The following is a 42,644-nucleotide window of genomic DNA, read 5'->3' as shown; positions in this document are numbered from 1 at the left end:
CCGACCGGGCGCGGGGGGACGCCCCGCCGCCGGCGCAGATCGTGCCGCCCCGCCCCACCGCTAGTACCCCGACCGGGGCCCGCACGCCCGAGGAGGATGCCGGGCGTGCCGATGCGGACGGGCAGCGATGAGTCGCGGTCGAGTCGGCCGGACGGCGACCCGTGACATCGTGCCCCGGCGCACCGTGCTGGCGGCCCTGGCGTCGGGAGGAGGGCTGGTGGCGCTCGCCGGCTGCGCCGATCTTCCGACCGACGGCCAGGTCACCTCCTCCGACGTGGTCTCGGCCCATGGCAGTCAGCTCGTGCAGACCGCCGCCCGCCCGCGCGACGGCGCCGGCCCCGAGGAGATCGTCGCCGGGTTCCTGCGGGCGTGCGTCGCCGGATTCTCCGACGATTTCGCCACTGCTCGCACTTTCCTGCACCGTGCGGCCTCCGACGCCTGGGAGCCGACCTCCGTCGTGCGCGCCTACACGGGCTCCACGGCCCCGGTGGTGGAGCGCGATGAGTCGGGGGCCGTCAAGGTCACGGTCGAGCTCGTCCGCTCGATCGACTCCTCCGGGGTCCTGACCTCCGACGGGGCCGCCCAGTCGGGGAGCACCGACGGCTACACGGCGTTCTACTCCCTGGCCACCGATTCCCTGGGCCAGTGGCGGATCGTCGATCTGCCCCCGGGGGTGCTCCTGCCGACGGGGAGCCTGCAGACCAACTTCATGGCGACGAGCCTGTACTTCCTGACCCCCGACCGGGCGCGCCTCGTGCCGGAGCTGCGGTGGCTGCCCCGGGGGGATCTGCCGACCTCGACCCTTGTGGCGCTGCTGGGCGGGCCTGCGGACTGGCTCGCCCCGGGAGTCGCCTCGGCGCTTCCGCGCGAGGCCGGCCTGGCGGCCGACGGCGTCGTGCTCGAGGACGGGACCGCGACGGTGGCCCTCGACGGGGCCGTAGCCGAGCTCGACTCGCAGGAACGGGCCCTGGCGGTGGCCCAACTGGCCGCCACGCTGGGTCGTCTGGAGGGCGTGTCCTCCGTCGTCGTCACCGCCGACGGGGAGTCGATGGGCGATCCAGTGCCGCTACCGCAGCCGGACGCTCCCGTCGATACGGTCATCGGTATGAGTGCCGGTTCCGTCGTCCGAGGCACCAGCTCGACTCGCAGGACCCTGGCGACCGTCCAGGCGCTGGGCACCGCTCAGGCTCGTCACCCGGTGCTGGGCCCGGATGAGGCCGTCTACGCACTCAGCGCCTCCAGCCTGCTGCGCCTGCGGCCGGGGGAGGACGTCGCCAGCGTCATCGCCTCGGTCGGGGCCGCCGACGCGGGCGAGGGCGGACTACTGGCGCCGGTAGTGGACCGTTACGGTTGGGCGTGGACCGCCGCCGACGGCGTCCTGACCGCCGTCGGGGATCTGGGGCAGCGCGCACCGCTGAGCGCGCAGTGGCTCGAGGGCCGCGAGGTCACGGCGCTGGACCTGTCGGCCGAATCCGCCCGGCTCGTGCTGCGCCATCGTGACGGGGAGGGCGGGGACGAGCACGTGAGCGCGGCCGTGGTCGTGCGCGCGCAGGACGGGACGCCGACCGGGCTCGGTCGGCCGCTGGCGTTGCCGCAGGCCGCGGGCGAGGGCGTCACGGGACTCGCCTGGTACGACCCGGTCAACGTGGTGGTGCTCGCCCCCGGACGAGCGGAGCAGGAGCCTCCCGGCGTGCGGTACGTGCAGGTCGGCGGCGCCTCGACGGACGTCGCCGGAACGCCGGGGGCCACGGCGCTGACGGCCGACCGGGCCAGCGGCACCGCGCTGCTGACGGATGACCGCGGACAAGCCTGGCAGCGCAAGGGGGCCACATGGCGGGTGCTCACAACGGAGGTGTTCGACCTGTCCTATCCCCTGCCCTAGTCCGCTGCCCGTCCGCCTCGCCGATCCCGGCCGCGCCGCGCCGTCGCGGACCCGACGGCTGAGCGCCGGCGGTGGTCGGGGCCGGGATCGGCCAGGCCCGGTGGGGTGGGGCCGGCCCCACCGGGGGTGCAGCGGGGCCGGGGTGCGATCACGCCATCTGCGCCGTCTCGCTCGTGACCCGGGTGTTCAGACGGATGACGCCGTAGGTCCAGCCGTGGCGGTGGTAGACCGCGCAGGGCTGCCCGGTCGACTTCTCGATGAAGAGGTAGAAGGGGTGGCCGACCAGCTCCATCTGGTAGAGGGCCTCGTCGACCGCCATCGGCACGGCATCGTGCAGCTTCTGGCGGACGATGACGGGGGAGTCGCCCAGCTGAGACTCAACGGCGACGCCCGGTTCCGTCGGGGCCGTGGGCGAGTCCTCGATCGGCGCGTCCCCCGTGTCGGGGACGACGATCGCCTCCTCGGCGGCGGGCGACCGGCGGTCCTTGGCGACCTCGACGATGTAGCGGCGGTGGTCCTTCTTGCGGTCACGTGCGCGACGCAGCCGCTCGGTCAATTTGCCCATGGCGATGTCGAAGGCGGCGAAGCGGTCGGAGGAACTGGCCTCGGCCCGGATGATCGGGCCCTTCGAGACCACGGTGATCTCGGCACGCTCGGCCGTGTCGGCCTGACGCGGGTTGCGCTCGTGGGTGACCTCGACCTCGACGCGTTGGACGCGCGGGTCGAGCTGCTCGACCTTGGCGGCCTTCTCCTCGACGTAGTCTCGCAGACGAGAGCTGATCTCAGCGTTGCGGCCGACGACAGTGATATCCATGGTGAACCTCTTTCTGGGTCCTGGTAATCCTGGGAGGGGGTGGGGGGAGCGCTCGTCGCACCGTGCGGCGGGCGCTGGACGGTCGTTCACCACCTCCTCGTGCCGGCCCGCCGTGCGAGCGGGGCGCTCGGCGGTCGCACGTCACCGCGGTAAGCGCACTCATGTGTTGTAAAACACAACTTACACCATGTGATGCTTCTCCGCCGGTACCGACGCGGGCTGATCGCCCGGCGCTGAAACGGGCCCGCCCGGTACGACCGTTCTCGTCCGGCGGGCGGGTGGCGGCGCGGCCGCGACGGCGAGCGCTCCGATGACGCTCGCGCCCTCCTGGCGCAGGGCGCGAGCGCACGCCCCCAGCGTCGCGCCGGTGGTGACGACGTCGTCGACCAGCAGGACGCTCAGCCCGGCGACCGGGGCCAGGACTCGTGGCGCTCGCGCGCGGTTGGTCCGCCGCTGCCGCGCCGAGCGGCCGGTCTGGTGCGCTCCTGCCAGCCCGGGGCGGCGCAGCAGGTCCACGCTGAGCACCTCCAGTTCCCGATCCCGGCGCCCTCGGGTTCGCTCGGCCCCCTCAGCGCCGGCGCCTCCCGCGGCTCCTCGGGTTCGCGGCCATCCTACGGCCGCGCCGCGGGCGACGGCGTCGGCCAGAGAGGCGGTGACGAGACGCCCCCGGGCCCGGCGCACCCATCCGGACGGCGCCGGGACGACGAGCAGCGGGCCGGCGTCGACGGCCTCGCGCGCCTCCTCGTCTAGGCGGCGCGCCCATCGGCGCCCGGCGCGCGCCCCCACGTCGGCCATGAAAGCGGCCAGGTCCTCCCGGGCCCCGTTCTTCCAACCCAGCACCATGGGGCGCACCGGTCCGGCGTAGACGGCCAGGGCGCTCACATCCAGATCGCCGGCGGCGTCGGCGTGCTCGACGGCGATGGGCTCGCCGGTCAGCAGGCTCCGGCAGTCGGGGCAGAGCGCCACGTCCCAACGTCCGCAGCCCGCGCAGGAGACCGGCAGCACGAGTCGTGCCGCTTCGCGCAGGTGGCGCCGCCATGGCGGAAGGGGCGATGGCCGGGGCGCGGCGTAGGACGATGGGAGGGGAGGGGAGACAGGCTGCATGGTCCGACGGTCTCATGGCGGCCCCGCGGACGGACCGGTTGTCCACAGGCGACCGGGCGCAGGACGCGGAACGGGGCCTGTGCGCATCCCGGCCCGAGCGCGGTGCTCGCAATGAGCGAGATCATGCGGTAGCACGATGGCCCCCCGCGAGGCGTCCACTACGATAGGCACGTCTGCGCCCGGTGGGACCGGGCGATGGGAGTGCGGGGAGCACGGCCGTGGGCCGCGCTCCCCTCCGCCAACAAGGGAGAAACCAGCGTGTCGATCGTTGACCGGATCCTTCGCATCGGTGAGGGGCGCACCCTCAAGAGGCTCGATGCCATCGCCACCCGGGTCGAGGCGCTCGCCGACTCGTACGCGGACTTCACTGACGCCGAGCTCAAGGAGGTCACCGTCGAGCTCAAGGAGCGCTACGCCGACGGGGAGAGTCTCGATGACCTCCTGCCCGAGGCCTTCGCCGCCGTGTGCGAGGCCGCCGACCGGGTGCTGGGCATGCGTCCCTTCCACGTCCAGATCATGGGCGGCGCCGCCCTCCATCTGGGCAATATCGCCGAGATGAAGACCGGCGAGGGCAAGACGCTGGTGGCCACCATGCCCTCCTACCTGCGGGCGCTGACGGACAAGGGCGTGCACGTCGTGACCGTCAACGATTATCTCGCCGAGTACCAGTCCGATCTCATGGGACGCGTTCACCGCTTCCTGGGGCTGACCACGGGCTGCATCCTGACCGGTCAGACCCCCGCTGAGCGCCGCAGGCAGTATGCGATGGATATCACCTACGGCACGAACAACGAATTTGGCTTCGACTACCTGCGCGACAACATGGCCCAGCGGCCCGAGGATCTCGTCCAGCGGGGTCATGCCTTTGTCATCGTCGATGAGGTCGACTCCATCCTCATCGACGAGGCCCGTACACCGCTGATCATCTCCGGTCCGGCCAGTGGTGATGTCAACAAGTGGTATCAGGAGTTCGCTAAGATAGCCGCGCGCCTGAGGGCGGATAAGGATTATGAGGTCGATGAGAAGAAGCGCACCGTCGGCGTGCTGGCGCCCGGCATCGAGCGTGTCGAGGACTATCTGGGCATCGACAACCTCTACGAGTCGGAGAACACGCCCCTGATCGGCTTCCTCAACAATGCCATCAAAGCCAAGGAGCTCTTCCACCTCGACAAGGACTACATCGTGCGCGACGGCGAGGTCCTCATCGTCGATGAGCACACCGGTCGAGTTCTGCCGGGGCGCCGCTACAACGAGGGCATGCACCAGGCCATCGAGGCCAAGGAGCGAGTGGAGATCAAGGCCGAGAATCAGACGCTGGCCACCATCACGTTGCAGAACTACTTCCGCCTCTACCCGGAGGGGTCCCGCTCGGGCATGACCGGTACCGCCGAGACCGAGGCCGCCGAATTCGCCGGCACCTACAAGATCGGCGTCGTCCCGATCCCCACGAATAAGCCGATGATTCGCGTCGACCAGTCCGATCTGGTCTACACCAACGTCGCGGCCAAGCTGACCGCCGTCGTCGACGACATCGTCGAGCGCCACGAGGCCGGTCAGCCGGTCCTCGTGGGCACCACCAGCGTGGAGAAGTCCGAGGAGCTGTCCGCCATGCTGCGCGAGCGAGGCGTCTCGCACGAGGTCCTCAACGCCAAGCAGCACGCGCGCGAGGCCGCCGTCGTCGCCATGGCGGGCCGTAAGGGCGCCGTCACCGTGGCCACCAATATGGCCGGCCGCGGCACCGACATCATGCTCGGCGGCAATGCCGAGCACATCGCGGTCACCGACCTGAAGAGGGCGGGTCTGGATCCCGAGGAGAACGCCGAGGAGTACGAGCGGGCCTGGCCCGGGGCCCTCAAGGCCGCGCAGGAGGCCTGCCGGGCCGAGCACGACGAGGTCGTCTCTCTGGGCGGCCTGTACGTCTTGGGCACCGAGCGCCATGAGTCGCGTCGCATCGACAACCAGCTGCGCGGACGGTCCGGAAGGCAGGGCGACCCGGGGGAGTCCCGTTTCTACCTGTCCATGGAGGACGACCTCATGCGCATGTTCGCCTCCAACGCCGCCCAGCGGATCATGTCCTCGGGCGCCTACCCCGACGACGTGCCCCTGGAGTCGAAGGTCGTCACCCGCGCCATCGCCTCGGCGCAGCGTCAGGTTGAGTCGCGCAACTACGAGATCCGCAAGAACGTTCTGAAGTACGACGACGTCATGACCGAGCAGCGCGAGAAGGTCTACGACGAGAGGCGCCGCGTTCTGGACGGGGAGGACCTCGAGCCGCAGGTGGAGGCCTTCCGCTCCCAGGCGGTCGAGACCATCGTCGCCGCCCGCACCTGTGAGGGCCGCGCCGACGAGTGGGACCTCGACTCGCTGTGGAACGATCTCGGCCATCTCTACCCGGTGGGGCTGACCGAGGACGAGATCGTCGACGCCGCGGGCGGACGTGACCGGCTGACCCCCGAGCGGCTGTCGACCGAGCTGATCGAAGACGTCGCCGTCGCCTATGAGGACGCCGAGAAGCGCATGGATGACAATCCGCTGGCCCTCGCTCAGCTCGGGGACGAGCCCATGCGCGTCCTCGAGCGCCGTGTCCTGCTGGCCGTAGTTGACAAGCGGTGGCGCGAGCACCTTTACGAGATGGACTACCTCAAGGAGGGCATCGGTCTGCGCGCCATGGCCCAGCGTGACCCGCTCGTGGAGTACGCCAATGAGGGCGCGCACATGTTCAAGGCGATGATGGAGGGCATTCGTGAGGAGACCGTCGAGCAGATCTTCGCCAACGTCGGCCGCTTCGACGACGCCGCCGCGCGGGCCGCTGAGAACGGCACGGTTGAGGCCGCGTCCGCCGTGGCCGCGGCCGGTGGCGGTGCGTCCTCGCATCTGAGGGTCGGGGCCGGCTCCAAGGGGGGAGGCAGCGTCCTCGGATCCACCGGTCAGCAGGCCATGGACCGCCGGATCACCTATTCAGCCCCTTCGGAGGACGGCACGGCTGCCTCGACCTCGATGGCTCCTCCGGCCGCACGATCGAGTGCTGCGGCCGGCCGAGAAGCCGCGCGCGGCGATGCGTCCGCGCCCGCCGCCGGGGGCGCACCGCGACCCGCCAACAGGGCGCAGCGGCGCGCTGCCCGCAAGCGGAGGCGCTGACCCTTGGACGCCCGGCGCCCCGCCGGTGGCGCGACTGCCGAGCTCCGATACGCCAGTCCGACACCGGGCGCCGAGGGCCTCTCCGACCGCCTCCCGGTCCTGCGAGCGGGCGGCGGTCGGCCTGCGGCCGCGAGTTTGCCGGGTGCGCCTCAGCCGATCTCGAGAACCGACATCACCCATCTGCCGCGGCGGGGCACCAGGAGGGCGGCCGCGGCCCTGACCCGAGGGCCGTCATCGAGAAGGACGGCGACTTCGCAGTTGCCCGACAGTGTGAACTGGGTGTGGATGTGACGCGCCCTGGGCCTGGTGCGGCTGGCCGAAGAGCCCGGCAGGCGCTGAGACAGACCGGAACGCCGAGCCAGGGCCTCGAACATCTCCGGGGTGGTCCATCGCGCCAGATGGTCGACCGGCCTGTGCCCGCTGAGGACCTCCGCGGCCGCGGTCACAACGCGGGCCGCGTGACGGCGCGGGTCCGGCATGTCGCTGCGGAGTTGGGGGGTCGCCGGCCTGCACCGCCGTGAGCGCGCCCACTGGCGGCTGAGCTCGGTCTGGAAGTGCAGACGGTCCCACCGTCGACGTTCGGCGCTCGTCCGGGGCGCACGGGCGAGGATCTTTCCCGCCGGCATGCGGGTGACGGTGCTAGGGGTGCGGGGAGCCTGCGCGCCGGGTTCCCGGCGATCGGGCGTTGAACCGGACGAACCGTTTGAACCGGCCTTTCCGGCGGATGCCTCGGGGGACGGGGTCATAGTGGTGGTCATGGCGGCCTCCTGTTGCAGGGTGTTGGTGAGTGTGATGTCAGGATTGGGCTGGTCGGGTCGGTTGCTGGGGCGGCGATGATGACCGAGCTGCGGCGGGCAGCCGCAGAGTGGCGCCCGGATGGATGAGGGACGGGTCGGCGCCGATCTGCTCGGGGTTGGCCTCGTAGACCCGGGGCCAGGCGCGTGCGACCTGCTCGTCGGTGGCGCCGGCTCCCAGGGCGTCCTCGGTGATCGACCACAGGGTTTCCCCGGGGGCGACGACGTGCGTCGGTGAGGCGGCATCCGGCGTTTCGCCGGTTCGGGGAGCGGAGTTGGGCGTCTGCGGGTCGGGCACCGCGGAAGTCCCGTCGGCGGTGTCGGTTGGGACCTCGTCGGCCGGGATCTCCGTTCCCTGCGGAGCGGACTCGGCGCTGGGGAGGGAGGGTCCGCTCGAGGTCGTCTGCCAGCCCAGGTCGTCGGGGACGGAGGACTGCGCGGCGGCGGCGGGAGCGATCGTCAGTCCCGCGATCACGGCGCTGGCGGTGACCCGGCGGACAAGCGGAGCTCCCCAGCGCTGGAGCAGGGCATGCGCCCCTCCGGCGGTCGTGCGGTCCGGCCGCCCGCGGTGAGCGTCAGCCGTGGCCGAGCGGTCCTCGAACAGAACGACCAGCGCGATCCCCACTGAGACCAGGTGCCACAGGCAACCCGCCGCTCCGAGGCCGCATGCGAGGACGACCGCGCTCTGAGCGATCTGGGTCGTGCTCCACCAGGCGGCCGGAACGGCCGCGAGAGCGCCCCCCGCCGACCAAGCGCTGGTTGCCAGCGTCACCGTACCGAGCGCGGCAACCAGGGCGATGACGGTAAGGTGGGTCACGACACGCATGGGTTCTCCGTCGTTGATGATGGTGTTTGAAGTGATTTGATATTGCTAGATTATTTGGAGTCTGTCAAGGGGTATGGTGATTTCGTCCCATCGAGTGCTGCGCCGGTCGGGGGACGGTCGAAGGTCGACCGCTTCGGTGCGTCCACCGTCTTGCGGCCGGCCGGGCGAGGTGGTGAGCTGCGGCCATGGACTGGGATGCGCTGCTGGCCGATCTCGAGAGCCGCTTCGAGGCCGAGCGCCGTGCTGAGATCGCTGCGCAGGCGGCGGACCTGGCAGAGGCTGAGATCGCCTCGCTGCGGGTGGCCGACCGGCTGCGCGGGGCGCTCGGGCGCACCGTGCGCCTGCGCACCTGCGGCGGTGTGCCCGTCGACGGGGTGCTGACGCGGGCGGAGGACGGCTTCGTGCTTGTCGAGGAGGGGGACGGCCTCCAGGCGCTCGTCCCGACCGGCTCACTCGCCTTCCTCTCGCCTCTGCCCGGCCCCTCACCTGAGCCGGACAGGCACCGACGGCCGACTTTTCAGGCCGCTGCACGCGAACTGGCGCGCACCGGTGCGCGCGTGCGGGCGGTGACCTCCGCCGGCGACATCATCGGCCGGATCGGACGAGTGGGGGCGGACTACATCGACATCCTCGTCGACGGTCCACACGGGGGCAGCGGCGATCCGCGTCCTGCGGGTGGTGCGCCGCGCACCGGCGTCGTCACCGTCTGCCTGACGGCTCTCGACGTCCTTCGCAGCAGGTGAGCGCGCCGCATCCCCGGAGCGTGCTCACCCCTTTGATCAGTCGTTCTCCATGGGGCGGCCCGCGGCGACCATCTCGCGCGTCGCTTTGAGTTGACGCTCGATATAGGCCTCGAAGGCGCTCTCGGGCACCCGCCACAAGTGCCGGGCGCCGACCTGGATCGCCGGCAGGTCCCCGGACTGAATGAGCGACCGTACGCCTTGGGCGGACAGCTGGAGGTTTTCGGCGACCTCAGCAATGGTCAGAAACTTGTCTTTCATGGCACGATGATGACACCCCCGGCGCGCGACGCGCCATCCCTGAACGCCCCTGTGGATAGCCAAGAACCCTCACCGGCTGCCCAAGGGCGTCACGAATGATCAGGAGGATCCCGTGGCCCCTTTCCGCCGCGACCCCGCACGGGCCGCCGACCCCGCACGTCCCGCCCGCAGACGGCGCCCCACCTGGCGAGATCCGCGCCTGGCCGGGGGGCTGGCCCTCATCGGTGCCGCCGTCGCACTGGGCACGTGGGCGGTGGACGCCGCCGCCGACACCCAGCAGGTCTACATTCTGACCCGCGACGTCGCCCCGGGGCAGGACCTGACCGCCGACGGCATCCTGACCCTGGTCGACGCGCATCCCGGCACGGACGCCTACGTCCTCGCCGGACAGCTGCCCGAGGCCGCCGTGGCGCAGAGGTCGTTGAGCGCCGGGGAGCTTCTGCCCGAGGCCGCCGTGGGGATTCGGACGCCCGACGACCTGCGGCCGATCGTCCTGGAGGTCTCCTCGGGGCTGCCCGCCGGCACTGGCACGGGCGACGTCGTCGACCTGTGGGTTCTGCCCGCCACCCAGGTCACTGCCGAGGAGGCGCGCGAGCGGGCCGAGGTCGTCGCCGAGCATCTGACCGTCTCCACGATCGGGGACAAGGGCACGAGTCTGATCGGCAAGGAGACCACCGAGGTCGAGGTCCTCGTTCCGGCCGACTCCGTGTCCGCGGTGCTCACCGCCATCGGGGGCGATGGCGCCCTCGTCCTGGTACCGACCGGCACCGGGAGCTGAGATGGACCAGCGATTGCACGGCGTCCTGCTCGCACTCTCCGGTGACGACGCCGACCTGCTGCGGGCGATCGACACGCGTGGCTCCGGGCTGCGCGTGGTGCGCCGCTGCGCGGACACGGCCGAGCTGCTCAGCGCCGCTATGGCGGGCCTGGCCACGCTTGTCGTCGCCGACACGGAATTCGACGAACTCGATCGCTCCGTCCTGGACCGCCTCGAGCACGCCGGGGTGACCGGCATCATCCTGGCCCCCGCCGAGCAGGTCGAGCGGTGGGCCACGGTCGGCTGGCCGGTCGAAGATCGCCGGACCCGGCCGGACGCGGTCAGAGCGCGCCTGCAGGCTCTCGCCCACGCCCTGGAGGCGGGTCGGGGCGAGAGGGCCGAACCTCCCGAATCTCTCCGCACCGCGCCCGTCCCCGATACTGGCGCGGACGACCGGCTGTGGACCGAGTTGGAGGATGTCATCCTGCAGACCCCGGCCACACCGGAGCGGGTCGATGAGACCGCGGATCCGGATGCGCCGATCCCGAACACCCCCCTGTGGGCGCGCACGCCCCCGACCCCCGACCCCGACCGCGGGTTCGGGACGTCCAGCACCGGCCCGGGCGGCAGGCTCGCGGTGGTGTGGGGGCCTCGCGGGTCCTCGGGACGGACGACGATCGCGACGGCGCTGGCCCACACTCTGGCGACCGCCGGCGGGGCGATCCTCGTCGACGCCGACGTGGAGGCCCCCTGTCTCACCCAGGTGCTGGGGCTGCCGGAGGACTCCTCCGGCCTGGCCACCGCTGCTCGCCTGGCCGGGCACGGGCGGCTGGACGACGAGGCCCTGGAGTCCCTCCTGGTTCCCTTCGGGGAGCTTGAGCGTCTGCTGTCCGGCCTGGGGCGCCCGGGACGATGGCGCGAGCTCCCGCCGGCGGCCATGGCCGAGGTGTGGGCGCGCTGTCGGCGCCTGGCGGCGTGGACGGTCATCGACGTCGCCGGCGGACCGATCGACGACTCCGTCGACGAGTACACCCTGGAGCCCGGCAGGGGCGCCGTCGCGGCCGACCTCGTGCGCAATGCCGACGTCGTTCTGGTGGTGAGCGGGGCGGATCCCGTCGGGGTGCGCCGGCTCCTGCAGCTGCTGGGCGACTTCGAGGATGAGGCGCGGCCCACCGGGCGCATCGAGGTCGTCGTCACGCGGGTGCGTTCCGGTATCGCGGGCCCCTCCCCTCGCCGAGCCGTCAGAGACGCTCTCGACCGCTACGGCAGTCTCGATGAGGTGACGCTCGTCCCGGACGACCCGGCGACGGCGGACCGGTGCCTGATGGAGGGTCGGGCCGTCACCGAGGCGGCGCCGGGGAGCGCGTTGGGGCGGGCGCTGACCGAGCTCGCCCACCGGATCGACCCGACCGTCGCCCCGAAGGCCTCCGGAGCGAAGCGACGCCGCGGACTCAGGCGCTCGCGGCGCGCGGCGGCGTCCCGCCCCAGGCACCGCCCGGCACGGCCCGGCGGAGCGCAGCGGACCTCGGCGCGCCTTCGGACGACCTCCGTCCCGCTCCCCGCCTTCCCGCCGGAGACGGAGCAGACGCCCGCGCCGGCCCCTGCGCCACCGCCGCCACCGCCCGAACGTCCCGCGTCCTCCCGACCTCAGCCCCCGAGCCGGATGCGCAGCGGGCCCGCGGGCACGGGCGGTCCGGTGACGCGCATGGAGCGACGGCGCCGGGGCCGCGCCGAGTAGCACACTGGGGCCATGCGCATCTACCTGCCCGCGACGGCCGCCGACCTGTCCGCCCCTTGGATCAGCCCCCGGACCGCTCATGCCGCCACACCCTCTTTGGCCGCGGCCCTGCCCGGCGAGGACCGGGAGAGCCTGGAGGCCTCGGCGTGCCTGTGCGCCGCCGACGCCTCCTTGGTCAGACTCGCCGAGCCGGATGCGGAGGGGGCCGCGGACCGGCGCGTCGTCATCGCCGCGGACGTGGATGAGGCGAAGGCGAGCGAACTCCCGGTGAGCGAGGACGTGCTCCCCGGCACGGTCGAGGTGACGGCGCCGGTGGCATGGGAGGCGGTCGCCGCGCTGCTGGTCGATGAGCCGGCGGCGCGGACCGACGTCCGCAGGGCGCGCACGGGCGACGAGGAGGCCTTCGAACGGGCTGCCGAGGCCGACCTGCTGTGGTTCGATGCGACCGAGCGGGCGGTGCTGGCGGACGAGCTGGGCTGATCCGGCGCGCCCCGAACGCAGGTCGGGTCGGGCGCCGGCCCGCGGCGGATAGGCGCGCGGCGGATCCGGCGGGGCCCTCACGGGGCGGTGACCGTGAGCGTCGAGCCCGATGGTGTCCCGGTGACGTCGATGCGGTCGGGGATCTGACGGCGCAGCTCCTCGACGTGGGAGACGATGCCGACGGTGCGCCCGCCCGCCTGAAGCCTGCTGAGCTCGGCGAGAACGATCTGGAGGGTCTCGGGGTCGAGGGCGCCGAAGCCCTCGTCGACGAAGAGGGTCTCCATGGACACGCCTCCGGACTCGGCGGTGACGACGTCGGCCAGGGCGAGGGCCAGCGATAGGGAGACGTAGAAGGTCTCCCCGCCCGAGAGCGTCCGAGGATCGCGCACGCCGCCGGACGAGAAGCGATCGATGACGCCCAGCCCCAGGCCACGGTCGCGGCGAGCGGCCGAGCCGGCCTCGTCGTCGACGCGCACGAGCTCGTAGCGGCCCGACGACATCTGGGCGAGTCGGTCGTTGGCGAAGATGAGGACCTCGGCGAAGCGGTCGAGCAGAACCCACGTGGCCAGGGGCGTGACGGCATCGTTGCGCCCGGCGACGAGGGCCGCCACCCGCGTGAGCGCCCGCGCCTCCTCAAGGGCTCCGGCCAGACGCGCCGCGGCCTCGGCGACGGCGGTCAGAGTCTCCTCCAGCCGTCGGTGCGCCTCCAGGGCGGTGGCATGGGCCGCCAATGCCTCGTCACGGGCGCGTTCGGCGGCCTTACGATGGCGGCGGGCGGCCTCGACGTCGACGGCCTCCTCGCCCGTGAGCGCTGAGATCCGCGGGTCGTGGGTGAGGGCGTGGTGGACGCGTTCGCGCTCGGCGCGGACGTGATCGACGTCCTCGGCCAGGGCGGTGAGCGCGTCCGGCGGCAGGGTCGCCCGCCCGGCCTGAGCCGCGTCGGTGAAACCGGCCTCGGTCAGGGCTTCGGCCAGGTCGTCGGACGCATGAACGACCCGGTCGACGGCGGAGCGGGTTTCGGTCAGGCGGGTGCGCACCAGCTCGGCGTCGTCGGCAGATGCCAGGAGCGTCCGATGGTGCTCGACGACGGTGGCGTCCTCGCCGGCCGCCTTCGCGCAGCGGTCGCGGTCGGCATCCAGGGCGGTCTGCTCGGACTCCAGCCGCGCTCCCCTCTCTGCCAGGACCGTGCGATCGGCCTCCAGGGCGTCGCGCATGGCGGCCGTCTCATCGGCGAAGCCGGCGAGACGCTCCGCCACGTCGGTGGCGGGGCGTGCGGCCTCGGCCAGGGAGTCCAGGCGCTCGGCGGCCTTAGCCAGGGCGGCGTCGAGTTCGGGCAGGAGACGGGCTCCTGAGGCGTCGAGGGCCGCGCGGTACTCCTGGTCGAGCTCGTGGTGCTCGCGCACGCGCCGGGTGAGGAGATCGTCGGCGCGAGCGCGGTCGGCGTCGGCCCGCTCGACCTGAGCGCGGCTGATGGTTCCGGGCTCGAGGTCGGCGGGGGCGGGGTGCTCGGTGGAGCCGCACACGGGGCAGGGCTCGCCGTCGACGAGCTCGGTGACGATGGATCCGGCAGTGGCCTTCAGCCAGGCGCGGTGCTGGGCGGCGGCGCGCTCCTTCGCCTCCTGTACGGCTGCCGCCGCCTCGGCGACGGCGCGCCCGCTCGCCTCCAGACGGGATGCGAGGCCCTGCGCGCGGGCGGCCGCATCGCGTCGCGCCGTGGCCGTTTCATGCTCGACACGGGCCCGGGGGAGTTCGGCCTCCGCCCGCCGGGCGGCGTCGAGGGACGCCTGGAGCTCGGCCTGGCGGGCGGGCCTGGCGTCCAAGGTCCGCATGCGTTCGTCCGCCTCGGCGCGGTGCGCCTCGAGGCTGATCCTGGTGCGGGCCAGCGCCGTCCGTCGGTCGGCCAGCCCGCTTTCGAGGTCGACCAGGGGCTCGAGGGATCCGGCGCGGGTCCGGGCGAGGGTCGCGGCGGCGCCGAGGAGCTCCTCCGCATGCTGGAGGAGGGCCGGGTTCGGCTCCCCGTCCGCCGCTCCCAGGGCCGCCGCGGCGGCATCGCGGTTCTCGGGGGCGATGCGGGCACCGGCATCGAGGGCCCGCATCGCGAGGTCCCGGGCGGTCCGGAGGTTGTGCCGGGCGCGGTCGCGCTGTCGCACGGGCGCGGCGAGGCGGGCGGCGCGTCGGGCGGCGTCCAGTCGTGCGGCCTCGGCGTCGTCGATGGTGCGCCGGGCCTCCAGCCGGGTCTGCTCCGCCAGGAGCTCCTGGCGCTGGTCGAGCCGCTGGCGGAGGTCGGCGGCGGCCTCGGCGGCGGTGCGCGCCGCATCCGCCTCGTCGCGGGTTCGCTCCACGGCCTCGGCCAGCGGAATCAGGGCGGTCCGACTGCGGGCGAGGGCCTCCTCTGTGACGGCGGCGACGGCGGCGTCATCCGGGACGGGGGCGTCGGCCAGAGCGGTCAGCCGCCCGGCCAGGTCGAGCGGGGCGTGCGGGACGGGGGCGTCGGTCTCGATGGCGTCGGATTCGGCGGGGCCCGGCTCGTCGGCGTCGTCTCCCGCCGGGTCGGGGGCCGGCAGGGCGGCCAGGAGCGGGGCGGCGAGCTCGGCGCGGGCCCGCAGCGCCTGACGGGCCGCCTGGGTGCTCCGGTCGGTCGAGCGGTTGCGCTCGGCGACCTGCTCCTGGATGGCGTCGAAGATCCCCGTGCCGAAGACGTCGCGCAGCAGGGCGTGGCGCTCAGCGGACGTGGCCCGCAGGAAGCGGGCGAACCGTCCCTGAGGCAGGACGACCGTCTGGGTGAACTGGTCCCGAGTCAGGCCCACGATGCGGGCGACCTCGGCGCCGACGTCGTCGAGGCGGGTGACGGGCTCGCCGACGGGGCCCGCGCCGGGGGCCGGCAGCCGCCACAGCCTGGCGGTGGCGTTCTGACGGGTGGTACCCGTCCCGCGCTTCTTGGGGCGTCGGTATTCGGGGCTGCGCAGGATCCGGTAGACGCCGGCGGAGGTGGAGAAGGTCAGGTCCGCCTCGGAGCGGGTGGTGGGGTCGACAAGGGTGGAGCGCAGGCGCTGCTTGGACGATCCGTCGGAGTCGGCGACCCGCCCGTAGAGGGCGAAGACGATGGCATCGATGATGGTGGTCTTGCCGGCACCGGTGGGACCGGTGAGCAGGAAGCGGCCGGAATCGGCGAAACGGTCGAAGTCGATGGTCTCGGTGCCCGCGTAGGGACCGATACCGGTCATGGTCAGCGCGTGCAATCGCATGACGGACTTCCTTCGTTCGCGGCGCGTGCGGCGTCGTAGGCCCGAGCGATGACGGCGCGCTCGTCGGGGCGGGCGCTGCGGCCGAGCATCCGCGCCAGGAAACGGTCTGCGACTTCCAGCGGATCGCTGGCGCGCGTGACGGGGGCGCGCTCGCCCTCGGCGCGCGGGGGCGGCGTGCGGGAGAAGGCGAGCAGGTTCGGCAGTTCGACCTTCAGGCGAGCCATGGCGTCCGGCGGTGCGGCGCCGTTCAAACGCACCCGCACCCAGTCCTCACGGTGATCGGGGGCGAGAGCCAGGACCTTCTCCAGGGTGCCGGTGAGCGTGACGGCCCGATAGGGCAGCGGGGTCGGGACGCGCTCGAGGCGGGTGACGCCGTCGGCGCCGATGTCGAGCAGGACGGTGGACTTGGGGAAGTCGGCCTCGGGGAACGAGAAGGGCAGGGGGCTGCCGCTGTAGACGAGCCGGGGGCCGGTGATCACGGCGTCGTCGTCGGGGTGAGGACCGGCGGGCCCGACGGCTGCGCTCCGCTGCCTGATCTCCTGAGGGCGATGGAGGTGGCCGAGGGCGGCGTAGTCCAGGCCCCCGGAGCGTTCGGCCAGGGGCGAGCCGCCGAGGCCGGCGTAGAGGCCCGCGGGGACGGAGTCGACGCCGCCGACCCGGATGTCCCGCTCGGATTCGATGCTGGGGCGCCCGCCGACGACGAAGGCGTGCGACATGACGAGGGCGGGGACGCGGACGGCCGCGTCGGCGCGGCGTCGGGCGAGGTCGGCCGCGACCAGGCGCAGGGCCCCGGAGACGACGGCCTCGTGGGAGCGGGGCAGGCGGTACGAGGCGGCCTGCGGGGGAGGGGAGGAGCCGGCGTCGTCCCCCGAGTCCGCGGAGCCGGGGTCGGGGCCTCCGCCGTCGGAGGTCGGCTCGGGGGCCTCGGGGCTCTCCCCGAGCCTGTCGGCGAGGAGAGGAGGCAGGGACTGCCGGGCGGCGTCGGGGTCGAGGTAGGGAAGGGCGTAGACGTACAGGCCGTCCCCGCCGTCAGGGGTCGGGATGATGACGGGGCGGTCGACCTCCGCGGTGCGGGTGCGGATCGCGAGCCCCCGGCGCATCAGGCCGGCGCCGAAACCGAGCCGCTGAGCGGAGTCGTGATTGCCGGGAGTGAGAACCACGCGAGTGGCGCCGACCAGACGGCGCAGGGTGTCGTCGAGGAGGAGGACTGAGTCGGTAGGCGGGATGGCGCGGTCGTACACGTCCCCGGAGATGACGACGGCGTCGACCGCCTCGGTGCGGGCGAGCTCGACGAGATGGTCGGCGAAGATCGCCTGGGCGTCGTCCAGGACGCGCCCGTGGAACGTACGCCCCAGATGCCAGTCGGAGGTGTGCAGGATCCGCATGGGGCCACTGTCTCATGCGGGTGCGACACGAAATTAGACGTGCATTGTCCTGAGCACTCTCAATCGCCGTCTTCTCGGACGTCGAATGTCAGGCGGTGACGACGCCGGTGGCGACGAGCACGATGATGACCGCTCCCAGGGCCACGCGGTAGAGGAGGAAACCGGTGAACTTGTTGGAGGAGACGAACTTCAACAGCCAGGCGATCGTCGCGTAGGCGACGATGCCGGAGACGATCGTGGCGATGATCGTGGCGGGCCAGCCGATGTCCGGAGAACTGATGTCTCCGGCGGCCGTGACGGCCTCGAACAGGCCGGCGGCGATGAGGGCGGGGATGCCCATGAAGAAGGACAGACGCGTAGCGGTCACGCGGTCGAAGCGCAGGAACAGGGCCGCCGAGATGGTCGCGCCGGACCGAGAGATACCCGGCAGGATGGGGGAGAGAGCCTGGAAGGCGCCGATGATGAGGGCGTCCTTGACGCCGACCTCGCTCATGCCCCTGCCGGCCGAGGCGTGGGCGGCGCCCGCCGGACCGTCGGAGCGCTGGTCGGCGACCCACATGACGGCGCTCCAGATGATGAGCGCCCCGGCGATGATCCACAGGGAACGGGCGGTGACCTCGATGAAGTCCTTGAGGGCCAGTCCGACGACGGCGACCGGGACCGAGCCCAGGATGATGCCCCAGCCCAGCGTGTAGTCGGGGTCGCCGCGCGCGCCCCTGTTCGCCAGCCCCTTGAGCCACGCCGTCACGATGCGGACGATGTCGCTCCAGAAGTAGACGACGGCGGCCAGGATCGCACCGACCTGGATGACGGCGGTGAAGGCTGTCATGCCCGCGTCGTCGATCTTGTAGCCGAGGAGCTTCTCGACGATGTTGAGGTGGCCGGTCGAGGATACGGGCAGGAACTCGGTGATGCCCTCGACGATGCCGAGGAGGACGGCGTGCAGCCAGTTCATGGGTCTCCCGTCAACAGTACGGTCGGGGAAGCGTTCGGCCTCCCGGGGCAGGTTACCGTGTTGAGACCCGGCTCCCGCGGGGCGCCGTCGTCGTTCTTGTCTCATCGGAGGCGTCCATCGCCAGGCCGACCGTCTCCGGGAGGCGGTCGGTGCGCGGGGCGCGGTCGCTCAGTCGGTCTCCTTAGCGAGCAACTCCAGGACATCGTCGTGCAGCAGGCCGTTGGTGGCGACGGCGTCCCCGCCCCACGGGCCCGCCTCGCCGGTGAGTGAGGTGAAACGACCGCCGGCCTCGGTGACGATCGGGACGAGCGCGGCCATGTCGTAGACCTCGAGCTCGGGCTCGGTCGCCAGGTCGACCGAGCCGGAGGCCAGCAGCATGTAGGACCAGAAGTCGCCGTAGGCGCGCGTGCGCCAGCACTCCTGCATAAGCGAGAGCATGCCGCGCAGGCGTTTGCGCTGCGCCCAGCCGGACAGGGAGGAGTAGGACAGCGAGGCGTCCTCCAGAGCGGCTACGCCGGACACGCGCAGCCGGCCCGCCAGGGCCAGAGACCGCCCGCTCCAGGCGCCGCCCCCCTTGACCGCCCACCACCGTTTGCCCAGGGCCGGTGCGGAGGCCACGCCGAGGACGGCCTCGCCGTCCTCGACCAGGCTGATGAGGGTGGCCCACACGGGCACGCCGCGCACGAAGTTCTTCGTGCCGTCGATCGGGTCGATGACCCATTGGCGCGGCGAGTGGCCCGTCGTCCCGAACTCCTCGCCGAGGACCGAGTCGCGGGTGCGTGCCCGCGAGAGGTAGTCGCGGATGAGGCGCTCCGCCTCTTTGTCGGCGACGGTGACCGGGGTCAGATCCGGCTTGGTCTCGACCTCGAAGTCCTGGGCGTCGAAGTGCGTCCGGGTCAGAGGATCGACCTGGTCCGCGATCGTGTGGGCCAGGTGCAGGTCGTCGCGCCAGCGCCGATCGGCCGTCGGCGGTGCGGGAGAGGCCGGGGTACTCATACGTCGAGGGTAACGGTGATGGGGCGCCTTCACCCGCGGCGTGTCCGGCGGATCATCCGGGACGACGACGCCCGGAGCGCCGCCAGACGCTGATCGCGCGCGATGCGGTGGTACGCCGCCGAGCGGATCCGAGCATTTCGAGCATGGAGAGTTCCCCACCGGCGGTGAAGGCGAACTCGATTATCGCGAGCGGTACCCGGCGCGCAGGGCTCTGCGCATCACCGTGAGTCTGTTCGAACCGGTCGGAGATAGTGATCCTGGAGGACGAGCTCTGAGGACCCGGTCGACAGAATTCGACGAGGCCGATCCGGGCGTACGGGCGGTGCGGATGCCGCTCAGACCTCCAGCAGCACCTTGATGGCGCGCCGCTCGTCCATCGCCGCGTAGCCCTCGGCGGCCTCCTCCAGCGGCAGACGCATGGTGAAAACCCTCCCCGGATGGATCTCGCGCTTGAGGATCCGGTCGATGAGGTCGGGCAGGAAGCGGCGCACCGGTGCGGGACCGCCCAGCAGAGTGACCTCGGCGAAGAACAGGCTGGACCCGTCCAGAGTCACGTCGTGGGCCACGCCGACGTATCCGACATGCCCGCCCGGCCTGCACGAGGCGATGGCCTGGTCCATGGAGACCTGGTTACCGACGGCCTCGACCACGCCGTGCGCCCCGTAGCCGTCGGTCAGCTCCTTGACCTCGGCCGCACCCTCCTCGCCGCGTTCGGCGATGACGACGTCGGCCCCGAACTCGCGGGCGAGCGCCGCCCGGTCCTCGTGGCGGGAGAAGGCGATGACCCTCTCGCTGCCGAGGGCCTTGGCCGCGAGCACGGCGGACAGGCCCACCGCGCCGTCGCCGACGACGGCGATCGTCCTGCCGGGTCCGGCCTCGGCTGCCACGGCGCCGAACCATCCGGTGCCGAGCACGTCGGAGGCGGCCAGCAGGTCGGCCATGACCTCGGGGTCGTCGGGCTTGCCGCCGGGCACGACGACGAGCGTGCCGTCGGCCTGGGGCACGCGCGTGTACTGGGACTGCGTGTCGCCCATGAAGCCGCCGTGGATGCAGCGGGACTGGAAGCCGGAGCGGCAGATCTCGCAGGTGTTGTCCGAGACGCAGAAGGAGCCAACGACGAAATCGCCGATCTTGACGTTCGTCACCTCGGAGCCGATCTCGACGACCGTGCCGACGTACTCGTGCCCCATGGGGCGGGCCTTGTCGACGGGCTGGATGCCGCGGTAGGGCCACAGGTCGGAACCGCAGATGCAGGCGGCCTCGATCTTGAGAACGGCATCGGTGGGCTCGACGACGCGCGGGACCTCGCGGTCTTCGACGCTCACCTTTCCGGGGGCGCGCATGATGACGCCGCGCATGGTTGTGGGCAGGGCAGGGATTGTCGTGGTCATGAAGTCCTCCGTAACCGGCCTCCGATGGTGCTCGGAGGCCGCTGGAAGCGTACAGGGCGTCATCGGCGTCTTCCAGGCACTCCCAGGACTCCCCATCGGGCGTGTCGGGGCGCGGCTCGTACCGAGAGCGGTGAGGGCGTAGACGACTCGGGGCGGGATCTCGGCGTGAACGGTGCGGGTGACGATGCCGTGCGCTTCGAAGCGGGGCAGCCGGCCGTCGACGTGTGAGGGCTGATACCGGGCAGGGCCGTGCGCAGCTCGGTGAAGCGGCGCGGACCGTCGAGCGGCTCGCGGACGATGAGGGTGGTCCACGACTCGTCCTTCACTCCGGCTCCTCCCTGCAGGTTTCTTCACTCTCGTCGCAGGAGCCTGCTCACGCATCCTTCGGCAGCGTCGCGGCGCACCTGCGGGCCTGAACGTGAAGGATCGCGATACCGGCAGTCGTCTGCACCAGCATGACGATTATGGGGATCAGGATCGAGATCGTCTCGGGCATGGCCGCCTGGATGGCGAACAGGAGAGCCGAGTCGATGAAGACCGCACCCATTCCCATGGTGGCTGTGGCGCACCGGGCCTGCATCGTGTACCAGTTCTCCTCGGAGCGCAGAGCGATCTGGTAACGCACTCCCGCCCACAAGTTCGGCGGGAGCCTGCGCTGCGACATCCGGCGCCCTAACACCACGAGTATGACTCCGGCCGAGCACAGGAACAGGCTCATGAGTACGGAAAATGCTGTCTCAACCATCATGTCCTTCGTTGTTCGTCCTTGCTTCCGTCTCCGGGAGTGTGTCCCTGTGCTCGCCCCGCCATCATCGGCGATGGAGCCCCTGTGGATCCAGTTCGCCGCGTTGCCGCCCCGACCATCGACGAGGAGCGCAGCACTCAGCGGCTGCTGGGGATTACGCCGCGCTCGCTTGAGGCCTGGCTGAGAGGCGCGGGGTGCGAGATCGCTCAAGGCGAGGGAGCGGCGGCGAACGGGCGCCCGCCCCTCGAGTCGCGTCAGCATCGTCGGAACCGTCAGCACTGCCGATCCGGTTGGTGAGAATGAGCTGGGAGCACTCGCACCTGCACGGCCTTGACCACGGCCTCGAGACGGCGCTCGGCCTTGATGCCGAGCTCGGCGACGGCACCCGCAGTCACCGCCGCCGTCAGGCACTGGTCGGCCTCGGTCCGCAGTGAGACTGTCACGAGCGCCCCGCTGCGCTCCAGGTCGGTGACGGTGACCGTCAGGGTGTTGCGGGGTGAGCCATGCGGGACTGCTCCGCCCTCCGACGCCGGGTACAGGGCGACAGCATCCGGGGGGACGAGGGCCAGGCCGGGCCCGCCCGCAGCGGCTCGCCCCCAGTCCTCGCCGGGCCGACCGGTGACGAGTGCCCCGTTCTCAAGACGCAGAGCGGGGGAGGCGGGGTCACCCTCGAGCGTCCCTGTCAGCACGGAGGTGCCCGTCAGGCGGGCGGCGAAGTCCGAGGTCGGGGCGGTGAGCACCTCGGCAGCTGATCCGTATTCGGCCACGCGGCCCCCCTGAAGGACGATGACGTCGTCGGCCAGCGCCGTCACGTCCAGGATGTCGTGAGTGACCACCAGGACCGTGAGCCCCTGCTCGGCCGTCCGGCGGGCGACCAGGGCGCGCATCTGCGCCCGGGCGGTGACATCGAGAGCCGCCATGGGCTCGTCCAGGACCAGCAGGGCCGGGTCCGTGGCCAGGGCTCGGGCCAGCGCCACGCGCGCCGACTGCCCTCCCGACAGCTGCGAGCCGCGACGGTCGGCGAGGTGATCGGCACCCACGGCGGTCAGCTCGGCGCGGGCCCGGGCGCGGGCGGCGCGCACACCGATGCGTCGGCAGCGCGGGCCGAAGGCGACGTTGTCCAACGCGCTCATGCGGCCGAAGACTCCGGGGGACTGCGACAGCAGCGCGACGCCGCGCCGACCGGCGGGCACGAAGCCGCCGGGACCGTCCAGCAGCCGTTCGCCCAGGCGCACCCGACCGCCGTCGGCGTCGAGCAGGCCCGCCACGACCTCGCACACGGTCGATTTGCCCGAACCGTTGGGTCCGATGAGCGCCGCCGTGCGCCCCGCACCCACCTCCAGATCCACGTCGACATCGCGGACGGCGGAGGCGAAGGACACGTGCAGGTCCCGGCCGCGGGGCGCACGGCGGCCGGCCTCGGCGCCGTCGACGCCACCGGTTCGGGCGGGGCGGACCGGTCGGGCGGTGCGGCCCGCCCGCGCCGGATCGGACGGCGTCGCCCCGCCGCGATGAGGCGGTCGGGGCAGACGGGCCACGGCGGAGGGCCAGGAGACGTTCGTCGCTCCCACGATGATGAAGGACATCGCGATGAGTACGACCGCCAGCGCCAGGGACGTCGCCGTGTCGCTTTCCCGCTCCAGGTAGATCGCCAGCGGCATGGTGCGCGTGACGCCCTCCTTGGAGCCGGCGAAGGCGATGGTCGCCCCGAACTCGCCCAGACTCCGGCCCAGAGCGAGTGCCGTCCCCCGCACGAGGGCCGGCCCCACCAGCGGCAGGGTGATACGGGTGAGCACTGTCCACTCGCGCGCGCCCAGCGTCCGGGCGATCGTCTCAGCGTGGGTGTCGCGCGAGCGCAGCGCCGCCTCGAGGGTCACGACGAGGTAGGGCATGGACACGAAGACCTGGGCGATGACGACGGCGGTGGTCGTGAAGGAGATCTGCACTCCCAGAGCCTCCAGGGTCGACCCGAGCATGCTCCGTTTGCCCAGTGTGGACAGCAGAGCGATGCCGGCCACCACCGGGGGCATGGTCATGGGCAGCACGGTCAGGACGCGTCCGATGCGCACGCCCGGCCATTGGCGCGAGAGAAGAAGAGCCAGAGGCACTCCCAGAACCACGCTGATCGCGGTCGCGATCAGACAGGTCCGCAGCGACAGGCCGAGCGCCCGAGTCGCCGCATCGGACATCAGCAGGGTCGGCAGCTCGGTCCAGGACACGCGCGTGCCCACCCCGACGAAGGGCAGCACGATCGCGCAGGCGCCCAGGAGCGCCAGGGCGAGCACGGGTGCCGGGAGGCGGGTGCGCGCAGCGCGCGAACGACGGCGGGGGCGGGAGCGGCCTGTTCGGGAAGGACCGCCCGCAGCGGTCGAAGGGGAGGAGACGCGGAGTGTCACGGTGCGAAGCCTGGCATGTCACGCGGGCCGGCGCCCGCGAGAGCGCGAGAGGGAGGCCGGCCCGCGCCGAGGAGCCGGTGAGGAGCCGCAGAGCCGCCAATCGCGGGGAAGAGGACGGATGCGCCTGCAACCGGCTCGCGGTCAGCCGCTCTCGGTCCCCGACTCGGCCTGCGCGGACTCGGTCGGTTCGGTTGATTCGGCGTCCGCCGGCGTCTCGGATTCGGCTGACTCGGCTGATTCGGCGTCCGCCGGCGTCTCGGATGCGGCCGGCTCGGCTGATTCGGCGTCCGCCGGGGTTTCGGATGCGGATCCCGCCGGGGCGCCGAAGCCGTAGCCCCGCAGGATCTCCTGGCCCTGATCGGAGAGCACGAAGTCAATGAATGCCTGCGCGCCCTCGGAGTTCGCGGCTGCGGCGGTCATCGCGATCGGGTCGTGGTTGATGATGCCCAGGTCCGGGATCGTGATCTCCTCGGTGCCGGCGGAGCCGGTCGAGGCGACGGCGTCCGTGGTGTAGACGATCCCCGCCTCCGCCTGTCCGGACTCGACCTTGCCGCGCACGTCAGAGACCTTGGACTCCTCCGAGTCCGGATCGAGGGTCACGCCGGTGGCCCTCTCCATCTCCTCGGTGGCGTGGCCGCAGGGGGCCTGGCTGTTGCAGACGGTGAGATCGACGCCCTCGGCGTTCAAGGACTCGTCAAAACCGGTGATGCCGCCGGGGTTGCCCGCAGGGACGAGAATGCTCAGCACGTTGGTGGCGAACTCCCGCTGCTCGCCCACCAGGTTCTGACCGGCGGCGTCGTCCATGGTCTGGGTGTCGGCGGTGGCGAGCACGTCGGCGGCCGAGCCCTCGGACAGATTGGAGACGAGATCCTGGGATCCCTGGAAATCGAAGCTGACCGAGGCGTCGGGGTTGGCCTGTTCGAAGGCCTCGGCGATGTCCTGATAGGCGCCCTTGAGCGATGCCGCGGCGAAAACCGTGATCTCGCCGGTGACAGCCGTGCCGCCCGAGGCGGTGGAAGCGTCCCGGGCCTCGGACGTCGGAGTTGAGGAGCTCGTCGAGTCGGAGGCGCCCCCGCACGCGACGAGCGAGGCGGCGGAGACGAGTGAGAGTGCACTAACGGCCAGGCGGTGCGAGAGGCGCATGGGGATCCTTTCGGTTCAGTGCGATTGCGAGGTTGAAGCCGCGGACTTCAGCCCCGGTGCCAGACCCCGGGCTCCGTCCCCCGTCGTGCTGGTGCGCACGGGGTCGAACGACACTGCGGTCATGGTAACCGGCGAATCCGGGGGAAGGCCGGGTTCTGAAGTGCCGTCGTGTCCGGTCCCGCCGGCCCCGGTCTTCGGCGGACGCGTCGGCGGGACAGCGGTGGAAGATCGACGCTGAAGCAGCCGAGCGGCTCCTCTCCCCGCGGCAGGCGCATCCATGACTCTCGGAGTCGGCGCCAGGGTAACGCGGCTGCGCAGACGCGCAGACGCGTGCGCGGTCTTCACCGCGGCGATCCTCCCAGCGGCCCTCCGGATGATCTGATCACGCCCCCTGCGAGGGCGTGAGGTCGTCGGCCCCCTGATTGCCGGTGCCCTGAGTGCGCACGGGCGTCCACCCCCGGTGCGCGACGGTGGTCGCCGTCGCCCCCGCCCGGGAGCGGTAGACGACGTAGGGCCGGGTCACGTAGCCCACCGGCGCGGAGACGACGTGGACCAGACGGGTGAAGGGCCAGATGGCGAACAGGAGCAGGGCCGCCGCGATGTGCAGCTTGAAGATCAGCGGCACATCGGCCATGAGCTCCGGCTGCGGGTCCAGCAGCAGGATCGAGCGGAGCCAGGGGCTAATGGTCTCGCGGTAGTCGTAGCCGTGCGAACCGCCGAACAGCTGGGTGGAGATCGTCGCCCACGCCCCCAGGCAGATCGGCAGGACCAGAAGGACGTACATGATCTTGTCGTTCGTCGTGGTCGCCAGCCGCACCGACGTGACCACGAAGCGCCGGTAGAGCAGCCCGCCCAGACCCACCAGCGTCATGAGACCGGCCGCAGTGCCGGGAATGACCGCCATGAGGTGGTAGACGTGCTCGGGGATGCCGACCGCCTGCGTCCAATCCTTGGGGACGAGCAGACCCATGACGTGACCGGCGGCCACGAACAGGATGCCGAAGTGGAACAGGGGGGAGGACCATCGCAGGATCCGCGACTCGTTCCACTGCGAGGACCTGCTCGTCCACCCGTACTGGTCGCTGCGGTAGCGCCACACGAGACCTGCGATCAGGAGGAGGAACGACGCGTACGGCAGGGCCGTCCACAAGAAGTACTGTTCGAAGGCGGTCATGATCGACGCTCCCGGGACGCGGACTGGGTGAGTGAGACGAGAAGGTCCGGGCCGGCGGCGGCATGGGCCGCCGCGGCGATCGGCGTGGAGGGGAAGGGCAGCGTGTCCGTGACCCCGACGGTCTCGGTGGGGGGCCCGGCGGCCACCAGCGCCCGCACCCGGTCGGCCGTGGCGGCGTCGATCTCGGGCAAGGTCATGGAGACCGCCTCCACGAGGCGGGCGTAGGGGGATCCGGCGTCGACGAGGGCGCTGCGCAGCACCTCGATGCCCTCGCGGTGGCTGGACAGCAGGGTCTGCGCGACCTCGTCCCCGCTGCGCGCACTCAGCTCCAGGACCACCGGCAGGTAGTCGGGCAGTTCGTCGACCGCCATCTCGTAGCCGGCCGCCGACAGGGCCTGCTTGAAGGCCAGCAGCGCCGCCCCGCGGTGACGGGTGTCTCCCACCGCGTAGTAGGTCAGGTACAGGCAGCAGCGCCGACGTCGGTCGAAGGTCTCGACGTAGTGCTCGGCCAGCGCCCGCGGTCCCCGCGAACGGGCTGCATCCATGAAGGCCTCGATGGGGGCGGCGACCTCGGCGGGCGGGGCGTCAGGCCCGGCCAGAGCGGCTCCGACCGCCCGGAGGCGCCCGTCCAGGACGTCCTCGCCGGGGTAGTCCAGGAGGAGGGAAGCGGCCATGTGCGCTGTCGCCCGCTGAGGGGCCGTGAGCGCAACCGGGTCCGGCGGGGTCAACGGGTGCGGGGCGCGCACGAAGGACGGCACGGGGACCATCATGCGGGCCACGGTCAGCGTCCTCCGCCCGCCGGGCCCGCCCCGGTCAGACCCGGGCCCGCGGAGGGCACGGGGTCGCGGCGCATCGTCGGCAGCGGCAGCGCCACCGGGGCGGAGCCCGACTGCCCGTGGAAGGAGGCGGCGTCGCCGTGGCAGCCGGCTGGGGCCCCCTCGCCCAGGAGCGTGCGCACATCCTCGCCCATGGCCTTCATGCCGCGGGGAACCTCCGGCTTGGTGGTGGGGATGACGTAGCGGTCGTCGTACTTGGCGATGGCCAGCAGACGGTACAAGGCCTCCACCTCCTCCCCGTCCAGGCCCACCGAGGCGGCGATGGCGGGGTCGGCCTCGCGACCCAGTCGAACCTCGCGCATATGCGAGCGCATGGCGGCCAGACGCCGCAGGGAGCGCTCGACCGGGCCCGTATCCCCGGCGGTCAGCAGCCCCGCCAGGTACTCCAGCGGGATGCGCATCTCCGCCACGGCCGTCAGCAGCACCTTGTGGTCCTCCCCGTCCAGGCCCGCGGCCGCGACCTCGTCGACGACGGGGCTCAGCGGCGGGATGTACCGTCCGGTACTCGGGGTGCAGCGGCAGGGCCACCTCGTAGGTCTCGATGAGGTCCCAGATGGGCGAGTCCTGGGCGGCGGTGATCCAGCTGGCGGGGATGCCCTCGTCGCGGGCGGCGCTGATGACCTCCGGGTCGCGGGGGTCCAGAAGAATCTCGCGCTGGGCCGCATACAGATCCTGCGGGTCCGGGGTGGCGGCCGCCTGGGAGACGCGATCGGCGTCGTAGAGCAGGACGCCGAGGTAGCGCAGCCGTCCCACGCAGGTCTCAGAGCACACGGTCGGCTGGCCGATCTCCAGGCGCGGGTAGCACAGGGTGCACTTCTCGGCCTTGCCGGTGACGTGGTTGAAGTAGACCTTCTTGTACGGGCAGGCGGATACGCACATGCGCCAGCCGCGGCAGGCGTCCTGATCGACCAGCACGATGCCGTCCTCGGCGCGCTTGTACATGGCGCCCGACGGGCAGGCGGACACGCAGGTTGGGTTCAGGCAGTGCTCGCAGATGCGCGGCAGGTAGAACATGAAGGTCTGATCGATCTGCGTGGCGACCTTCCGACTCATGCCGGTCAGGACCGGGTCGTCGGCCATCGTCTCGGTCGAGCCGCCCAGATCGTCGTCCCAGTTGGGCCCCCACGCGATCGTGGGCATGTACTCGCCGGTGAGCTGGGACTTGGCCCGGGCTACGGGGAGGGTGGGGGAATCCTTGGGGGCCGACAGCAGCTTGTCGTACTCGTACGTCCACGGCTCGTAGTAGTCCTCGACGCCCGGCATGTCCGGATTGGCGAAGATCTGCGCGAGCCTGCGCAGGCGCCCGCCCGAGCGGGGCACCAGGCGTCCGCCCGAGGTGCGCGTCCAGCCGCCGCGCCACCGCTCCTGGTTCTCCCAGCCCCTGGGGTAGCCGACGCCGGGACGGGTCTCGACATTGTTGAACCACATGTACTCGGTGCCCTCGCGGTTCGTCCACGCCTGCTTGCACGTGACCGAGCACGTGTGGCAGCCGATGCACTTGTCGAGGTTCATGATCATCGCGATCTGGGCCATCACCTTCATCAGAAGGTCACCTCCTGGTCGGTGCGACGACGGATGAGGGTGACCTCGTCGCGATTGTTACCGGTGGGGCCGATGTAATTGAAGGCGTAGGACAGCTGAGCGTATCCGCCCGCGAAATGGCTGGGTTTGAGCACGATGCGGGTCAGCGAGTTGTGCGTGCCCCCCCGGCGCCCGCTGGACTCGGTCACCGGGGTGTTCATGGTGCGTTCCTGGGCGTGGTGCATGAAGACCGTGCCCTCCGGGATGCGATGGGAGACCACGGCGCGCGCCGCCACAATGCCGTTGCGGTTGTAGGCTTCCACCCACTCGTTGTCCCGCACTCCGATTTTATCGGCGTCGGCCGGGCTCATCCAGATGGTCTGGCCGCCCCGGCCCAGGGTGAGCATGTAGAGATTGTCGTAATACTGGGAGTGAATGGCCCACTTGTTGTGGATCGTCAGGTAGCGCACGGCCACCTGCGCGGTGCCGGCCTGCGAGGCGGATACCGACCCGGGGGCGGCCTCCCCGTACAGGCAGGCGAAGTCGAGCGGCGGGCGGAAGGTCGGCAGGGACTCCCCCATGTCGCGCATCCAGTCGTGGTCGAGGTAGTAGTGCATGCGGCCGGTCAGGGTATGCCACGGCTTGGCGTGCTCCACGTTGACGACGAAGGCGCTGTAGCGCCGGCCCCCGTGCTCGGACCCCGACCACTCGGGGGTGGTGATGACCGGCTGGGGTTTGATCTGGGTGTCGGCGAACGTGATCTGCCTGCCGGCCTCCTCCTCGCTCAACTCGACCAGCGGGGTCCCGGTGCGTTTGGACAGCGTCCTCCAGCCTTGGGTGGCCAGGCGGCCGTTGGTCGCCCCCGACATGTGCATGACGGCGTCGCCGGCCTTGATCGGGGTGTCGATGAGGGGACGGCCCGCTCCGGCGCCGCGGCCGGTGCCGTGGGCGCGGCGCAGCTCGTCCATCTCCTCGTCGGCGATGAGCATGATGCCCTTGGCGGGGATGCCCGGCTTCTCCACCAGTGGCCCGACGGTGTCGAACTTGTTGAGGATCTGGGTGTAGTCGCGCTCGACGGCCACGAGTTTGGGCATGGTCACCCCCGGCATCCACTGCTGCGGCAGCGCGGAGACGTCCCCGTGCGCCATGGTCATGGCGTCGGGGGTGTCATGGCTCAGCGGCACGGGGATGATGTCGGTCTGGGTGCCCAGGTACGTCGGCGCCCAGGCGCTAACCATGCCCGCCAGCCGGCGGTAGATGTCGAAATCGGACCGGGCCTGCCACGGCGGATCGATGGCCGCGTTGAAGGAGTGGATGAACGGGTGCATGTCCGTGGTCGCCAGATCGTACTTCTCGTACCAGGTGGCCGCCGGCAGCACGACGTCGGAGTGCAGCGTCGTTGAGGTGTTGCGGAAGTCCGCCGTCCATATGAGGTCGAGCTTGCCCTCGGGGGCCGGCTCGCGCCACGTCATGGATGCCGGACGGCGACCCTCGGGGGTCTCGGTGGCATTGACGTCGCCGCCCGCGCCCACCATGTGACGCAGGAAGTACTCGGTGCCCTTGGCGGACGAGCCCAGCAGATTGGTCCGCCAGGAGGCCAGAATGCGGGGGAAGTTCTCGGGGGCGTCGGGGTCCTCTGCGGCGAAGCGCAGCTCGCCGCGGGTCAGCTGGTCGACGACGTAGGCCGCCGGCTTCATACCGGCCTCCTCGGCCTGCCGGCCCAGCAGCAGCGGGTTGCGGTTGAAGGTCGGGTACGACGGCGTCCAGCCGCGCCTCATGGCCTCGACCATCGTGTCCGCCGTCGTCTTGCCGGCCAGCGTCCCCGCGCCCAGCGGCGAGGCGAGGCGCTCGGCGGGGGTGTCGTCGTAGCGCCACTGGTCGGTCGTCAGGTACCAGAACCCGGTGGAGATCATCTGGCGGGCTGGACGCTGCCAGTCCAGGGCGAAGGCGAATTGCGACCAGCCGGCGATGGTGCGGACCTTCTCCTGGCCCACGTAGTGGGCCCAACCGCCGCCGCCCACGCCCTGGGTGCCGCACATGGAGGTCAGTGCCAGGATCGCGCGGTAGATCTCGTCTGCGTGGTAGTAGTGGTTGATGCCGGCCCCCATGAGGATCTGGGAGCGGCCCCGGGTCTCGACGGCGTTGACGGCGAACTCGCGGGCCACGCGGATCATGGCCGGCCCGGGTACGCCGGTGAGCTCGCTGGCCCATGCGGGGGTCCCCGGTGCAGTGGCGTCGTGGTAGTCCTCGGGCCATCGGCCCGGCAGCCCCTTCCGCTCGACGCCGTAGTTGGCCAGGAGCAGGTCGTAGACGGTGGTCACCAGCCGGCCGTCGGCCAGCCGGGTGGCGGGCACGCCCCGGTGCAGGACGCCGCCGCCCACGGAACCCGCGGTCGTGGTGGAGCCGGGCAGGTCGAAGCGGGGCAGGAGCACCTCGACCCCGCGGACCGAGACGCCCGTCGCGTCCAGCTCGGCGATGCTCATGATGGGACGGACTCCCTCCATGAGGAGGTTCCATTTGCCCTCGCCCTCGGGGGTGAAGCGGTCGGCGAGCGTCCCGCCCGGGTCAGCCGGTCCGCGCTGGCGGTCCCACACCAGGGGTCGGAACTCGTTCTTGGGGGCTCCCTCGGCGACGCCCGGCACCGAGTCCGCCGTCACGAAACGGCCGGGAACGTATCCGGTGCCGTCGGACGTGGTGTCCAGCTCGAGGAGGAAGGGGGCGTCGGTGTGACGGCGCATGTACTCCAGGAAGTACGGCTCGTGCCCTTCGACGTGGAACTCCTTGAGGATGACGTGGCCCATGGCCATGGCCATGGCGCCGTCGGTACCGGGCGCCACGCGCAGCCATTGGTCGGCGAACTTAGTGTTGTCGGCGTAGTCGGGGGAGACCACGATGACCTTCTGACCGTGATAGCGGGCCTCGGTCATGAAGTGCGCGTCGGGGGTGCGGGTCAGCGGAACGTTCGAACCCCACATGATGAGGTACTGGGAGTTGTACCAGTCGCCTGCCTCGGGGACGTCGGTCTGGTCCCCGAAGACCTGCGGGCTGGCGGGGGGCAGATCCGCGTACCAGTCGTAGAAGGACAGCATGGTGGCGCCGATGAGCTCGTGGAAGCGTCCGCCCGCCCCGTAGGAGAGCATGGACATGGCCGGGATGACGGAGAAGCCGGCGCAGCGGTCCGGGCCCCAGGTGCGGATGGTGTGGACGTAGGCGGCGGCGATGATCTCCATCGCCTCGTCCCAGCCCACGCGCACCATGCCGCCTCGCCCGCGGGCGGATTTGTAGGCTCGGGCGGTCGCCGCGTCCCCGGTGACCTGCGCCCAGGCGGCCACGGCGTCACCGTCGTGACGGGCCCGGGCGGCGCGGAAGGCGTCCAGCAGCGCGCTGCGCACGTACGGGTAGCGGATGCGCGTGGGGGAGTAGGTGTACCAGGAGAAGGCCGCGCCGCGCGGGCAGCCGCGGGGCTCGTACTCGGGCATGTCCGGGCCCGTGGTGGGGTAGTCGGTGATCTGCTTCTCCCACGTGATGATTCCGTCGGTGACGTAGACCTCCCAGGCGCATGAGCCGGTGCAGTTGACCCCGTGAGTGGAATGGACCATCTTGTCGTGGCTCCACCGGTGCCGGTAGAAGGTGTCGGCCTCGCGGCCACCGGTGAGGAACAGGCGGCGGGCGTCGGAGCTGGCTTTGCCGTGACGCAGGTAGGAACCCAGGGCGAGCAGGCCGGGGGCGCGCTCGACCTGCGTGTCGGGTCCGGCGACGAGGGGGTCGGTGGAGGCGGTCATTGCGGATCTTTCACGGTGGCGGTCGGTGGGCCCCGGGCGGTGGTCGACGCGGTTGACGACGGACGGGGCGCTGCGGGGCCGGGCGGACTCCGCCGTCGTCGGAGACGGGTCAGCCGGGGAAGGGCGCTCCCGGGCGGGCGTAGCGGATCCAGCAGATGACGGCGCACAGGGCCGAGTAGGCAGCGCAGATCCAGAACCAGACGGCGGCATCCATCGCCGACAGGGCCACGCCCACGAAGAAGGGGCCGAAGCAGGCGACGGCGGCCGTGAAGCCGATGGCGCCGCCCGCCTGTCGCTTGGGCATGATCATCGGCATCTGCTTGAAGGTGCCGGCGTTGCCGATGCCCGCGAAGAAGAACATGACGAGCATGGCCCACAGGAAGGGTCTGAAGGCGGAAGGGCTGTCCGGGTGCAGGTAGAGCGCCGCCCAGCCCAGGGTGATGGCCATGCCCACGGCCGAGACGAAGGTCCAGAAGCCTCCCGACACCCTGTCGCACAGGGGCCCCCACGCTACGCGGACGAGTGAGCCGATGAGAGGGCCGAGGAATGCGTAGGTGGCTCCCAGCGGCAGGTTCTGGTAACCGGCCTGCGCCAGCGAGGAGGAGGCGCCGAAGGTGTTGTTGATGAGCAGGCCGAACTGGGCGGAGAAGCCGGAGAAGAGTCCGAAGGTCAGCACGTAGAGCAGCGTCATGCACCACGTATTGGCGTTGCCGAAGATATCGATCTGCTGGCGGATATTGGCCTTGACGGGCACGTCCTTGAGAAGCGTGAAAGCGAGCACCGCCGCCAGGATCGTCCAGGGCACGAAGAAGATGGCGGCGTTGTGCACGAAGATCGCGTGGTTATCCGCTTCGCGCTGCGGAGCGATGAAGGCGATGCCCAGCAGACCGAAACCCATGAGCCAGGGGCCGACCATCTGGATGATCGACATGCCCAGGTTGCCCAGACCCGCCTGGACGTTGAGGGCCGTGCCCGACAGCCGCTTGGGGAAGAAGTAGCCGGTCGAGGGCATGTAGCCGGAGAAGGTGCCCCCGCCGATGCCGCACAGGAAGGACAGGAGCAGCAGCACGAGGTAGGGGGTGGAGGTGTCCTGCACGGCGAAGAACCAGCCGAGCATGGGGATGAGGTAGAGCAGGGAGGAGATGCCGATGAGCCTGCGGGTGCCCATGATCGGCGGCAGGAACATGTAGATCAGGCGGATGAGTCCGCCGGACAGGCCCGGCATGGCCGTCAGCCAGTAGAGCTGGCCCGCGGTGAGGTCGAAGCCGATGAGCTTGAGCTTCGGGGCGATCGCCGAGACGAGGAAGAAGACGCAGAAGGCGATGACCATGGAGAAGGTCGTGATCGCCAGGGTCCTCCAGGCGATTCCGGCATCCCAGCTCTCGGGCTCCTCCGGATTCCAACCGGAGAGGACGCGACCTGTGGTGTCGAGCTTGCTCATGGGGCTCCTGTGGGCGTGGGGACGGCGCGCGGCCGGGCGTCGGGCCGGGTCGTCCGGGACGGTCATCACCGGGGAGTGTTCCGGTGGCTGAGACCAGCCATTATGGCCGGGGCGGAGCGGCCGACGGGGCGCGGCGGCGCGACCCCGTCGTTCCAGTGTTCGACAGGAGAATATTTTCACGGAGCGCGCCGTTTATTGCAAGCGACGCGTATGCTAATGGACGACGGCACGGTCGCCGCAGCCCCGTTACGGTGGTCCCATGAGTCAGTTCCAGCCCCCGTCCCGCTCCCGCCGCCGGGTCCGCCCCGCGTCGGGCGCTGCGGCGTCCCCGCCCGATTCCGAGTCCGGGCCCCAGCCCGGCCGGGAGGCCGATTCGGACTCCGCCCCCGTTCCCCAGAAGTCTCTCCAGCCACTGCCCGAGCCGGTCAGGGGGGCGGTCATCACCGTCTCCGACCGCTGCGCCGCTGGGACCCGCGAAGACCGCTCGGGGCCGCTGGCCGTGCGGCTCCTGGCCGAGCACGACGTCATTGTACGGGCGGCGCGGATCGTGCCCGACGGGACCGAGCCGGTGCGCGAGGCCATCGAGGAGGCCGTCACCGCAGGCGCCCGGGTGGTGCTGACCACCGGAGGCACCGGGGTTACCCCGCGCGACCTTACCCCCGAGGGCACCGCCCCCCTTCTCCAGGCGCGCCTGGAGGGCATCGAGGCGCAGATCCGCTCCCACGGTCTGAGCAAGACGCCGTTGGCCGGCCTGTCCCGGGGGCTCGTGGGAGTCACGGGGCGCGGGGCCGGAAGCGCACTGGTGGTCAACGCCCCCGGGTCGCGGGGCGGGGTCGCGGACACCGTGGCCGTCGTCGGCCCGCTCGTGCCCCACGTCCTGGAGCAGCTCGGAGGCGGCGACCACTGACCCCGGCCCGCCCGGACCGGCGTCAACCGTCCGCGTCCCAGGCGCGCACCTCCTCCCAGGTGTCGAGGTCGTGGGCCGCGCGGCCTAGGGCGCCTAGGTCGACGTGCGCGACCGCCAGCCGGCCGAGGACTCGGCGCACCGGCGCATTCCGCAGCCCCGCGCCCCCCGGGGCGACGCACTCCGACAGCGCCACGGTGCGGTAGACGCCGAGCAGGTACTGGACGCGGTCCGCTTCCCGGACGCAGGCCCCGTCACGGGCGTCCCCGCCCTGTCGGACCTCGGCGATCAGGGCCGGCAGGGCGCGCCAGGATTCGGGGGCGTCGCAGGTGACGACTCCGGTCAGCGCCGAGGGCCCGGGCGCTCGCGCGAGGCGGGCGAGGCCGGCGGCGAGGCCGGCGACCGGGCCTCCGAGCGGAGGGTCCTCCAGCGCCCGCAGCACGCCGGGGGGCAGAGCGACCTCCTCGGGCGCCACGACGACGACACGGCCCGGCGGCCCCTCGGCGCCGCCCGTTGTCGAGGCCGAGGGGGCCAGTCCCGCCAGCCCCGCCAGCACGTGGTCGAGCAGCCGGGCGCCGCGCGCGACGACGTCGGGCTTGCGGGCGCCGCCGAGGCGCCGTCCGGTCCCGCCGGCGAGCACGACGACGTCCACTGCCGCCGGGCCGGCGGGCCTCTCGCTCATGCGGGCGCCCCGTCGCCGTCCGCGTCCGCGGGACGCGTCCAGGTGCCCGAGCGGCCCCCCGACTTCTCTGTCACCTTGGCTTCGCGCAGCGCTACGGCGCGATCCACCCCCTTGACCATGTCGATGACTGTCAGGGCGGCGACCGTCGCCGCGGTCAGGGCCTCCATCTCCACGCCCGTGCGGTCGGCCGAGCGCACGTTCGTGGAGATGCGCACGCCCGCCTCCTCGACTGTCAGGTCCACCCGGCAGCCGTGCACGCCGATGACGTGCGCCAGCGGCAGCAGCTCGGGGACCCTCTTGGCGGCGGCGATACCCGCCACCCGTGCCACGGCCAGCACATCCCCCTTGGGGATCGTGCCCTCGCGCAGCGCGGCGACGATGTCCGACGAGCAGGAGACGAAGGCGGTCGCGCTCGCGGTGCGCACCGTCGGGGTCTTGGCGGTCACGTCCACCATGAGGGCGGCGCCGGTATCGTCCACATGGGGCAGGCGGATCCGGGGAGGGTCGGTCGGCGGATCGGCGGGGGCGGGGGCGGCGATGCGCGCGGGCGAGGCCGGCGGGCCGAGCGACGGGCGGCCGCCGCCCGGCATCGTCGGGGTGGTCAGGGCGATGAGGCCGACCTCGTCCCCCACGTCGACGGCCGGTGCGTCGGCGTCGACGACGGCGAGCGCCTCGGCCGTCGGCAGAGAGGCCACCAGGTGCGAGCCCGAGCCCAGGCGGTGGGTCGGTTCCACCCACGGCGCCGTCCGCGCCCCGGCGCGTTCGTCGACTCCGGCCGGGGCGTCGACGAAGCGCACGGGGACGTGCTGGCGTCTGCCGGCGGGCGTGCGCCAGGACACGGCGGCGCGCGCCCGTCCCGGTTGTCCGCCGCCACGCCCTCCGGCCGCGGCGGCTGTGCCGGTCGTGATGTTCCTGTCGGTCGGGCCCGTCCCGGGGCGCCCGACGCCGTCATGGCCGGTGCCGGGTCCGGTGCTGTGTCCCGCCAGGAGCGCCAGGGCCGGGGCGACGATCGTCGTGAAGGAGACGAGCACGCTCACCGGGTTCCCCGGCAGGGTGATGACGGGCACCCGACGGTCGCTCGCCCCGCCGTCTTCGATACGTACCGTGCCGTATCCCTGCGGTTTGCCCGGCTGCATGGCGACCTTGGCGACGTGCAGCCGCACTGCGCCGGCGTCGCCTCCGCCGCCCTCGCTCGCCAGCATGGTCAACGGGTCGAAGGCGCCGGCGGACACGCCGCCGGAGGTAACGATGAGATCGGCGTCCCGCGCCGCCCCGATGAGAGCGGCGGCCAGTGAGGCGGCGGTGTCACCGCTGCGGGAGACCGAGGCGAGACTGGCACCGTGCTCGGCGACCAGTCCGGCCAGCAGCAGCGAGTTGGAGTCGGGGATGGCTCCGGCGGGCAGCGCCCGGCCGGGGTCGACGAGCTCGGCGCCGGTGGACACGACGGCGACTCGAGGGCGCGGTACGGCGCGCACCGTTCCCAGGCCGACCGAGGCGAGGGAGGAGATCGCCGCCGCCGACAGGAGCGTGCCGGACGCCAGGACCGGGTCGCCGGCGCCGAGGTCCTCGCCCGCGTACCGCACGTGGGCGCCCGGAGCGACGGCAGTGCGGATCTCGACCTCGGCCGGCAGGGGGCGGGGCCCGGGGGCCTGGTCGGTGTCCTCGACCTTGACGACGGCGTCCGCGCCTTCGGGGAGCATGGCGCCGGTCATGATTCTCTGGGCGGTTCCCGGGGCCAGGGGGGCGGGGGCGGCTCCGGCCGGGACGTCCGCGGCCACGGGCAGGACGACGGGTGCGTGCGGCGCGGCGGAGTCGGTGTCCCGGGCCCGCACCGCGTAGCCGTCCATCCCCGAGTTCGTCCACGGCGGCACGCTCAGCGCCGCCACGACGTCCTGGGCCAGGATCAGGCCGTGCGCCTGCGTCAGGGGGGTGTCGGTTGCGGCCAGGGGCGTCAGCGTGGCGAGGACCTGGGCGAGGTAGTCCTCCGGGCTGAGCAGCTCGGACATGATTCTCCTTTCGGGCGGGTGGGCGGCGGCGCGGCGGGTCGCCCGGGGCCGGTGCTCATCATGCCCGTTCGCCGGGCCGGCGGTGCACGGTGCGGGCGGGTGAGCGGGGGCGGCCGGGCGCTGTTCGTCTCCGGTGCGCGGTCGTGTAGCGTCCGGCGCGGGGCCCGTGCGCCGTGCGCGGGCGAGAGGAGCGCCCATGGTTGAGCCGAGCACTCGGACGAGCGCACGTGTCGTGCGGGCCGAGATCACCTGTGCGCCGGTGTCGGTGGCCGGGCTCGCAGCCGCCGTTGAGGATCAGGCGGCCGGTGCCGTCGTCACCTTCGACGGGATGGTGCGCGATCACGACGGCGGTCGGAGCGTGAGCGGCGTGGCCTACTGCGCGCATCCGAGCGCCGGGGGGATCGTCGCCCGGATCGCCGACGAGGTCGCCGGCCGGCCCGGGCTGCGGGCGCTCGCCGTTGTTCACCGGGTCGGCGACCTGCGGGTCGGGGACACCGCGCTGGGCGTCGCCGTCAGCGCCGATCACCGCGCTCCCGCCTTTGAGGCCGTCCGTGAGGTCGTCGAGGAGGTCAAGAGGCTTCTGCCGGTGTGGAAGCATCAGCTCTTCGCCGACGGCGCGCGCGAGTGGTCCAATATCGCGTGATCTCCCGGTGGGCGGGGCCGGTCGGCGCGGGTCCGCCCGTCCGTGTGCGACGGCGCTGCGCGCTCAGCCCCCCGCGAAGGGCGGCAGGACGTCGATTCGGTCGCCGTCGGCCAGGGGCGTCAGCGAGTCCGCCGGCGTCGACAGGGCGTTGACGAGGTAGCTGGAGACGCTGATGATCCGGGCCATCGCCAGTCCGCGGCCGGCCAGCTGCTCGCGCAGCCCCGCCAGGGTGGTGCCGTCGGGCACCTCGAGACGCTCCTCGGTGCGGGTGGCGGCTTCGGCGGCCGCGGCGAAGTAGTGCACCTCGACGGCGACGGTCTCGTGGTGCGGGGCGGGCATGGCGCTCCTTTTCATTGAGTCGTTTTCATTGAGCCGTTGGCGTATCGGAACTGGCGGGATGGTACGGCCGGGGCGGGCACGGCGCAGGGTACGGCCGGGGCGGGCACGGCGCAGGGTACGGCCGGGGCGGGCACGGCGCACGATACGGCCGGGGGCGGTCAGCCGCCGATGGCCGACATGGTTCGGGCGGGCTGTACGAAGTCGCCGGCCGTCTGCTCCGGTGCGTCGATGCCGTGGGCCAGTGGCTTGCGCCAGGTCGCCTCCGCCCACAGGCGGATGAGGTCGTCGTCGCTCGCGCCGGCGCGCATGGGGCCGCGCAGGTCCGTTTCCCGGGCGGAGAACAGGCAGGTCATGAGTCTCCCGTCGGCGGTGATGCGGGTGCGGTCGCAGTCGGCGCAGAAGGGCGCGGTGACCGAGGCGATGATTCCCACCGTCCCGGCCGGGTGGGCTCGCCCGTCGCGGTCCGTGCCTGCGGCGACGTCCCACACGGCCGCCGGGCGGCGGTCGGGGCGTCCTCGGGCGCGCAGTGTGAAGCCCGCGGCTCTCAGGGTCTCCAGCACGTGGTCGGCTCCGACCACGTCCTCGGCCCGCCAGGATTCGCGGGGCCCCAGCGGCATGTGCTCGATGAAGCGCAGGCTCCACCCGCGACGCAGGCACTCGCCCAGCAGCCGGGGGGCGCGCTCCGCGAGTGCGTCGGGCAGGGCTACGGCGTTGATCTTGATCGGCGACAGGCCCGCCGCTCGGGCTCCGGCCAACCCGCGCAGGACGTCGGCGAGGCGGTCGCGGCGTGTCACGCGGGCGTATTCGGCCGGGTCCAGGGAGTCGATCGAGACGTTGACCCGGTCCAGCCCCGCTTTTCGCAGGCCGGTGGCGCGCCTGTCCAGCCCCAGTCCGTTGGTCGTCAGACCGATGTCGGGTTTGTTCCCGTCGCGTCGCGTGCGCAGTTCCGCCAGCGCGGCGACGATTTCCTCCAGATCCTTGCGCATGAGCGGCTCCCCGCCGGTCAGGCGGATGCGCTCGATCCCGAGGCGCTCGACGGCCAGTCGAGCCAGCCGCGCGATCTCGGCGGCTTCGAGCAGGCTGGGGCCGGGCAGCCATGCGAGGCCGGCGGCGGGCATGCAGTAGGTGCATCGCAGGTTGCAGCGGTCCGTGATCGACAGGCGCAGGTCCCGCACGGTGCGCCCGTAGCGGTCGATCAGGCGGTCGGGGACCGCCCCGTCCGCCGTCAGCGGCGCCTGGGCGGGCGCGGACGGCTTTCGGACCCGCCCGCAGCCCATCGCCCTCTCCGACGCAACGCGCACCGACGGCGCGGGCAGCGCCGCTCGGGTTCGGGTGCGCTCCGCCGATGCGGCGGCGCGACCGTCGTCAGGAGGGGGGGTCATGAACCGAGGATACGGGTCGGGTCGGACGGGTGCGCCTGCGGCCGGACTCCTGTTCGCTCGGCCGACCGCGGGGCGGGTCCTCAGGCGACGCGCAGGATCTCGACGCGGGCGAAGCCGTCCTCGGCCTCCAGAAGCGTGTGCTTGAAGGTGAAGGGCAGCTGGTCGATCTGAGTGAGCAGCGGCGTGGGCACGTGCGGGGCGAGTAGGTCGAAGCCCTCGCCCACGTTCAGCGAGGAGGCGGCGCCGATCACGGCCGCATGGCGCAGGCGGTGGGGGATCGGGCGGGCGTCGAGGGTCAGGCGGTCGGAGTCGTGCTCTCCGCAGCCGCAGCCCCCTCCGGCGTGCTTCTCCTGGATCGGAATGAGGTTGGGGCTCTCGCTCATGGCACTCTCCTTGGTGTCGTTGCCGTTGGTATCAGTGGGTGGTCGCCGTTGCCGGCGCGCCGAGCGTGAGGGTCCTGCGTCCTACGACTGTCCGGCGACGTGAGCCGGAGCGCGCCGTGAGACCATTGCCCGGTCTGCCACCACTTTATTACGGTGAGTGATGTGGAAAAAAGTGAGGCGAGTGTGTCGAAGGACCCACGTTCGACTGCCGTCGTCGGGGCTCCGCGCGCGTCCTCGGCGTCGTCCGCGCCGTCCCGTCCCGCGGACGCGCGCCTGGCTCCCAGGCTCGTGGCTCTCGCCCTGGGCGGGGCGTGCGTCCTGGCGGGTCTGGACGCCGCGCTGCTGCGATTGGGCGTGAGTGCGCCGGTGAAGGGGACCGCGCTCGCGGCCCTCCATGGACCGCTCATGCTCGTCGGCTTCCTGGGCACTGTTATCGCGCTGGAGCGGGCCGTGGCCGCGCGCACCGCGTGGGCGTTCCTCGCTCCGGCCGGCAGTGCCCTGGGCTGCCTGACGCTGCTCGCCGGGGGGCCCGGCCCTCTCGGCCGGGCTCTCGTGCTGGTCGGAGGGCTGGCGCTGTGCGCGGTCTACGTGCGCGTCCATCGGCGGGCCGCCTCCGTCGCCGTCGACATCGAGGCCATGGGAGCCATCGCCTTGGCGCTGGGGGACCTGCTGTGGCTGCGCGGCTCGGCGGTTGAAGCGTGCGTCCCCCTGTGGCTCCTCCTGCCCGTCCTGACCATCGTCGGCGAACGGCTCGAGCTGGCCCGCGTCGCCTTCCTCGACGAGGTGGTCGAGGAGACCGTGCGCGCCCTGTCCGCCGCAGCTCTCCTGGGGGCCGCCCTGCTGAGCGTGACCGGAGCGGCCCGCCTCCTCAGCGGCCCGGCCCTGCTCGCCCTGGCCGTCGTCATGACCTGGTACGACGTCGCCCGCCGCACGATCCGCGCCGCCGGGGCCGTGCGCTTCGCCGCCGCGTCCATGCTCGCCGGCTACCTCTGGCTGGCCGTGGCCGGACTGGTCTGGAGTCTGAGCCCTTTGAGCGCGGGGTCGGGGACCGAGTACGACATTATCATCCACTCGATCACCCTCGGTTACGCCTTCTCCATGATTCTGGCCCACGCTCCCACGATCGTCCCAGCCGTCATCCACCGTCGCCTGCCCTACCACCGTCTCATGTGGCTGCCTTACGCCCTGCTGCATGCCGGGTTGGCGGTGCGGGTGGTCTGCCTGGCCCGCGGCGCGGACGCGGGGTGGCGGGCGGGCGGCGTCATCGGCGTCGTCGCCGTGCTCGCCTTCCTTCTGCTGACCGTCTCCCGTGTCGTCGCCTCGGGGCGGATCGACGCGCCCCCGCCCCGGCCCACGTCGACCGGATCCGGTCGGGCCGCCCGCCCCGCCGGTCCCTCGCGGGAGGCGTGAGAGATGCCCGTCCCGATGGGAGCCCCCGGCGGATCCGGTCGTTCGAGCGACCGGCAGGGCGGGAACCGCGCGTCCACCGCCGCGCCCGGCGCGCGCAGGCCCCCGGCCCGGCGTCACGCCCGGCGCACCACCCAGGTGCGGCGCAACGCCGTCGTTCTGGGATGGATCGTGCTCGCCGCCGTGCTCGCCGTCCTCGTGATCGGCGGCCCGCTCGCCTCCTGGGGAACCTGGCTGCCGCTGCACGCCCTCCTGCTCGGCGGCATCGGTTCGGCCATCACCGTGTGGTCGGCGCACTTCGCCGACACCCTGCTGCACCGCCCCGCGCTCGGCGGGGCCGTTCTGCTCGACATCCGCCTATACGCCCATGGAGCGGGCACGCTCCTCGTCCTGACTGGGATCACGGCGAGTGCGCAGGCGCTCGCCCTGGCCGGGGTGGCGGTCGTCGTGGGCGCCGCCTTGACGGGCGTGCTGGCCATCGCCGTGCAGTACCGGCGCGCCGTCGCTCCGCGCCTGGCGGCCCTGGCCGTCCATTACGCCGTCGCTCTCGTGCTTCTCGCAGCCGGTGCCGCTCTGGGCTATCTCACCAGCTGGGCTCAGGCGCGGGGCTCGGCGCACGCCTCCGACGTCTTCTACGTGGCCCACACGACCACCATGGTCCTCGGCTTCGTCGGCACCACCGTGCTTGGCACTCTCACCGTGCTGTGGCCCACCATGCTGCGCACCAAGATGGAGCCGGAGGCGCCGCGGTGGACCTCCCGCGGTCTGCCGCTGATCGTTCTCGGCGCCGCCCTCATGGCATTGTCCGGGCTGGGGGCGCCGTTGGCGGGGGCGGGCGCGGTGGTCTACCTGGTTGGGGCCTGCGGGGTCCTCGTCCCCGCCTTTCGCACCGCTCGGCGTGTGCCGCCCACGTCCTTCGCCACCGCATCGGCGGCCGCCGCCGTCATCTGGTTCCTCGCCTGCGTGGTGTGGATGGGCGCCGGTATCAGCACCTCGGCGCTGGACGGCGGGGGGATCGCCGGCGACGCATCGGCGGCCCGCGACGTCATTCATGCGGTGCGCGTGCCTCTGGCGGCCGGATTCGCCCTCCAGATCCTCGCCGCGGCCCTGAGCTACCTGACTCCCGTCATGCTCGGCGGAGGGCCGGCGACCACGCGCACCACTAACGCCATCATGGATCGGGCCGCCGCCTACCGCGTCGTGACCGTCAACGCCTGCCTCCTTCTGGCGGTGCTGGCCGTCCTGCCCTGGCAGGTGCGGTTGAGCGGTGCCGTCACCTCCGGCGCCGTCGCCGCCTACGTCCTGGTCGGCATGGGACTGTCCGGCCGTGAGCTCGTGCGCCGCGCCCGCGGGG

33 protein-coding genes and 2 pseudogenes are annotated in these 42,644 nt (G+C 72.2%); 10 read left to right on the top strand and 25 right to left on the bottom strand.

Features of this window, described 5'->3' with window-relative positions; all coding sequences use genetic code 11:
- The first annotated feature begins 127 nt into the window (after positions 1-127).
- Positions 128-1,882, top strand: a complete 1,755-nt coding sequence (locus tag HMPREF9062_RS10725; RefSeq protein ID WP_009750165.1) for a GerMN domain-containing protein — start codon at positions 128-130, stop codon at positions 1,880-1,882.
- 148 nt (positions 1,883-2,030) lie between these two features.
- Here the strand turns inward: HMPREF9062_RS10725 and hpf are convergent, their stop codons facing one another.
- Positions 2,031-2,696 (bottom strand): ribosome hibernation-promoting factor, HPF/YfiA family, encoded by a 666-nt coding sequence (gene hpf, locus HMPREF9062_RS10720; RefSeq protein ID WP_009750164.1) that lies wholly within the window; start codon positions 2,694-2,696, stop codon positions 2,031-2,033.
- Positions 2,697-2,876: 180 nt separating this feature from the next.
- On the bottom strand, positions 2,877-3,662 hold the full coding sequence (locus HMPREF9062_RS10715; RefSeq protein WP_050795284.1) for a ComF family protein: 786 nt from the start codon (positions 3,660-3,662) through the stop codon (positions 2,877-2,879).
- Between the two features lie 396 nt (positions 3,663-4,058).
- On the opposite strand from HMPREF9062_RS10715, the gene secA reads away from it, so the two are divergent.
- A complete protein-coding gene (gene secA, locus HMPREF9062_RS10710; RefSeq protein ID WP_009750162.1) occupies positions 4,059-6,938 on the top strand; it encodes a preprotein translocase subunit SecA in 2,880 nt (959 codons plus the stop codon).
- 149 nt (positions 6,939-7,087) lie between these two features.
- Here secA and HMPREF9062_RS13000 read toward each other — a convergent pair whose 3' ends face one another.
- Together HMPREF9062_RS13000 and HMPREF9062_RS10700 are read right to left on the bottom strand one after the other, a co-directional pair.
- The gene (locus HMPREF9062_RS13000; RefSeq protein ID WP_253270707.1) at positions 7,088-7,564 is read right to left on the bottom strand and encodes an Rv3235 family protein; all 477 of its coding nucleotides are present in this window, start codon (positions 7,562-7,564) and stop codon (positions 7,088-7,090) included.
- A 169-nt stretch (positions 7,565-7,733) separates the two neighbouring features.
- Positions 7,734-8,558 (bottom strand): LysM peptidoglycan-binding domain-containing protein, encoded by an 825-nt coding sequence (locus HMPREF9062_RS10700; RefSeq protein ID WP_009750160.1) that lies wholly within the window; start codon positions 8,556-8,558, stop codon positions 7,734-7,736.
- A 185-nt stretch (positions 8,559-8,743) separates the two neighbouring features.
- On the opposite strand from HMPREF9062_RS10700, the gene HMPREF9062_RS10695 reads away from it, so the two are divergent.
- Entirely contained in the window at positions 8,744-9,301 is a 558-nt protein-coding gene (locus tag HMPREF9062_RS10695) for a hypothetical protein (RefSeq protein ID WP_009750159.1), read from the top strand.
- A gap of 36 nt (positions 9,302-9,337) precedes the next feature.
- Here HMPREF9062_RS10695 and HMPREF9062_RS10690 read toward each other — a convergent pair whose 3' ends face one another.
- Positions 9,338-9,559, bottom strand: coding sequence for a helix-turn-helix domain-containing protein (locus tag HMPREF9062_RS10690; RefSeq protein ID WP_009750158.1), 222 nt, complete (start codon positions 9,557-9,559; stop codon positions 9,338-9,340).
- A gap of 112 nt (positions 9,560-9,671) precedes the next feature.
- On the opposite strand from HMPREF9062_RS10690, the gene HMPREF9062_RS10685 reads away from it, so the two are divergent.
- Genes HMPREF9062_RS10685 through HMPREF9062_RS10675 form a run of 3 tightly spaced genes read left to right on the top strand, consistent with a single transcriptional unit; the run spans position 9,672 to position 12,534 of the window.
- Positions 9,672-10,337, top strand: coding sequence for a hypothetical protein (locus HMPREF9062_RS10685; protein WP_034254216.1), 666 nt, complete (start codon positions 9,672-9,674; stop codon positions 10,335-10,337).
- Between the two features lies 1 nt (position 10,338).
- On the top strand, positions 10,339-12,054 hold the full coding sequence (locus HMPREF9062_RS10680; RefSeq protein WP_009750157.1) for an AAA family ATPase: 1,716 nt from the start codon (positions 10,339-10,341) through the stop codon (positions 12,052-12,054).
- Between the two features lie 12 nt (positions 12,055-12,066).
- The gene (locus HMPREF9062_RS10675) at positions 12,067-12,534 is read left to right on the top strand and encodes a DUF6912 family protein (RefSeq protein ID WP_034254213.1); all 468 of its coding nucleotides are present in this window, start codon (positions 12,067-12,069) and stop codon (positions 12,532-12,534) included.
- A 77-nt stretch (positions 12,535-12,611) separates the two neighbouring features.
- Here the strand turns inward: HMPREF9062_RS10675 and HMPREF9062_RS10670 are convergent, their stop codons facing one another.
- The 14 genes and pseudogenes from HMPREF9062_RS10670 to HMPREF9062_RS10610 form a co-directional block, all read right to left on the bottom strand.
- Positions 12,612-15,779, bottom strand: coding sequence for an AAA family ATPase (locus tag HMPREF9062_RS10670; RefSeq protein ID WP_009750156.1), 3,168 nt, complete (start codon positions 15,777-15,779; stop codon positions 12,612-12,614).
- Positions 15,761-17,164: an exonuclease SbcCD subunit D gene (locus tag HMPREF9062_RS10665; protein ID WP_009750155.1), complete on the bottom strand. Its 1,404-nt coding sequence runs from the start codon at positions 17,162-17,164 to the stop codon at positions 15,761-15,763. Before HMPREF9062_RS10665 ends, HMPREF9062_RS10670 begins: the two co-directional genes overlap by 19 nt.
- Before the next feature lie 88 nt (positions 17,165-17,252).
- Positions 17,253-18,119 carry an undecaprenyl-diphosphate phosphatase gene (locus HMPREF9062_RS10660; RefSeq protein WP_009750154.1) on the bottom strand — a complete coding sequence of 289 codons (867 nt, stop codon included), beginning with the start codon at positions 18,117-18,119 and terminating at the stop codon, positions 17,253-17,255.
- A 168-nt stretch (positions 18,120-18,287) separates the two neighbouring features.
- Positions 18,288-19,115 (bottom strand): histidinol-phosphatase, encoded by an 828-nt coding sequence (hisN, locus tag HMPREF9062_RS10655; RefSeq protein WP_009750153.1) that lies wholly within the window; start codon positions 19,113-19,115, stop codon positions 18,288-18,290.
- Between the two features lie 335 nt (positions 19,116-19,450).
- The gene (locus HMPREF9062_RS10650) at positions 19,451-20,506 is read right to left on the bottom strand and encodes a zinc-dependent alcohol dehydrogenase family protein (RefSeq protein ID WP_034254207.1); all 1,056 of its coding nucleotides are present in this window, start codon (positions 20,504-20,506) and stop codon (positions 19,451-19,453) included.
- A 59-nt stretch (positions 20,507-20,565) separates the two neighbouring features.
- Positions 20,566-20,832 (bottom strand): winged helix-turn-helix transcriptional regulator, encoded by a 267-nt coding sequence (locus HMPREF9062_RS12670; protein WP_009750151.1) that lies wholly within the window; start codon positions 20,830-20,832, stop codon positions 20,566-20,568.
- 47 nt (positions 20,833-20,879) lie between these two features.
- The gene (locus HMPREF9062_RS10645; protein WP_034254984.1) at positions 20,880-21,251 is read right to left on the bottom strand and encodes an SdpI family protein; all 372 of its coding nucleotides are present in this window, start codon (positions 21,249-21,251) and stop codon (positions 20,880-20,882) included.
- A 272-nt stretch (positions 21,252-21,523) separates the two neighbouring features.
- Positions 21,524-23,536, bottom strand: a complete 2,013-nt coding sequence (gene modB / locus HMPREF9062_RS10640) for a molybdate ABC transporter permease subunit (RefSeq protein WP_009750149.1) — start codon at positions 23,534-23,536, stop codon at positions 21,524-21,526.
- A gap of 252 nt (positions 23,537-23,788) precedes the next feature.
- Positions 23,789-24,790: a molybdate ABC transporter substrate-binding protein gene (modA, locus tag HMPREF9062_RS10635; protein ID WP_009750148.1), complete on the bottom strand. Its 1,002-nt coding sequence runs from the start codon at positions 24,788-24,790 to the stop codon at positions 23,789-23,791.
- A 382-nt stretch (positions 24,791-25,172) separates the two neighbouring features.
- Positions 25,173-25,964: a respiratory nitrate reductase subunit gamma gene (gene narI, locus HMPREF9062_RS10630; RefSeq protein WP_009750147.1), complete on the bottom strand. Its 792-nt coding sequence runs from the start codon at positions 25,962-25,964 to the stop codon at positions 25,173-25,175.
- Entirely contained in the window at positions 25,961-26,722 is a 762-nt protein-coding gene (gene narJ / locus HMPREF9062_RS10625) for a nitrate reductase molybdenum cofactor assembly chaperone (RefSeq protein ID WP_034254982.1), read from the bottom strand. Before narJ ends, narI begins: the two co-directional genes overlap by 4 nt.
- A gap of 23 nt (positions 26,723-26,745) precedes the next feature.
- Positions 26,746-28,342 (bottom strand): annotated as a pseudogene (gene narH, locus HMPREF9062_RS10620) (nitrate reductase subunit beta).
- Complete coding sequence (locus HMPREF9062_RS10615) at positions 28,342-32,103, bottom strand: nitrate reductase subunit alpha (RefSeq protein WP_009750145.1); 3,762 nt, start codon at positions 32,101-32,103, stop codon at positions 28,342-28,344. The pseudogene narH and the gene HMPREF9062_RS10615 overlap by 1 nt, the downstream one beginning before the upstream one ends.
- Positions 32,104-32,212: 109 nt before the next feature.
- The gene (locus HMPREF9062_RS10610) at positions 32,213-33,544 is read right to left on the bottom strand and encodes an MFS transporter (RefSeq protein ID WP_009750144.1); all 1,332 of its coding nucleotides are present in this window, start codon (positions 33,542-33,544) and stop codon (positions 32,213-32,215) included.
- A 412-nt stretch (positions 33,545-33,956) separates the two neighbouring features.
- Here HMPREF9062_RS10610 and HMPREF9062_RS10605 point away from each other — a divergent pair, with 412 nt between their 5' ends.
- Positions 33,957-34,451: a MogA/MoaB family molybdenum cofactor biosynthesis protein gene (locus HMPREF9062_RS10605; RefSeq protein ID WP_050795350.1), complete on the top strand. Its 495-nt coding sequence runs from the start codon at positions 33,957-33,959 to the stop codon at positions 34,449-34,451.
- A gap of 22 nt (positions 34,452-34,473) precedes the next feature.
- Here the strand turns inward: HMPREF9062_RS10605 and mobA are convergent, their stop codons facing one another.
- The 3 genes and pseudogenes from mobA to HMPREF9062_RS10595 form a co-directional block, all read right to left on the bottom strand.
- Positions 34,474-35,130 (bottom strand): molybdenum cofactor guanylyltransferase, encoded by a 657-nt coding sequence (gene mobA, locus HMPREF9062_RS10600; protein ID WP_009750142.1) that lies wholly within the window; start codon positions 35,128-35,130, stop codon positions 34,474-34,476.
- Positions 35,127-35,585, bottom strand: a complete 459-nt coding sequence (gene moaC, locus HMPREF9062_RS12665) for a cyclic pyranopterin monophosphate synthase MoaC (RefSeq protein WP_253270768.1) — start codon at positions 35,583-35,585, stop codon at positions 35,127-35,129. Before moaC ends, mobA begins: the two co-directional genes overlap by 4 nt.
- Positions 35,586-35,750: 165 nt before the next feature.
- Positions 35,751-37,136 (bottom strand): annotated as a pseudogene (locus HMPREF9062_RS10595) (molybdopterin molybdotransferase MoeA); the annotation flags it as partial.
- Between the two features lie 196 nt (positions 37,137-37,332).
- On the opposite strand from HMPREF9062_RS10595, the gene HMPREF9062_RS10590 reads away from it, so the two are divergent.
- The gene (locus tag HMPREF9062_RS10590) at positions 37,333-37,779 is read left to right on the top strand and encodes a molybdenum cofactor biosynthesis protein MoaE (protein ID WP_009750140.1); all 447 of its coding nucleotides are present in this window, start codon (positions 37,333-37,335) and stop codon (positions 37,777-37,779) included.
- A gap of 63 nt (positions 37,780-37,842) precedes the next feature.
- Here the strand turns inward: HMPREF9062_RS10590 and HMPREF9062_RS10585 are convergent, their stop codons facing one another.
- The 3 genes from HMPREF9062_RS10585 to HMPREF9062_RS10575 form a co-directional block, all read right to left on the bottom strand.
- Entirely contained in the window at positions 37,843-38,118 is a 276-nt protein-coding gene (locus HMPREF9062_RS10585) for a MoaD/ThiS family protein (protein ID WP_009750139.1), read from the bottom strand.
- Positions 38,119-38,276: 158 nt separating this feature from the next.
- A complete protein-coding gene (moaA, locus tag HMPREF9062_RS10580; protein ID WP_156790025.1) occupies positions 38,277-39,500 on the bottom strand; it encodes a GTP 3',8-cyclase MoaA in 1,224 nt (407 codons plus the stop codon).
- 80 nt (positions 39,501-39,580) lie between these two features.
- Positions 39,581-39,883 carry a DUF2249 domain-containing protein gene (locus HMPREF9062_RS10575; protein WP_009750137.1) on the bottom strand — a complete coding sequence of 101 codons (303 nt, stop codon included), beginning with the start codon at positions 39,881-39,883 and terminating at the stop codon, positions 39,581-39,583.
- Between the two features lie 183 nt (positions 39,884-40,066).
- Here HMPREF9062_RS10575 and HMPREF9062_RS10570 point away from each other — a divergent pair, with 183 nt between their 5' ends.
- Positions 40,067-41,293: a hypothetical protein gene (locus HMPREF9062_RS10570; protein ID WP_253270705.1), complete on the top strand. Its 1,227-nt coding sequence runs from the start codon at positions 40,067-40,069 to the stop codon at positions 41,291-41,293.
- 3 nt (positions 41,294-41,296) lie between these two features.
- The coding region (locus HMPREF9062_RS10565) for a hypothetical protein (protein ID WP_083820061.1) at positions 41,297-42,644 on the top strand (1,348 nt) is incomplete at its 3' end.

The organism is Actinomyces sp. oral taxon 448 str. F0400 (assembly GCF_000220835.1).
GTDB lineage: Bacteria > Actinomycetota > Actinomycetes > Actinomycetales > Actinomycetaceae > Actinomyces.
The sequence above is the reverse complement of the archived record's forward strand: the minus strand, read 5'-3'. Positions and strand labels throughout refer to the sequence as shown.

Excerpts from the sequence above, each read along its gene's own strand:
- HMPREF9062_RS10725 (WP_009750165.1), top strand. The coding sequence starts at position 128 with ATGAGTCGCGGTCGAGTCGGCCGGACGGCGACCCGTGACATCGTGCCC.
- hpf (WP_009750164.1), bottom strand. The coding sequence starts at position 2,696 with ATGGATATCACTGTCGTCGGCCGCAACGCTGAGATCAGCTCTCGTCTG.
- HMPREF9062_RS13000 (WP_253270707.1), bottom strand. The coding sequence starts at position 7,564 with ATGCCGGCGGGAAAGATCCTCGCCCGTGCGCCCCGGACGAGCGCCGAA.
- HMPREF9062_RS10700 (WP_009750160.1), bottom strand. The coding sequence starts at position 8,558 with ATGCGTGTCGTGACCCACCTTACCGTCATCGCCCTGGTTGCCGCGCTC.
- HMPREF9062_RS10695 (WP_009750159.1), top strand. The coding sequence starts at position 8,744 with ATGGACTGGGATGCGCTGCTGGCCGATCTCGAGAGCCGCTTCGAGGCC.
- HMPREF9062_RS10690 (WP_009750158.1), bottom strand. The coding sequence starts at position 9,559 with ATGAAAGACAAGTTTCTGACCATTGCTGAGGTCGCCGAAAACCTCCAG.
- HMPREF9062_RS10680 (WP_009750157.1), top strand. The coding sequence starts at position 10,339 with ATGGACCAGCGATTGCACGGCGTCCTGCTCGCACTCTCCGGTGACGAC.
- HMPREF9062_RS10675 (WP_034254213.1), top strand. The coding sequence starts at position 12,067 with ATGCGCATCTACCTGCCCGCGACGGCCGCCGACCTGTCCGCCCCTTGG.
- HMPREF9062_RS10670 (WP_009750156.1), bottom strand. The coding sequence starts at position 15,779 with ATGCGATTGCACGCGCTGACCATGACCGGTATCGGTCCCTACGCGGGC.
- HMPREF9062_RS10665 (WP_009750155.1), bottom strand. The coding sequence starts at position 17,164 with ATGCGGATCCTGCACACCTCCGACTGGCATCTGGGGCGTACGTTCCAC.
- HMPREF9062_RS10660 (WP_009750154.1), bottom strand. The coding sequence starts at position 18,119 with ATGAACTGGCTGCACGCCGTCCTCCTCGGCATCGTCGAGGGCATCACC.
- hisN (WP_009750153.1), bottom strand. The coding sequence starts at position 19,115 with ATGAGTACCCCGGCCTCTCCCGCACCGCCGACGGCCGATCGGCGCTGG.
- HMPREF9062_RS10650 (WP_034254207.1), bottom strand. The coding sequence starts at position 20,506 with ATGACCACGACAATCCCTGCCCTGCCCACAACCATGCGCGGCGTCATC.
- HMPREF9062_RS10645 (WP_034254984.1), bottom strand. The coding sequence starts at position 21,251 with ATGGTTGAGACAGCATTTTCCGTACTCATGAGCCTGTTCCTGTGCTCG.
- modA (WP_009750148.1), bottom strand. The coding sequence starts at position 24,790 with ATGCGCCTCTCGCACCGCCTGGCCGTTAGTGCACTCTCACTCGTCTCC.
- narI (WP_009750147.1), bottom strand. The coding sequence starts at position 25,964 with ATGACCGCCTTCGAACAGTACTTCTTGTGGACGGCCCTGCCGTACGCG.
- HMPREF9062_RS10615 (WP_009750145.1), bottom strand. The coding sequence starts at position 32,103 with ATGACCGCCTCCACCGACCCCCTCGTCGCCGGACCCGACACGCAGGTC.
- HMPREF9062_RS10610 (WP_009750144.1), bottom strand. The coding sequence starts at position 33,544 with ATGAGCAAGCTCGACACCACAGGTCGCGTCCTCTCCGGTTGGAATCCG.
- mobA (WP_009750142.1), bottom strand. The coding sequence starts at position 35,130 with ATGAGCGAGAGGCCCGCCGGCCCGGCGGCAGTGGACGTCGTCGTGCTC.
- moaC (WP_253270768.1), bottom strand. The coding sequence starts at position 35,585 with ATGGTGGACGTGACCGCCAAGACCCCGACGGTGCGCACCGCGAGCGCG.
- HMPREF9062_RS10590 (WP_009750140.1), top strand. The coding sequence starts at position 37,333 with ATGGTTGAGCCGAGCACTCGGACGAGCGCACGTGTCGTGCGGGCCGAG.
- HMPREF9062_RS10585 (WP_009750139.1), bottom strand. The coding sequence starts at position 38,118 with ATGCCCGCCCCGCACCACGAGACCGTCGCCGTCGAGGTGCACTACTTC.
- moaA (WP_156790025.1), bottom strand. The coding sequence starts at position 39,500 with ATGACCCCCCCTCCTGACGACGGTCGCGCCGCCGCATCGGCGGAGCGC.
- HMPREF9062_RS10575 (WP_009750137.1), bottom strand. The coding sequence starts at position 39,883 with ATGAGCGAGAGCCCCAACCTCATTCCGATCCAGGAGAAGCACGCCGGA.